Genomic DNA, 43,620 nt, shown 5'->3' with positions numbered 1-43,620 from the left:
ATTCCAACGAACTCGTTATTGAGTTGAAAGATGCCTTGGTCGAAGTCTGGACAGCGCTGGGCATTCCGTTTTCCAAAGACAGCGCACCGGCAGTCGAGACCAGCGAACGGGTGGTGACGCTCGCTGTGTCAAAGGCCGGCGGCTAACTGCTACACCTTGTGCGAGTCTGGAGCCGGCGTTTCGTTGATGAAACGCCGGTCTTATTTTGTCGCGTCGTCCCCGCGTAGCCAGCGGGCGAGGAACGACACTGCGAAGGCGATCATCAGGAAGCGTACGACATGATGAGAGGCGACGTAGGACGGATCCACGCCGAGCGAGAAGGCGATCACCGTGAGCGCTTCCAGTGCACCAGGCGCAAAGGCCAGCGCGATTTGCGCCGGGTGGATGTCAAGTAAGTACCAGACCATGAATGCCGCAAAAAAAGAGGCGGCCGTGCCGACGATGAAGGCGCATAGCGCCACCGGTAAATAGCGCAGAAGCTGTGTTCTATGTTCGGCTCCGACGCGCGAACCGATCAGGACACCGAGCACGATCAAGCCGATATCAGCAACAGAGCGCGGAACTACGGCCGTGACGGCGGAGGTCGCATGCAGGAGTGCACTTGCGACAAGCGCGCCGAGCATCATCCCACCTGGAACACGGCTGAGATGCCCAAGGAGTGCGCCACCTACACCGCAGATCAACAGAATTAAAGCGTCCTGTATCGTCCACTCGTAGTTGAGCTCCACGACCACATGCGGCGCATTCTTGGCAATAATTGCAAGCAGTGGCGCCAGAAAGCCGATCAGCAACAGCAGGCGGACGCACTGGATTACCGTGATCTTGACCATGTTTGCCTTTGTTCCCATGGCCGCGACGAGAACGAACGACAAGGCACCGGGCAGCGATGAAAACAGCGCCGTCGGTCCATCCCATCCAAAACCTTTGCGCAACAGTAAATAGGTAGAACCCGTCACCAGGACGAGCGCTACGAACAGCATCAAGAAACTGAAGGGCCACTCCACCATCTGGTTGATCGTGTCGGGGGAGACACCGGACCCGGCCTGAATACCGAGCGTGAAGAAGACGACAACACGCAACCAGTCCGGAAGATGCATGCGAATACCGGACAGCGATGCTGTGGTCACGGCAATGGTTGAGCCAAGCAGAAAGGGGATAGGCAGACCTATCAGCTTGGCGGCGTATGCGCCGGCAGCTGAGATTAACAGTGATAGGATGGCAGTCTGGGTATTGTTGTGGTGGATGAAGTTTGACGTCAACGTTTCCGAATCCAGTCTGCGAGGCGATCGGCGGCCTCCTCGACCTGATCTAGCCGTCTGGCAAAGCAGAGCCGCAGGAAGGCCGCGCCACCATCCCCAAAAGCTGTTCCAGGCGCAAGGCCAACTTTCGCCTCATCGACAATATCGAAAGCCGCGCGGTAGGAATCCGTAATGCCTTCGACGCCGAACAGCAGGTAAAACGCGCCGGCAGGCGGCGACAGGTGCACTCTTCCCGTGGCTGAAAGCTTTGCGCAGAGAATGTCGCGCGCCTTGTGGGCACGGTCTACCTGCATGCGAATGAATTCGTCACCGTGCTCAAGCGCCGCTACCGCACCCCGCTGCATGAACTGCGCAACACCGGAGGTAGAGTACTGGATGAGGTTTTCCATCGTCTTGCCGAGCGAAGGATGCACGGTCATCCAGCCGACACGCCATCCCGTCATTGCCCAGTTCTTCGAGAAGCTGTTAACGAAGATGATTCTCTCGTCCGGATCCATGATATCCAGGAATGATGGAGCCCGCCGTGCGCCATAGTAAAAGTGCGCATAGATTTCATCAGCGATTATCCACAAACCGTGATGACGGGCCAGGTTGAGGATTTCCTTTAGCGTATTGGTGTCGGCGGTCCAGCCCGTGGGATTGGATGGCGTGTTGATAAACAACGCCTTCGTCTTTGGTGTGATGGCTTCGCGAATTTTCTGCGGATCGAAGCCCCAGCCATTGCCGGTAAAATCCTGGGTAACAGGAACAGGCGTTGCGCCGGCAATACCGGCGGCGGCGGCGAAGTTCGGCCAAGCGGGTGAAAGATAGACGACTTCGTCCCCGGCACCCGCCGTCGCCTGAATAGCCAGCTGGATCGACTGCATGCCTGACCCCGTGACGTAGAAATGTTCGACGGATAGATCGACATCGAAATGTCGCCTGTAATAGTTAGCAAGGGCCTGGCGCAGTTCGGGTATCCCTGCCTGCCACGTGTAGAACGTTTCGCCATTGGACAGACCGTTGCTTGCCGCATCGCGGATAAAGTCAGGTGTGGGCAGATCGCCCTCGCCCGCCCACAGCGGAATGACACCTTCCTGTCGACGGCCGTGATTCATTACGGCAACAATGCCGCTTTCTGGCGCGACAGCAGCTTCGTGACGCAGATGCTCGACAAGGCCCATTCGATTGTTCTCCACTCGTGTTTTGGGAGACCTACCGCAACGGGTCAAATTTCGCACGTGTATATTTGTGATGTTTCCATCATTGCAAATGATGGGCTGCTGACAGACAACTGACACTCATAAACGCAAAAACCCGGCTCTTAGCCGGGTTTCTCGATGCAATATCTCTCGCCTTAGCGCTTGGCGAGCAGGTCGCGAATTTCCGTCAACAGAATTTCTTCCTTCTTCGGTGCAGGATCTGCCGCAGCTTCCTTCTTCTTGAACTGGTTCATGGCCTTGACCACGATAAAGAGCACCCATGCGACGATCAGGAAGTTGATCAGAATCGTGATGAAATTACCGTACGCGATCGTCGCGCCGGCGTCCCGGGCGGCGGCCAATGTCGGTGCGGGCGCACCCGAAAGCTGGAAATAGAGGTTCGAAAAATCGATACCACCTGTCATCAGTCCGATAATAGGCATGAAAAGGTCAGCCACAATCGACTCAACCAGTCTGCCAAAGGCACCACCGATGATCACACCGATGGCGAGATCAACCATGTTTCCCTTCAAGGCAAATTCTTGGAATTCCTTTAGCATGATATACCGCTCTCCAGTAATCTGTGTTAGTGCGAATATTGTCCTCAGCGATGCTGCCCCAAGCACGCCCGACAGTAGCAGAAGATTTGAGAATATTAACTTAAAGTTTGATTGTTCTACCGGTTTTAAAGATAGCGTTGGCATAGATGTTGCTCTGCCATTGTTGTGATAATATAATTGGACGGCAGGCGATCGATACCTAATTGACGGAAGGTTGAGGCCCATGAAGGGCTTGGCTGGTATACCTATCGTACTCTGTTATTTTCTCCTGCAGTATTGGGCGATCAGATCAGCTGACGTCCAGGCAAAGAGCTGGCGTCCGCTCATTTATTCGTTAAGCGCCGCGGCAAGCGGAAGCACGTGGCTATACTTTGGCTCCACTGGATATGCTGCAAATCATGGTCTCGAATTTATTGGCCTGTATCTCGGTATCGTTCTGACATACACGCTCGGCTTCCCACTGCTCCTCAGGATAGTTGCTCTCGTAAAATCTGAGGGGATAACATCTATCTCCAATTTCATCGGCGCGCGTTATGGCAAGAGTTTTTCGGTCGCTGCTATCGTCACGGTGATCACGACGATAGGCCTCATTCCTTACATATCGCTGCAGGTGACAGCTATCCACTATCTGTACGACGTGCTTGGCGGCACCTATGATCCGCATCCCCACGGCCAAAGGATGGACGAACATTTGTTGGTTCTGTCGATGATTATCGCCCTTGGCTATGTGACCATTTCATACGGCGCGCGATCAAACCAGATCACAGATCGCAATGATGGTCTACTCCGCGTCTTGGCAATTGACAGCACCATCAAACTTGTCGTCTTCGTGTTGATTGGCGTCATTGCAGTTGTCCTCCTCGAAGGACCTTCGGTTGAAACCCTCAATCAAATGATTGGCTTTCAGCCCGATGGTGCAGTCCATCCAAAGAACATTTCTGTCGGCAATCTGTTGGCCCTCTTTGCAATCGGAGCCGCATCGGTCCTGCTTCTGCCAAGCCAGTTTCATCTGACCGTGGTCGAAAACAGAGGTAAAGAGGAACTCGAGCTAGCGAGGTGGCTTGTTCCGCTCCTGCTGCTGGTTGGAGGGCTCTTCGTTCTCCCCCTCGCGCAGATCGGACCATCTTTAGTGGACGATCATGCACCGGCAGATTTTTATTTTCTGTCCGTACCAATTGCTGCCGGCCAGTATTGGCTTGGCCTGATCGCCTTTCTTGGGGGCTTGTCCGCAGCAGCAACCATGGTGGTCTTCCCATCGATTCTGCTTTCAATCATGATTTCCAATGATCTTGTGCTTCCGGTTCTTTTGAGACGGGCCGCCGCCACAACACCAAAGGAAACCAGGGACTTTACACGCACCATTGCAAATCTGCGGCGGGGTGTCGTCGCAGCGATACTTGTGACAGCGTTTGCCTATCAGTTTACAATCCAGGTGCACGTCGATTTTGCGAGTCCCGCTTTGGTGTTTGCAGTTGCCATGATGCAGCTCCTCCCACCATTTCTCGGAGGATTGTTGTGGCGCCGGGGCACCGCCCGTGGTGCGCGCTGGGGAATGTTCGGAGGCTTCAGTGTCTGGGCCTATACCATGGTCCTACCGACCTTGGTCGGGATGTCGTCGCCACTTCTCACCGACGGTCCGTTCGGATTGTCTGCGCTTCGTCCTCATGCTCTGTTTGGATTGGAGGCCAGCAACTATGTCAACGGGCTGGTGTGGAGCCTTGCAGCCAATTTGACGCTCTTCATCCTGGGATCATTGTCGCGGAGTGCAACACCTCTGGAACGCATCCAGGCGTCTGTGTTCATTGCTGAAAACAGACTATCTACGAACACAATCGGCAATCTTCAGCCCGGTGTGACGGTGGATCAGCTAAAGACGACAATTTCGAAGTATATTGGCATCGAGCAGACCGATCTCTGCGTTCAAAGCCTTTCACAGGCAAGAGAATATCATCCTCGAAGGCGGTGACCGCGCCGATTTCAAGACGGTCCATTTCTCGGAGCAGCTGCTCACCGGAATCGTCGGCTCACCATCTGCCCGCATGATCCTTTCCCTCGCAATGGGACCAACCGGTCTCGCTCAACGCCGCGCACAGATATTGCTGGACCATGCGACTGACGCCTTGGCGCAGAACCGGCACCTGTTGCAAAACGCGCTGGATCAGATGGATCAGGGCATCAGCGTCTTTGATCCGAGCTACCGGCTCAGTTGCTGGAATACTCAATTCAGACTCATTCTGGATCTGCCGAAAGACCTGCAGCGAATGGGAGCATCACTGGACGGTATCGTTGCTTGCCTGTTCGAGCGTGGTGATCTGCCCGATTTCCGGGGTCAGGATTTTGTACAACAGTTCGCCAGCCTTGTTGCGCCCTGGCGTATCACGCTGAAAAAAACTGGCCAGACGATCGAAATCCGTTCCAACTCCATGCCGGACGGCGGTCTCGTTACGACCTTCACCGACGTGACGAATGCCGTCGCCGCCGACAATTTGCTGCGTCAAACCAACGAGTCGCTGGAGTTGCGCGTGCGTGACCGCACGACAGAACTCACACTTGCAAACCAACAACTGGCGAAGGCACAACGGCGTGCCGAAGATGCAAATATCGGCAAGACGCGATTCCTGGCTGATGCCGGGCGCGATATTCTCCAGCCTCTCAATGCTGCCCGGCTATATTCATCCTCACTGATGGAGCGACTTGGAAACTCACGGGAAAAAGAACTCGCCAGCAACGTCGACTCATCGCTTGCAGCGGTCGAAGCGATTATCAGCGCATTGCTTGATATTTCGCGACTAGACACAGGCGCTCTGAAGCCGGTCATCTCTGTTTTCCGTCTTGATACGGTGCTGCAGCAAATTGCCGGGGATTTCTCACCTATGGCCCAGGAAAAGGGCCTGGAACTATCTGTCGTCAAAAGCTCTGCTGTTGTGATGACCGATCGTAATCTTCTCCGGCGGCTCGTCCAGAACCTGGTGTCCAATGCCATTAAATATTGTCGATCGGGCAAGGTATTGGTTGGGATACGCCGACGCGGCAGATCAACTGCAAGTTTGGGATACAGGCATTGGGATGCCAAAATCCAAACTTGACGACATTTTCCGCGAGTTTACCCGCTTTCGGAGGGAATGAAGGTTTCGGATGGCCTTGGATTAGGGCTTTCCATTGTCGAGCGCATCGCGAAAATTCTCGAGCTTTCGATTTCCGTCAACTCGGCAATTGGCAAGGGATCGGTCTTTTCGGTCAGTATGCCCATTTCGAACTCACCGCCTATTCAGGCATTTGAGGAGCAACGAAAAACGAAACCTGGCAATGTGCTGGCCGGACTTTTGATCATTTGCGTAGACGACAACGAACAATCGCTTGCCGGCGTGCAGGAGCTGTTGACGACTTGGGGATGTAAAGTCATTGCGTTTAACAACGGCAACGCATAGCGATCAGACTGCCTCGAAAACGGCCCTGTTCCTGATGTCTTGCTGGTCGACTATAACCTCGACAACGAAAACGGACTCGATCTCATTGGCTACGCCCGAACGCAATTAGACCATCACATAGGGGCCGCATTGGTCACCGCCGACCGGTCCGATCACGTGCGGGCACGCGCCTCCGCCGAAGACGTATCAATCATCAACAAACCGGTACGTCCGGCAATACTGCGCGCACTCCTCTCCCACTTGCGTCAGGCAATGGCAGCCGAATAGATCGCAGGCGGATGGGCGCTTTCGAGCTCATACATCTTCCTTGAAGCGTGCCAGCCGGATAACCGCCTGGGTGCGGCTTTCAACGCCGAGTTTATACAATACGGCAGACACATGCGCTTTGATTGTGGCTTCCGAGACATTGAGTTCGTGTGCGATTTGTTTGTTCAACATCCCGTCTGCCATCATACCTAGAACCCGCCCTTGTTGAGGCGTCAGCCTGCGCATGCATCGAATCAGCTCGACCATTTCGGGATCGAGCACAACTTCGTCGTCTGCGCGCAAAGGCGACCAGACATCGCCGTCGAGAATGGTCTGGACCGCATTCTCAATTTCTTCGGGACTGGACGACTTTGAGATGAACCCTGACGCACCAAGTGCCAAGGCTGCACGAATTGTCACAGCATCATCGGTTGCCGAAACGATCGCAATAGGAACAGCGGGCTGTATTGCCCGCAGACTGATAAGCCCGGTCAACCCGCCAACGCCATTCAAGGAAAGGCCGAGAAGGACAAGATCGATATCAGTTGAGTCCTGAATCAAACTCTTGGCGCTCTCCAGATCACCAACCTCGACGATGTCCACATTTGTTTTCGAGGAGGAAAGCGCTAGCTTCAACGCCCCCTGAAAAGAGGATGATCATCGACAATAACAAATTTATATTTCATAAATCAAAAGTCCTTACGTGCTGAAATAGCAGCGGTCGTAATCCAAAAGCTCTAATCCTAACGACTAAATCCAATTCGCCTGATATACCAAGAGCATTTTGGCGCGTGCCAAAGTTTTAAGTAGCAATCAAAGTCCGGCAACAAAGGCTAGCCCATTCATTTGCCTTGGCAAAACCGTATTCCCGAGCGATTATTTGTTGTGGGGATTATTTTTGAAAGTGGGATGCATGATTACAAATACTCTTTACCCTGAGAACCAGCCTTATTCTGAACAGATGCTTGAAGTGTCTGAACTGCACAGCATTCATCTGGAGCAATGCGGCAATCCCGATGGTAAACCCGTGATTATGATCCATGGGGGGCCGGGGGGCGGGATCAATCCGATAATGCGCCGTCTGCATGACCCGGAGCGCTACCGCATCATCCTTTTCGATCAGCGCGGCTGCGGAAAATCGACGCCGCATGCCGAACTGGAGGAAAACACCACCTGGGACCTGGTCGCCGATATGGAGCGTATCCGCAATCACCTCGGCATCGAGAAATGGCAAGTATTCGGCGGCTCCTGGGGTTCAACGTTGGGGCTGGCCTATGCGCAAACACATCCTGCACAAGTGACGGAACTGATCTTGCGCGGCATTTTCATGATAAGGCGTTTCGAGATCGAGTGGTTCTATTCCAACGGCGCCAGCATCATCTACCCTGATCGTTTCGAAGCCTACCAAGAGCATATTCCGGAAGAGGAACGCGGCGACATGATTGCCGCCTATTATAAACGCCTGACAGATCCGGATCCGAACGTGCGTATGGCCGCGGCTAAATTGTGGGCACGCTGGGAAGGTTCGGCGCTCTCCCTACTTCCGGATCCGGCACGCGAAGAGGCCTTCGGCAGTGACCATTTTGCCATCGCCTTCGCTCGGATCGAATGCCACTACTTCCAGAACAGGGGCTTCTTCGACACCGACGACCAGTTATTGCGGAATGCGCACCTGATCCGCGATATTCCTGGCATCATCGTCCATGGCCGCTACGATATGTGCACGCCTCTGCTCAATGCGTGGCACTTGAAAAAGGTCTGGCCTGAGGCCGATTTGCGGATTGTCGAAGATGCCGGCCACGCTGTCAGCGAACCCGGCATCGTTCATGAATTGGTTGCGGCGACCAAACGCTTTGCTGCTTGACCATTGACCTTGCAACTGGCCGAAATCACGGCCGGTTGCTCGATCCTATGCCGCCAGATGTTTGTATTGCGACTTGACGACCCAGAGGTGACCAAACGGATCAGTCAGCACGCCGGCGCGATCGCCGCTGTCCAGCGTTTCCACCTCGTTGCGCAGACGCCCGCCTTCGGCGACAGCATGGTGCATGACCCGATCGACATCATCGACATGAATATCAAGCATGACGGGCGTTGCACCGATGGCATGAATCGATCGTGGGCCACCAAGTGATGCGTCTGCATCGCGCTTTGGGTTCGCACCGACTATCATCACCATCGACGCACCCATGCGCATTTCGGCAGCAATCAATTCACCGTTATGCCGATATGGGCGGCCGACAACTTTGGCGCCGAAGACATTCTCGTAGAAATCCAGAGCTTTCTGCTGGTCACCATGGCGGACAAAAAGCCTGATCGACACTTCTCCAATCAGTGTTGGCACTGCAATCATTTTACCGCTCCCAGAGGAAAATTCAGAGCGACTAAAGTCTACCATATTGACGAACAAATCAAGAACAAACTATCCAAAATAGAGTGAACATGCTGCCAATATCCTGACATCCGGCATTCACGCTTCAGGTCTTTTGTGGCGTCGGTTGCTCGGGCTTGGTTCCGCTATTGTCGTTGTCGAATTCCTTGGCGATCCCCATGAACCGGCGCATGAATTTTTCCATGTAGCTGAGGCCCTTTTCGAACTCTTCATCGGACGGGAGGGCATCGCGCACGACAGGCGGAATCTTGCCCATGCCTGCTACAGTTTCCTCGAGCTTTGTGACGCGCGTTTTGAGGTCGGCTATATCCTCCTCATAGGCTGTCCGCTCTTCAGCCGCGAGCTTACAGATGAGCTGCCCCGCTTTCTCCTGACAGATCGACATCTCGCCCGTCTTGTTGTTCATGCGAACATAACCGTCGTCGGTTTTCTCCAGCGTGTAAGTCGTGGTTTCCTGAGCCGGCGCAGCGAATGACCACAAGGAGCCAGCCGCGAGAGCGATCACCAGAGTGCGTGTTCCTGACATGGATGAACCTCCAACGTTTTGGCGTTGCACGAGCATGACGAAATAATACGCCGAAAATCTGAAACAGGATGAGATTTCTGTTACCCTTGCTACTCTACCCTTTGCGTATTGCGGTTTTGCGTCTAGTAAAACGCTCATGACCCAGCTGATTTACAAGATTGCTCCACGCGCGCTGTGGCAGGCTGCCGAGGAAAAAGGCGTGTTTGACGGCGCATCCGTCGACCACGCGGATGGCTATATTCACTTCTCGACTGCCGTCCAGGCAATGGAGACGGCTGCGAAGCATTTTGCCGACCAGGACGACCTTCTGCTTATTGCCGTTGAGACAGACCGGCTTGGCGATGCGCTGAAATATGAAGTCTCGCGCGGCGGGGACCTCTTCCCGCATCTTTATGCATCGTTACCGCTCGCCGCCGTTCGCTGGGTGAGACCGTTGCCGCTTGGCAGCGATGGCAAACACGTCTTTCCGGAGATGACGGCATGAGCGGATTGTTCCAATCGATTGGCCGCAGGATGCTGTTCTCGCTCGATCCGGAAGATGCCCATGGTCTTTCGATCAAGGCTTTGAAAACCGGCTTGGTGCCGGCCTGTGTGCCGAATAACGATCCGGCACTGCGTGTCGCTGTTGCCGGTCTCAGTTTTCCCAATCCGCTTGGCATGGCAGCAGGCTACGACAAGAATGCCGAGGTGCCGGACGCGCTGCTGAAGCTCGGCTTTGGCTTTGCCGAAGTCGGCACGCTCACACCCCTGGCCCAATCCGGTAATCCAAAGCCGCGCATTTTCCGCCTTGTCGAGGACAAAGCGGTAATCAACAGGCTTGGATTCAACAATCAGGGACATGAGCCTGCGTTTCGCCTGCTGACCGAACGGCGCTCGCATGCCGGCATCGTCGGCGTGAATATCGGCGCCAACAAGGAATCCGCTGATCGTGTTGCCGACTATGTGATGGGCATCCGGAAATTCCACTCGTTGGCGAGCTATTTCACCGTCAATATCTCTTCCCCCAATACACCGGGACTTCGCGATCTGCAGGCACGGGAAAGTCTCAAGGAACTGCTGGGCGCGGTATTGGAAGAACGTGACGCGCAGCCCGGCGTCAGGCGACCAGTCTTTCTGAAGATCGCACCCGATCTGGCGGAAACCAGCCTTGACGATATCGCCGCAGAGGTTGCTCTGCACCCTCTGGATGGATTGATAATCTCCAATACGACTCTTTCGCGTACCGGTCTGAGGAGCTCGCGAAACGTAGGCGAAGCTGGCGGCCTCTCCGGAACCCCGCTGTTTGAGCGTTCGACAATCGTGCTGGCAAAGATGCGCCAGCGCGTTGGACCCGAATTACCGCTTATCGGCGTCGGCGGCGTCGACAGCGCCGCAACTGCAATCGCGAAAATTCGGGCTGGTGCGGACCTTGTGCAGCTCTACACCAGCTTGATCTATCATGGTCCCGGTCTGGCGGGTGAGATCGTCAAGGGTCTGTCCGCCGCTCTCATGCGCGACCGGATCACCACAATCGCCGCCTTGCGCGATTGTGATGTGGCGGATTGGGCAAAGAAGCCTATCCCCGCTTAATCAGCAAACTGCACCCGCGCCCGGCTGGGCAGGATCGACAAAAGCGAAAGACCACGCAATCCGAGAAACAGGTGCAACGCCAGCCAGAGGCCGTGATTGCCGAAGTAAATTGGCAGGATGAAATAGGCAGCAAAATAGCCGGTCAGCGACAGGACCATCATGTTGCGCATGTCACGCGACCATGTTGCCCCGATGAACACGCCATCCATGTGGAAAGCCAGCAGGCCGACAACAGGCGCCAATGCAGCCCACGGCAGATAATGTGACGCCATGGTTTGCACCTCATCGGACTTGATCAAGAAAGCAACGATCGAATCGCCGAAGATGAGAAAGAAAGCCGCCATCACCGTCGCGAGCACCATTCCCCACACGAACGACAGTTTGACGCCACGATCGAATGCCGGGCGATAATGCGCGCCAACAGCTCGTCCAGAAATCTGTTCGGCTGCAGTGGTCACGCCATCGATCAGGTAGCCGGAGATCAGCAGGAAGTTCATAAGTACGGCGTTGGTTGCCAACGTCACAGCACCCGCCTGCGTTCCGGCGCGGGTAAAATAGGCATAGGCGATCAGGAGGAAGAACGAGCGCAGCATGATATCGCGGTTGACCGTGAACATCCGGCGTATTTCGTGAACGTCAAGGATGCGTGCTCGAGACGGATTGGCGACGGTACGGAACTGCCGGTAAATCATGACCAGACCGACGACCAAGGCTGCACTCTCGCCGAGCACGGTACCCCAGGCGATACCCGTGACACCCCAGTCCATGACGAGACCCAACCAAATAGTCATCACGACATTGACACCATTGAGCAGAAGCTGGAGATACAGCCCCTGCATGGCTTTGCCCTGCCCTAACAGCAATCCGAGGACGACAAAATTGCCAAGCGCCATTGGCGACGACAGGAGACGGATCGAGACATAGGTCGACATGGCATCTGCAACGGCCTTGTCTGGATCCATGAAGCCGATTGTGGCGCTGAGTATGAGGGGTGTCGCGGCAATGAACAGCACGCCCACCACAACGGCGATACCGATCGCGCGCCAAAACACGGCCTGCTGCTCCACATTGTCATGCCGGCCCATGGCCTGTGCCACCAGCCCCGTTGTGCCAGAGCGAAGAAAATTCATCGTCGAAAACAGAAAGTCGAAGACCAGCGCGCCAATGGCCAGACCGCCCAGCAGATGCGGGTCACCGAGCTGACCGATAACAGCGGTATCGACAAGTCCGAGCAGCGGTGTCGTGAGCGACGCCAGCATCACCGGTATTGTGATTGCCAGCATCAAACGGTTGGTTACCTCGAATGGGCGAACAACCTTTGTTCCGAGCGCAGAGGAGGCTTCGATCGTCATGGAGAGGCACCGCAGATTAGCCGTTTGGCCGTCTATGCTGTATGCCACCGGATCACGCCCTTTTCCAGCCTTATCCTTCAATGCGAACGGATGTTGTCGTCTAGCTTGCAAGCACCAAGGCCCAGTAGCGCTCGGCGCTGCCATTCGCAGCCTCTGCATAGGCTAGGCCGAAGCGGGTAAACTTCGGATCCAGCATGTTGCGCCGATGCGGTGGCGAGGCCATCCATCTGGCGAAAAGCTCGTCCAGATCCATCCTGCCCATGGCGATGTTCTCTGCGGCCAGGCCACGGATCTCGTTATCTCTCACCCGCGACGAGAAACTGTGGCCCCAGCTCGTTGTGTGGCTCATGCGGCCGGCGCTCGCCATATAAACGGCCTGCTGCAGGGCAGCACGCTCAAGTATCGGATCGGCAGATAGTCCGCCAAGACCGCTCGCGGAGCGGATGGCCTGGACGTCCGACGTGGCGGACGCCGAAGCGCCAGCACTCTTCCCCGGCGAACGCATGACGGTCTGGCAGGCAGCCAGCGGCAAAATTACGGTGACCGCGGCAAACTCCAAGAAATTGCGGCGGGACAGGCAGGATTTCGTTTCAGACATAGACGCTTCCCGAATGAGACGACATGCCGATATTCAGCAATTGTGGCCCATTCGAGTCGAGATCGCGCAAAAGGACAGCGTTAGCAAATCAGCGTCTATAGCTCAGCAGCCTCAGTATAATGAAGCACGGGATGACCACCACTGCTCCAAGCAGGAAATAGGCGGCAAAGCGTTCGATTGCTCCAAAGCCCAGATTCCAGATGCGGCGGACGAAATTTTCCACGCCATAAAGAATATCCATCGGAGACCAGTCGAATGCATTCATAACAACGCCGACAACCAACGAAACAAGGATGAGTTTCACGAGGACCCGTCCAGGCGTATCACCCAAAAAGCGATTCATTCCTTCCGACATGTTTTCTCCAGCGTTGGCGACACCAATGCTTCTGACATATGGTGATATGTGGTTTGGTGCAAGCAGGAGGCAGGCAAGTGGAGCGGGTGAAGGGAATCGAACCCTCGTATGCAGCTTGGGAAGCTGCCGTTCTACCATTGAACTACACCCGCAAATCACTGCATTAAATCAAGAGCAGCCCGGCCCGATAGTCAACCGGATTCGTCTGTCACCTGAAATGCTTGGAAAGTTTCAGACCCTGCGCCTGGTAGTTGGAACCGAGATCAGTACCATAAAGCGCATTGGGCCGCTCCAGCATATGCTCGTAGATCAGCCGTCCGACAATCTGTCCGTGTTCCAGGATGAACGGCACTTCGTGACTTCGAACCTCAAGGACGGCGCGGCTGCCAGTTCCGCCGGCCGCCGTGTGACCAAAGCCCGGATCAAAGAAACCGGCATAGTGGACGCGAAACTCACCCACGAGCGGATCGAAAGGCGTCATTTCAGCAGCATAGAGCGGCGGCACATGCACAGCCTCGCGTGAAACGAGAATGTAGAACTCATCCGGATCCAGCACCAGCTCGCGCGCGCCGCGATCGTGGATCGGTTCCCAGAAATCGAAGAGGTCGTGCGCCCCGCGCTTATCGACATCGACAACGCCGGTGTGGTGTTTGCCGCGATAGCCGACCAAGCCGTTCGCGTCGCCCGTCAGATCGATCGAAAGGGCGATGCCACCACCGGAAATATTCGGCGTGTCGGACGCGACGAGCGTTTCAGCCGAGTGCAAAGCCGTCAGCTCGGTCTCTTCCAGTTGGGCGCGGCCGGTGCGGAAACGTATCTGCGACAGGCGTGAGCCGGTCCGCGCAACGATCGGAAACGTGCGCGGGCTTACTTCCAGATAGAGCGGACCATGGTAGCCTGCTGGTACCTTGTCGAATTCCTGCGCGCCGTCGACAATCACGCGCGTGAAAATGTCGAGCCGGCCCGTCGAACTTTTCGGGTTGGCGGAGGCAGACACTTCTGCTGGCAAGCTCAAGCTCTCCAACAGCGGCACAATATAAACGCAACCGGTTTCCAGAACTGCGCCTTCGGTCAGATCGATCTCATGCAGCTTCAGGCGATCCAGTTTGTCGATCACCGGGGTTCCGGGCCCCGGCATGAAACTGGCGCGAACACGGTAAGCTTTCAGGCCGAGCCGCAGGTCGAGGCTGGCTGGCTGAATTTGATCGCCGTCAAATATGCGGGCAGTCTTTAACGCGCCCGCCTGATGCAGCGCCCTGATGCCACTGTCCGCCAATATGCCCGCTTCACGTCTCGCCATGTCGTCCGCCAATACCAAACCAGAGCAATTCCAGGAAAAGTGGAACCCGGTTTTCCGTCCGGAATTGCGACCATGCTTTAAGAGAGAAAAGCTTTAGCGACTCACCCGATTGACGCAAGCCGCCAAGAGGATTAAAGCAGTTTTATCCCGTGGTGATTTGGCCGGCCGGCTTGCAGCCACGTTAAATAATTTGCTAAAAGAGGCCCGGTCTCGTCCGGCCTTTTTGCGATTCACGCAAGGCCGGTTTTTTATTGGCCAGATTCTGGCAGATTGAGAAGACGATGACCAAGGTAACCACCCGCAAACTGCGCCCCGCAACACAACTCGTTCATGCCGGAACCTTGCGCTCCGGCTTTGGTGAAACATCTGAAGCCCTGTTTCTGACGCAGGGTTTTGTCTATCCAAGTGCGGAAGCGGCTGAGGCGCGTTTCAAAGGTGAAGAGCCGGGTTTCATCTATTCGCGCTACGCCAACCCGACCACCGACATGTTCGAAAAGCGTATGTGCGCTCTGGAGGGGGCAGAAGACGCACGCGCTACTGCTTCGGGGATGGCTGCGGTGGCCGCGGCGATCCTTTGTCAGGTCAGGGCGGGTGATCACGTCCTCGCGGCGCGCGCAATGTTCGGCTCTTGCCGTTACATCATCGAGACCCTGTTGCCGCGTTACGGCGTCGACTTCACGCTGATCGACGGCTCCAAAATCGAAAATTGGCAAAACGCAATCCGCCCCAACACCAAGGTGCTGTTCCTCGAGAGCCCCACAAACCCGACCCTCGAAGTCATCGACATTGCCGCGGTGGCGCAGGTCGCCAATTCCGTTGACGCGAAGCTCATCGTCGACAATGTCTTTGCAACGCCCCTGTTCCAGAAACCGCTGGAACTCGGAGCACATATCGTCATCTATTCCACGACCAAGCATATTGATGGCCATGGCCGCTGTCTGGGCGGCATGATCCTCTCCGACAAGCAATGGATCGATGAAAATCTCCACGAATATTTCCGCCATACGGGTCCAGGCCTCAGCCCGTTTAATTCATGGGTAATGCTCAAGGGTCTGGAGACGCTGGTGGTGCGGGTGCAGCAGCAGACCGCAAATGCGGCGAAGATTGCCGACTTTCTTGGCGAACATCCGGCTGTCGCCAAAGTCCTTTACCCAGGACGCGCCGATCACCCGCAGGCCGATATCGTCGCCAAGCAGATGACGGGTGGTTCAACGTTGATCGCGTTCGAGGTCAAGGGCGGCAAGAAGGCTACCTTCACGGTCGAGAATGAGCTGGAAATCGTCCAGATTTCCAACAATCTTGGCGATTCAAAGAGCCTGATCACACATCCAACTACGACGACGCACAAGAACCTCACCGACGAGGCGCGAGCTGAGCTGGGAATTTCCGATGGCCTGCTGCGGCTGTCAGTCGGGCTCGAAGACGTGAACGACCTGATCGACGATCTCGATACGGCGCTCAGGGCGGCTCGCTAGTTCAAAGCACATGTCGCGCCGAGACAGACTTCGGCGCGGCCTTTTTCCAGGCCATGGCCATCGCGTGGCGCACAGCGTCCGGATCGGCATTGTCGAGAATGACGAAGGTCCACCCCTTTTCGCCCCAGCTTCCTGGCACCGGCTCGAACATACCGGCCGACGTTTCGCGCAAGAGCGCCTGATCACCTCGTGAAAGCGACAACACTCCACGCTGCTTCCCAGGACGCAAAGTTGCAAAGATTTTGCCGTTCACCCGGAAATCCGTCGTGCCAAAATGGCTCCCCTGAATAGATTCAGGAAAAGAAAGGGCCATCTCTGCAAATGACTCGAGGCTCATCAATATTATTGCTTAGCTCCACGGAACAGCGTTCTCCACTATATTAGCGATAAATTGGCCGATCACGAATGATTTAAATGCAACCGCCCGCATGGGCGGTTGACGCGAAGGCTTTGAGTCGCGATATCAGATACATAGACTGAGAGCAGGTATGTATAGAGCTATCACGCGCGATATCGAAGTGACTGTTGAACCATTCTATCTGGAGGAGCAATCCAATCCGGAAGAAAATCGCTATGTGTGGGGCTACAGGATCACCATTGCCAATGAATCGGAAGGAACCGTGCAATTGCGAGCACGCTACTGGAAGATCACCGATGGTAATGGGCATGTGGAAGAAGTGCGCGGACCCGGTGTCATCGGCGAACAGCCGATTCTTAATCCCGGCGATAGTTTTCAGTACTCTTCAGGTTGTCCGCTTACCACAACATCGGGCGTCATGACCGGCCGCTATACGATGCAGGCCGAAACGGGGGAGCGTTTCGACATCGAGATACCTGCTTTCTCCCTCGATCTGCCTGATCAACTGCGGACATTGAATTGATATGATTGAAACTGAACGCACCCAGTCCCCATACTTCAAGGCTCTCGCCTGCTCCGCAGTCGCATTTGCATTGGCTGTATTGGCGCTTTTTCTTGGCTACACCTTGCCCAGTTTCAAAACTGATGCCGAGGCTATCAGCCAATTGCTTGCCCTTGTTCTGGTCCCCGGCCTGATCGTCGGCCTGCTCGCGAAGAAATCGACCAAGGCATGGCCGCTTTGGCTGATCATCTGTGCGTACATCGTCATACTGATCGCGGTAACAGTTGCCCACGAGTTCACAGCGCCCATGCGGGGCTAGGCTTTCTTCAGAAACTCGGTCTTCAGAACAAGACCCTTAACCTGCTTGGTGTTGCACTCGATTTCACCTTCGCGCCCGTTCAGCCGGATGTTCTTGACGAGTGTGCCGCGCTTTATGGTTTCAGACGTGCCTTTGACCTTCAGGTCTTTAATAAGGGTAACGGAATCGCCATCGTGAAGCTCCGTGCCGTTGCTGTCTCTTATTTCCATACTGGCGTTTCCTGCTGTCAGTTTTTCGGCAGAAATTCTGCCGGATCGAACTCATACTGCGTTGAGCAGAACTCGCAGGTCACGCTGATCTTGCCCTCTTCGATGCTGTCCGTGATTTCCTCGGCAGTGAAGCCTGACAGGACGCCGGCAATTTTCTCGCGCGAACAGGAGCAATCATCGTTCACTGTGACGGCGTCGAAGACCCGGACGCCTCTTTCGTGGAACAAACGGTATAGCAACCGCTCGGCGCCCACCTGCGGATCGGTCAATTCCGAGCTTTCGATCGTTGCGACGAGTGCCTTTATTTCCGCCCAGTCGTCATCCTCAACAAGATGGTCATCATCCTCGTCGGCATTTGGCGCGTCACCGGCCGGAAGATCCCGCTGGCGCATACGCAATTCGGATTCAGGCAGGAACTGGACGATCAATCCGCCAGCGCGCCATTGTTCAACTGGCTTGCCGTCGTCGCCACGTTCGACCAGCTTGGCAACCGAGAGCCGCACGTCGGTCGGTATCTGTTCGGACTGACGGAAATAGGTTTTGGCGATTTCCTCGAGATTGGAGCCATCCAGGGCAACGATGCCCTGATAACGCTGCGTGTGCTCGCCCTGATCGACCGTGAGTGCGAGCGTGCCGCTTCCCATCAGCTCTTCTTGTGAGATCCGGCGTTTCGCCATGGCATCCGCCAGTCGGTCCTCGTCGTAACGCGCATAGGCGCGGACGGAATTCGGCGTACGGAAGTCCACGACCAGCATGTCAACCGGTCCGTCGGACTGCGACTGGAAGATGAATTTGCCGTCAAACTTCAACGATGTACCAAGCAGCACCGTGAGCACGATCGCTTCGGCGAGCAGCTGTGCCACCGGCTCCGGATAATCATGACGGTTCAGAATGTCGTCGAGCGCCGGTCCTAGTTGTACGGCGCGTCCTCGGGCATCGAGATCAGCAACCTGGAACGGCACGACGGCATCATCGCCTGCAAAAATGTATTCATCTGGATGCATGATTGTATCGGACATATCAGACACTCGGGCGGCCTCCTTCGAGACACCAGGCTAGAATGGCTTTTTGTGCGTGCAAACGGTTCTCCGCCTCATCGAAGACAACAGAGTGGGGGCCGTCGATGACCGAGTCCGTCACTTCCTCGCCGCGATGGGCAGGGAGGCAGTGCATGAACAGCGCATCCGGGTTTGCATGCTTCAACAAGGCGTCATTGACCTGATAAGGCATGAAGACGTTATGACCGCGCGCACGGCCTTCCTGCCCCATTGACACCCAGGTGTCGGTAACAATGCAATCAACGCCCTTGACTGCTGCAACGGGGTCAGTGGTCAACTTGATCTTGCCGCCGGCTCCTCTCGCCCACTCAAGGTATTTACTGGCGGGTTCACTGCCTTCCGGAGTAGCAATATTCAGGTTGAAATCAAAGCGCGCTGCCGCCTCGACAAGCGAGTGCAGTACGTTGTTGCCATCGCCGGTCCAAGCGAATGTCTTGCCCTTGACCGGCCCGCGATGTTCTTCGTACGTCATGATGTCGGCCATGATCTGGCACGGATGCGTATCATCGGTCAGCGCATTGATGACGGGCACGGTTGCATTTTCCGCCATTTCGATCAGACGTTCATGCGTCGTGGTCCGCATCATGATGATGTCGACATAGCGCGACAAGACCTTGGCCGTATCGGCGATGGTTTCGCTGCGGCCAAGCTGCATTTCCGAACCAGTTAGCATAATCGTCTCGCCGCCAAGCTGGCGCATGCCAACGTCGAACGACACGCGCGTGCGTGTTGACGGCTTGTCGAAAATCATCGCCAGCACCTTGCCAGCAAACGGTTTTTCGATAGCACCAGCCTTGAGCCGTGTCTTGCGATCCCGCGCGTCGTCGAGAATAGTCCGCAGATCGCCCGATGAAAGCGCTGACAGATCCGTGAAGTGCCGGAGGTCCTGCTTGATTGTCATGGCAGGGTCCTCAAGCGCTTTTCTGTCTGGCGGCCACGGACAGCCGTTCAGCTGCCGTTTCGATCCTGGCGAGAGCGTCACGCGCTTCTTCTTCTGTTGCAACCAGCGGTGGCAGTAGCCGAATGACATTGTCGCCGGCACTGACTGTCAGAAGCTGCTCGTCGCGAAGAGCCTGTACCATCGTCGTATTCGGTACGACGGTCTTCAGACCCATCAGCAAGCCCTGTCCGCGCACTTCGGCAATTACGTCCGGATAGCGATCGGAAATCGAGGCCAGGCCCTGTTTCATGACCAGCGCAATTTTCTTCACATGCTCCAGGAAGCCTTCTTCGAGAATGACGTCCAGCACGGCATTTCCTACGGCCATGGCCAGCGGGTTGCCACCGAAGGTCGTGCCATGCACGCCGGCGGTCATCCCCTTGGCTGCTTCTGCGGTTGCAAGACATGCGCCAAGCGGGAATCCGCCGCCGATGCCCTTGGCGACAGCCATAATGTCTGGCTGGATTCCCGACCACTCGTGAGCGAACAACTTGCCAGTGCGGCCAACTCCGGTCTGGACCTCATCGAGGATCAAGAGCAGCCCTTCAGCCTCGCATAGCTTTCGCAATGCACGCAGATCCTCGTCCGGAACCGAACGAACGCCGCCCTCGCCCTGGATCGGCTCAATCAGAATAGCGGCGGTTTCAGAACCAATCGCTGCTTTCAATGCCTTCTCGTCGCCGAAAGGGACCTGGTCGAAGCCTTCTACCTTTGGTCCGAAACCTTCGAGATATTTCGCCTGTCCACCAGCCGCAATCGTTGCCAGAGTCCGGCCGTGAAAGGCGCCCTCAAAAGTGATAATGCGGAACCGCTCGGGACTGCCGTTAACATAATGATAGCGGCGTGCCGTTTTGATTGCACATTCCAGTGCTTCCGCACCGGAATTGGTGAAGAACACTTTGTCGGCAAAGGTATTGTCTACTAGGCGTTGGCCCAGACGCTTTTGGCCGGGAATCTCATAGATATTGGAGACATGCCACAGCTTCTCGGCCTGATTCTTCAACGTCTCCACGAGGTGCGGATGGGCGTGACCAAGCGAATTGACAGCGATACCGGCAGCAAAATCAAGGTAACGATCGCCCGACTCTGTCACGAGCCAAACACCCTCTCCTCGCTCAAAGCGCAGATCCGCACGAGCAAATGTGTCGTAAAGCGGTTGCGCGCTTACGTCCGTCATATCGTTTCGGGCCTCCAATACCCAGTTTGCCAAACTGCTGATTAACAAGAAGAAACCGGCAGAGTTGAAATCAAAAAGCCGCCCCACAATGCCATTCTTGGGGCGGCCACTCCGGTAATATCATCATTCGAATCGTAATTGTCAAATGAACACTTTGAAACGCCTGATCGCTAGCCGACGCAAATTCAAGGTCTGACCCTCCAATTCCTGCAACTTAAGCGCGCACTCGCGAGAATGGTTTGCCAGCGACGGTTTAAAGAGTCTTTTATGCAACAGTTTATCGCGCAAGTTGGGGAAAACCCAAAAAAGCATGGTCAGGAGCCGCGCCCGACTCTTGTCACAGAGTCGTCCCATATTGTAGCTTGGGAAACGAAATAGCTAGATTTCGTGCGGCGTCCTCGTCATCTGAATAGATATGGTATTACACCAATCTGGAGCAATCCAGATGCGAGGAAGGATTCAGTCCGGTGTCCGCACAGAACAGAGCCCCATATGGAGCTAGGAAACGATGAACTGGACAGATGAGCGCGTAGAACAGCTAAAGAAACTTTGGGCCGATGGTCTGAGTGCAAGCCAGATCGCAGCACAACTGGGCGGTGTCAGCCGCAATGCTGTCATCGGCAAGGTCCATCGCTTGAAGCTGTCAGGGCGAGGCAAGACCACATCCACCCAGACACGCAGCAAGAAGGTCAACACCGGCGTATCCGGTAGCCAGCGCAGCGGCGGTTCCGCTCACATGACAAGCCGGGTTGTCAACCGCAGCGTCGGTGCAACAGCCTTGCAGACGGAATACAGCACCGACCTCGTCCCGCACACGATCACGAAAACCGTGACTGATGTCGTCGTGCCGATTTCACGGCGCCTTGAACTCGTTCAGCTGAGCGAGCGCACATGCAAGTGGCCTGTCGGCGATCCGCTCCAGCCAGACTTCAACTTCTGCGGCAATGACGTGGGCGAATCCGGTCCCTACTGCACCTATCACTCGCGCTTGGCTTACCAACCGGCGTCGGATCGCCGACGCATCCGGTAAGTTTCTCTGCAATCCTCCATTAAGGCGCCGCGAGGCGCCTTCTTTTTGAGATTATGTTCGCTGGGGTCCAAACACGACCGTGAAGGACGAACCTTCGCCAACGCGGGAACGGACTATCAGACGGGCTCGATGGCGCGTCAGGATATGTTTGACAATTGCAAGACCAAGGCCGGTACCCTTCTGCGCTCGGCTCGTTTCGACATTCACCCGGTAAAATCGTTCGGTCAGGCGCGGTATGTGTTCGTCCGGGATCCCCGGTCCAAAGTCCTGGACCGTCGCCCTCACACCTTCGCTGTTCTGCTTTAAATCGATGATGATCCTTTTACCGGACTGGCCGTACTTGCAGGCGTTCTCGACCAGGTTCTGGAAGACTTGTGTGAGTTCATCCCGGTCGCCAAGCACTTTGATTGGTCCCGGATCAATGTCCTGTTCGATAACTACGTCGAGACCGGCGGCAAGGGGCCGCATCGAGTCCGCCACGTGGTTCAGAACCGTCGTCAGATCCACCTGATCCTTGACGGCGATGTGCGCCTTCATCTCGATACGCGAAAGTGACAAGAGATCGTCGATCAGCCGGGCCATGCGTTCCGCCTGCTTTTGCATGATCTCAAGAAAATTGTCGCGTGCAGCCTCATCGTTACGGGCAGGGCCACGCAGCGTCTCGATGAAGCCGCTGAGCGAAGCCAAAGGCGTGCGCAATTCGTGACTGGCGTTCGCGACGAAATCCGAACGCATGCGCTCCAGTCTGTGCGCCTCAGTCAAATCCCGGAATGACAACAGATATTGCCTGTCTGCTCCGCCTGTCTGGTCGAGCAACAACACCGTCGCACGGTACCACCGTTCGACGGGAACACGCTCGGAGTAATCCACCGATCGCGCCACCCCGTCGGCCATAACCGATTGGACCAACACCTGCATCTCGGGTGCCCGGAAGTGCATGAGAAGCGTGCCACCGCTGGTCAATGCCCCGAAAGCTCCTTCGGCAGCGGGATTGGCATAGAGGATCGTCCCATCATGATGGAACACGATCAGCGGGTCTGGCAATTGCTCCGCGAGCTGCTGGCCCGACAGGCGAAATATTGCGGTGTTGCTTGCCGGTACGGGAGCGTTTTGATTGTCGCTGCGGGGAAGGCTGGCTGAAAGGATCACCACAGCAAGCAGTACGAACATCAGCACGGCAAAGCTCAGCCAGGACGATGCACCCGCGTTCAGCACCAGTGCAGTGAGAAATGCAGCAGCGCCCAAAATGTAGCGCGCCCGGATGATCTGCTCCAGCGCGCGTCTCCTTAGACCGCTACCTTCCTGCCCCCAGATGCTCATGCGCTAAACTCCTGCCCTGCCGTCCTTTTTTAGCCTCTGGACGATACAACGCTCTCCCAATAACATGCCTTTATGTCAATTGAGGATGAACGACGTGGGTAAAGATTCAAAAAAGAATTCCGACCAGGCGCAACCGGACGTGTCTCCGCTTGAATTGAAGATTGACGGAAAGAAACACACTTTCGACATCGATGATCCCGCATTGCCCGACTGGGTCCGGAAGAGCGCGCTTGCCTCGGGTGGTTTCCCATACGCCGACAAAATGCCGGAAGACGAATACGAGGAGACACTCGAACGCCTGCAGATCGAACTTGTGAAGATGCAGTATTGGCTGCAGGACAGCGGCGCAAGCGTGATTTGCCTGTTTGAAGGCCGCGACGCCGCAGGGAAAGGCGGGACGATTTTCTCCCTGCGTCAATATATGAATCCACGTTCTGCCCGGAACGTTGCCCTCCCCAAGCCCAGCGAAACCGAGCGTGGCCAATGGTATTTTCAGCGATATATCGCGCATTTCCCAACTGACGGCGAGTTCGTCACCTTCGATCGCTCCTGGTACAATCGCGCCGGCGTCGAGCCCGTCCTCGGTTTCTGCACCCCGGAACAGCATGAAGCGTTCTTGAACGAGGTGCCCGGCTTCGAGCGCATGATTGTTTCCGACGGGATTCATTTCTTCAAGTTCTGGCTCGACATCGGCCAAACCATGCAGTTGAAGCGCTTCCACGACCGCCGTCACAGCCCGCTGAAATACTGGAAGTTTTCGCCTATTGACATCGAAGGGGCCAAGAAGTGGGATGAATACACCAAGGCGCGCGACCAGATGCTTTCCCGCACCCAAACAGCGCTCGCACCATGGACCGTTGTCCGAGCGAATGACAAACGTCGCGCCCGCATTTCCGTAATCCGGCGAATTCTGTTGAGCCTGCCCTACAAAGGCCGCGACATCGATGCGATCGGGAGCGAAGATACATTGATCATCGGTTCAGGGCCCGAATTTATCTAGGGCGCAGCCTGGCGCCGATGGCGCTGTTGTTGACGGTTGATGCGGCTTTTTCTCCCAAAGGAATGGCGTGGCATGCAGCTGCCACAATGCGCGCCAGGCGGCTGCCGAGATCATGAACCAATAGATGGGAATCCAAAGGGGTACGGGTCCAGGCGTCTTTTCTCCGTCCAATGCCCGTCGCCCCAACGCATGAAATGAGACGTAGCCCGTCAGAATGTTAAGAAGATCGATGATGAAAAGATTTGGTCGCATCGCCGCCATATCGGCAAAGGTGAAATAAAAAGCCGAATTTGCAACGAAAACAAGCATGAGCGGATAAAGCAGTGCGGAGACAATCATCCCGATCGACAACAGTTGGTATACTGTGAAACGCGGAATTCCGAGTTGGTTGACGAGACGGATCGGCCGCCGCATCTCGACTAGCCACGTCTGCATCCAACCCTTGAGCCAGCGTGTGCGCTGCCTTAACCAGACACCGAGTCCGACAGGCGCGTCCTCGATTGTTGGCGTTGAAAGCATGTCAACCTGAAACCCACAACGTGCAAGTCGCGTGCCCAGCTCGGCATCTTCAGTTACGTTGAATGGATCCCAGCCACCAACGGCCTCAAGACAACTGCGGCGAAAATGGTTTGAGCTTCCGCCAAGAGACAGTACTAACCGATTGCGAGCGAGCCATGGCAAAACCCCGCCAAAATGCGCCGCGTATTCAAAGGCAAACAGGCGTGTCAGCCACCCGACATGCCCGTTGGCAAGGATGAGGGGCGCCTGCAGGCAACCGAGTGTCGCGCCACCTTTGGCGAAATGCCACCAAGCCTCCTGCAATTGCTCCGGGTGCGGACGATCTTCGGCATCATAGACAACGACGTAATCTCCTTTCGCCAGTTGCAACCCATAATTGAGTGCTTTTGGCTTCGTGCGAGGACCAGAGCTTGGGATACGGATAATCCTGAAACCGGCCGGGAACATTTCGGCTTGAAGTGCCGCAATAGTCTCGCTGTCGTCTTCCTCACACAGAAACAGAACTTGCAGTTTCGATCGAGGCCAATTGAGCTCCTTCATTGCGTTCACCAGTTGAGGGACGACATCCGCCTCGTGATAGAGTGCAACTAGGACGCTGTAGCCCAGCGAACCTGACGATGGAAGAGTTCGCCACGGCGGCACTCGCACAGCTCCAATGTTGATGCGTGCAAGAAGACGCACCAATATGCACGCTGAGAAAAATATCGAGAAGACAAAGTGCAGCAACTGGCACAACAACGCCGGGTTAAGCACTGCCATGAAGAGACTGGAGGATGCGACAAAGCCGATCACCATGCCCTGCGTGCCGGTAGCCACGACCCTCGCCGAATGTTCAGAACTTGTCATTTCGACCATACGGATGGCCCTGTCTACGAGAGCCGCTTCATGGCTTGATAGCAAGAATTCGTCCAAAGCGAATGGTGTCGTTATCCTGAGACGTGCCGCAATATCCGGGCTCCCGGGGAGGTGACGCTTGATCACCGCCAGGTCGCTCAGCGTTGGCGCCATATAGATCAGCGTATTGTCTTCGGATGTTAGAACGACCGTATGCCCGATGCGACGCAAAGTGATGAAATCTGGTGCGAAGGGCAGGACAACACGCACGTCTGCTGGTACGTCTTCAAACAGCAATCCTGCTTCACCAGCGATGCAGTACGCAACTGTCGGTTCGTACGCCCGCCCCAATGCGTATAGTTCGTCAATGAATGACGTACCGTTGGCCAGGAGTGCCTGAATGCAGCGATAATCAGCGATCTCGGCATGCCGGCGCAGTAGAGCCGCGCGGCAAGCGAAACTTCTATCGCCCCCATAATCAGAGGACGGCGTTAAAGTGGGGTGCGGATTGGCAAAAATACAGATATAGGTCAATCTCGTTAAATATTGTCATTCTAAAGACCTTCAATCAAAATTGAAACCTGAATTAAAAGAATATATCTATGGTAGTAATGCCATTTTATTCTACTACAACTTAACTCGGCAATGCTATACTGTATTCAACACCACAATACCCTGCTTGTCTTCAGCTGTGTTCGGTTCGCCTGAGTCATCCGGCTTGGCTCTAACGTGTCGGACCGACCGTGCCGCTATCCGCATTGATTGCCTCGCTAATTTGCGACACAGCGCCAGTTCCATTTGGGAAGTGTTTGCTCTAGCGTTGCGGCAAATCACCATCGCGCTGGGGTCGAATGCACATCCGGAAAATTGCAGCTTTCGCTGTTAGTCTCAGTCTAACCGCTTTGCCGAATGCGATCGCCGCATCGGATTTTCCGCACTATTGGGATGGCCGCGAACACGTTTCGAAACCCGATCTGTCAACGGTCGAACGCATTCGCTTCATGACGACCGTAGATTACCCGCCCTTCAATTTCATTGACAGTACAGGACGCATCTCGGGGTTCAATGTCGATCTCGTGAGAGCGATTTGCGACGAGCTCGGTGTGACAGCGATATGCCAGATCGAGGCGCGCCCTTGGAACGAATTGCAGACAACTCTTGAAAATGGTGAGGCCGAGGCAATCATCGCGGGCCTGAAGCCAACTGCCGCCTTGCGTGAAAAATACGTCTTCACTGCCCCCTACATGCGCCTACCTGCCCGTTTCATGACGCTGAAAAACACGCCACTGAAGGAACCTCTTGCCGACACGCTCGAAAAGAAGACCGTTGGGGTTATCGCAGATTCCGTACACCAGGCGATATTCGCGGACTTTTTTCCGAAAGGACACTGGGTCGGCTACCCTTCGCGCGATCTCATGTTCAAGGACCTGCAGGCAAAAAAAATTGACGCTGTCTTTGGTGATGGCTCCGACCTCTCGTTCTGGATCGGCAGCCCCGAGGCGGGCAACTGTTGCGCCTTTGCCGGAGGGCCCTACGTCGCTCCACAGTTTCTTGGCGATGGCATGACAATCACAACAACATTGGCAAATAGTAAGCTTGTCGATGCCTTCAACTTTGCCCTGAAAGCCATGGAAGAAAAAGGGACGATCTCCGAACTTTACCTGCGGTACTTCCCCGTCGATTTTTACTAGAGGCGTCCTGCCATGCCAAAAATCCGTAGTGGATGGTTCTCGCACGGACAGTTGTGATTGACGCGGGCAGCCTGCCGCCATAGTGTCCGCGCGCTCCACCAAATGGCAGGAAACGCAGGAAAAACGAATGACTTCGCGCCTACACAACCAAATCGAACTGACCGCCGAATTGATCGAGACGGCAGCAGAGGCCAAAGCGTGGCCCTTCGAAGAGGCGCGAAAGATCATCAAACGCTACGAGAGGACCGGTTTTCCCGATACGGTTCTGTTCGAGACTGGCTACGGCCCGTCGGGTTTGCCACATATCGGAACGTTTGGAGAGGTCGCCCGAACCTCGATGGTGCGCCACGCTTTTCACGTGCTGACGAAGGATACCGTTAAGACGAAGTTGCTCTGCTTCTCCGACGATATGGATGGGATGCGCAAGATTCCGGACAATGTGCCGGACCCTTCCTTGCTGGCGCCACACCTGCACGAGCCCCTCTCCGCAGTTCCCAACCCCTTCGGCGGCAACTACAAGAGTTTCGCCGACCACAACAATGTCATGCTGTGCCGGTTCCTTGATACGTTCGGCTTCGACTACGAATTCGCGAGCGCGACGGACTACTACAAGTCGGGTCGCTTTGATGAAGTGTTGTTGCGTGCGGCCGAGCGCTATGACGACATCATGAAGGTGATGCTGCCCACGCTCGGTGAGGAACGTCAGGCCACCTACAGCCCGTTCTTGCCGATTTCTCCGACAAGCGGCCGAGTTTTGTACGTGCCGTTGAAGCATATCGACGCGAAGAATGGCACGATCACTTTTGACGACGAGAACGGCGTTGAGACGACCCTTCCGGTGACGGGCGGGAACGTCAAGCTACAATGGAAGCCTGACTTCGGCATGCGTTGGGCGGCTCTTGGCGTGGATTTCGAGATGTTCGGCAAAGACCATCAGACAAATGCTGTCATCTACGACCGCATTTGCGAGATTTTGGGCGGCCGTGCTCCCGAGCATTTTGTCTATGAACTGTTTCTCGACGACGTCGGCCAGAAGATATCCAAGTCGAAGGGCAATGGCCTCAGCATCGACGAATGGTTGACCTATGCGCCAACTGAAAGCCTGGGCCTTTACATGTTCCAGAAACCGCGAACGGCAAAGAGGCTTTATTTCGATGTCATTCCCAAGGCGGTGGATGAGTACTTCACCTACCTTTCCGCTTATGGAAAGCAATCCTGGAAAGACCGGCTGAACAATCCGGTCTGGCACTTGCACAGCGGCAATCCGCCAGCCATCGAGATGCCAGTTCCGTTCGCGCTTCTGCTCAATCTTGTCAGCGCCTCCAATGCCGAGAACAGCAGCGTGCTCTGGGGCTTTATTTCGCGTTATGCCCCAGGCGTCACCGCTGAGAACAATCCCGAACTGGATGCTTTGGTCGGTTACGCGATCCGCTATTTCAACGACTTCGTCAAACCGTCCAAGAAATTCCGTGCGCCGGACGACGTGGAGCGCATTGCTTTGGAAGAAATGGACAAGAAGCTCGCAACGCTACCCGATGATGCTGACGGCAGCGAGATACAGAATGCCATACTCGACGTCGCCCGCGCTATCGAACGCTACCAGGATCATACGAAGAAAAGTCCTGAAGGCGGCCCCGGCGTTTCAGTCTCTTTCTTCCAGATGCTCTATGAAGTGCTCATCGGACAGGAGCGAGGACCGCGCTTTGGCTCCTTCGTTGCGCTTTATGGCATTGTGGAGACGCGCGCCCTCATTGCAAAGGCGCTGGCGGGGAATCTATCATAGGCTGACAAGCATTAGGGTCAGGGCTCATTAATATGATCGAAAAAGGCTCGAAAATGGATAAACATTTCCATCGCCTTTGCTCCTCGTATCCGAACGAAAAGCCTCATACCATTTCGACCAGATTAATGGGTACTGACCCTTATCCTTGGGAGGACTGAATGATCGATCATACAGGCGTCGCAGTAAGCAATTACCAGCAGAGCAAGAAGTTTTATTCCAACGCACTCGCCGCGATTGGATACGAACTGATCGTGGAGTTCCCGGCTTCGGTCACGGGCAGTGAAGACGTTGCCGGATTTGGCGAGGGAGGCAAGCCGGATTTCTGGGTTGTCAGTGGCACTCCCAACAAGCCCCCTGTCCACGTGGCCTTTCGCGTCGGTAGCCGGGCGGTCGTCGATGCCTTCTATAAGGCGGCAATAGCAGCGGGCGGCACTGACAACGGCCAGCCGGGGCTGCGCGCGCATTACCATCCCAACTATTATGGGGCATTTGTGCGTGATCCCGACGGCCACAATATTGAGGCGGTCTGTCACGAAGCCTGAATAAGAAACTTACTGCGGACGTGGCGGAAACGGCGCGTCCGGCGCAGTCAATGGCAGCGGTGTGACGGCAGGTTCGTCCGGCGGCAATAGCGTATCGCCAAATGACGGCATTGGTACTTCCTGAGTAGCTGGAAGGGCTGCCGGCGGATCGCCAAAGATCCCGCGCTTGTCTTCCTCAGCTTTCTTCATCACGTCTGCCATCGGCGTTCCATCCTTGGCGCGTGCCCAGCCGTTTTCCACGAGCCATTGCGCAAGGTCAGCGTGCCCAAGCTTGCACTGGGTCGCAATGAGTTCGTCCGACGGCTGACCAGGTACATTGCATTCAATCGCTCGTGAACGCAGCCAATTGCGAAAGGCCGTCCTCGCTGCCATACCGCATGGCCAGGTCGCGCCGTCGTTGGCACTGCAGGTCTCATCGATCGGCAGGGTTTCGATGCCCTCAAGCGCGATCTTGTAACCTGATGCTTCGATCGTTCCCGCTGCAATTGCGACTGGTTGGTAAAGTAGAATTGGCTTTGCCGTATTGTCGACCGGGACCGGGGGTGGAGGCGGCGCTACGGGTGCGGCCCGCCCGAGTTCACTCAATGGTTGACGCGGCTCGACACGTTGCAGTGGCGTTGATTGACTGTCTGGCAATGCCGCATCCGGGTCAACCTGCCGCGCTTCGGGGGACGTCACTCGTCCCTGCAACTGCCCAGTCTGTGGCGCGCTGTCCGGAACGTCATTCTTCATTTCATCTGGCAGCTCGAAGTCTTCGGGCGCGATGTCAACATCCTGGTTGGTCACAGCCGGTGTATCGATGCCACCGTAGAAGGGCGCGACAAAGGCATACGTCAGCGCGAAGGCAACGAGGACGGTCAGAACATAAAGCGGCAACTGACGCATGCGGAAAAATTTCCTACTGGCTTGCCCATAGGATCCGGGCGACCCAGTCAATGTGAGCCGCGTCAAAAGTGCGATTAGGGTGTTCAGGATTCATCGACTGCAATTCGATAGTGCGTGGCGTCTGACGCGCAAGGACCTTGGCCATGACCTCGCCGTCCTTCGTGCGCACCACGACGCGGTCACCGCGCCGTACGGCAGCGCCTGGCGAGACGATAATCGTATCGCCGTCCCGGTATAGCGGCAACATGGAATCGCCCGACACTTCCAGCGCATAAACCGAGTCACCGGGACCGATCGGAAACTCGACCACATCCCAGCCCTGTCCTACGGGAAATCCGCCATCGTCAAAGAAACCGCCTGCACCAGCTTGTGCAAAGCCAAGAAGCGGCACGGAACGCGTTGCCGTACCGCCTGAACGCGAAGCCTTGCCGACAACCAGCATCATGAACTCGTCGAGCGATGCCCCAGTCGCTTCCATGATCTTCGCCAGGGATTCAGTCGAGGGCCAGCGCGCGCGTCCGTCCACAGCGTACCGCTTCGATTTGTTGAAGGTCGTTGGGTCAAGCCCAGCCCGCTTCGCCAATCCGGAAACGGAGAGGGAATGGCGTTCTGCCAGCGCGTCGATGGCCGCCCAGATGCGGTCATGTGAAAACATGGGGTGTTCCAGAGACAAGGAAAAAATACCTTCCCTAATGTTCTAAAAAGGAATCACGGAAAAGTCGAGTGAAATTGCGGAAAACTTTCTTATCCACAAACAGAAAAAGGGCGAGCAGTGCCCGCCCTTCCAAAAATGTTCGACCGAACGCTCAGGCGGCCTTTTTCTTTTCCTCGACCGGGTAGGGATTGAACCTTTCGTAGAAGGTGTCACCCTTTTCGGCCATGTCGAGCAGCAGCTTCGGCGCCTTGAACTGTGCGCCATATTTGCGCTGCAGCCCCTTGGCGATTTCGACGAACTTCGCCGCGCCCATCCCATCGATGTAGGACAGGGTTCCGCCCGTATAGGGTGCAAAGCCGAAAGCAAGGATCGACCCCACATCCGCTTCACGCGGATCGGTGACAATGCCTTCCTCCATGACGCGGGCTGCTTCAAGGGCAATGGTGAAGAGGAAACGCTGCTTCAGGACATTCACATCGATCTTGTCCGGGTCCTGTTGCGGATAAAGCGTCTTGAGCTCCGGCCACAACTGCTTCTTCGCGGGTTTGGCAGGGTAATCATAGAAGCCCTTGCCGTTCTTCCGGCCACGGCGATCATACTTATCGACCAGTGTGTTCACGAGCTCAACATGCCGCGGATCGACAGACTTTGGACCAAGATCCGCCAATGTGGCCTTCAGGATCTTCTGCGACAGGTCAATCGCAGTCTCGTCATTGAGCGCCAATGGACCGACCGGCATACCCGCCATACGCGCGACATTCTCGATCATTGCGGGCGGCACACCTTCGACCAGCATGTTGTAGGCCTCCGACATGTAACGCAGCACGCAGCGATTGACGTAGAAGCCGCGGGTGTCGTTGACGACGATCGGCGTCTTCTTGATCGCACGCACGTAGTCGAGCGCAACGGCAAGCGCCTTGTCCGATGTTTTCTTGCCGAGAATGACTTCCACCAGCAGCATCTTGTCAACTGGCGAGAAGAAATGAATCCCGACAAAATTCTTTGGACGCTGCGATACCTTGGAAAGGCCAGTAATAGGCAGTGTCGAAGTGTTGGATGCAAAGATCGCCGCTGACTTCAACACGGCTTCCGCCTTTTCTGTAGCGATCCGCTTGACTTCACGATCTTCGAACACCGCTTCGATGACGAGATCTGCGCCTTCGAGATCGGCATAATCAGCAGATGGTGTGATCAGACCGAGAAGCTTTTCCTTTTCTTCCGCAGTGGCCTTGCCCCTCTGCATTTCCTTGGTGATCAGCTCGGCGGATTGCGCCTTGCCCTTTTCCGCAGCCTCGAGGCTTTGGTCGAGGAGCACAACCGGGATGCCTGCTTTGGCAGTGACGTAGGCAATGCCAGCTCCCATGAAGCCCGCGCCGATAACACCGATTTTCTTGAACTTCGTCGGTTTGACATCAGCTGGACGACGGGCGCCCTTGTTCAGTTCCTGCAAGGATACGAACAGCGAGCGGATCATCATTCCAGCTTCTGTTGTCTGCAATATCTTGGTGAAGTAACGCTGCTCAATCTTGAGTGCCGTATCGAACGGGACAAGCAGGCCCTCATACACCGATTTCAGGATCGAGGCCGCACCTGGATAATTGCCATAGGTCTCGCGGCGAAGAATTGCCGTCGCCGCCGGCCAGAGATTCGCTCCTGCCGCTGAATAGATCGCGCCGCCCGGGAGCTTGAAGCCCTTCTCGTCCCATGGCTGCACCGGCTTCAGACCGGCCTTGATCATCTTCTTGGCCGCATCCACCAGCTTCTTGGCTGGAACCACCTCATGTACCAGTCCCATCGCCTTGGCGCGGGACGCCGTCAGACTGGAACCGGTCGTCATCATCTGCAGGGCGTCCTGCTGGTTGGTCAGGCGTGGGACGCGCTGTGTGCCGCCGGCACCCGGGAAGATGCCGACCTTGACTTCCGGCAGAGCCATCTTCACCGACGGGTCGTCGGAAACGACGCGGCCGTGACACGCCAATGACATCTCGAATGCGCCGCCCATGCAGGTGCCGTTGATCGCCGAAACCCATGGTTTCCCGCATGTTTCCAGCTTGCGGAAAAGGCCACCCATCTTGCCAGTATTTTCGAACAAGAGCTCGACCGCCTTCTTCGGATCCTTCGCCTTCTCTTCCTGGAAAAGCTGGAACATGCGCTTGAGCATGGTCAGGTCGGCACCGCCAGAGAACGTGTCCTTGCCGGACGTGATCACGGCGCCCTTGATTGCTTCGTCCTGCGTAACCCGATCGACGATCGCGTCGAGTTCCTTCATCACCTCTTCGGTGAAGACGTTCATGGACTTATCCGGCATATCCCAGGTTATGAGTGCAATACCGTCCGCGTCGACGTCGAATTTGAAGTTCGTATAGCTCATCTTCCTTATCTCCTCAGACGCGTTCGATGATGGTTGCGGTGCCCATGCCCGCACCGATGCACAGTGTAACGAGCGCAACATTGAGATCCCGGCGCTCCAGTTCATCAAGTACAGTGCCGAGGATCATTGCACCTGTGGCGCCAAGCGGATGCCCCATGGCGATGGCACCGCCATTGACGTTGATCTTGTCGCGCGGAATGTCGAAGGCCTGCATGTAGCGCAGCACCACAGCAGCAAATGCCTCGTTGAGCTCAAAGAGATCGATGTCCGAAATCTTCATCTTGGCGCGCTTCAAGAGTTTCTCCGTTACGTCGACTGGGCCGGTCAGCATCAACGCCGGGTCCGAACCGATATTGGCGAATGCACGGATACGGGCACGCGGCTTTGTGCCGATCGCCTTGCCCGCGCTCTTCGAGCCAAGCAATACGCCTGCTGCGCCATCGACAATACCGGACGAATTGCCGGCATGATGCACGTGATTGATCGTCTCAACTTCGGGATGTGCCTGAATGCCAACAGCGTTGAAGCCGCCCATTTCACCAGGCATCACGAAGGATGGATTGAGCGAAGCCAGCGCCTGCATGTCCGTGGTCGGACGCATATGCTCATCGTGATCGAGAATCGTAAGGCCGTTTTGGTCCTTGATCTCGAGCACCGAATTCTTGAAGTAGCCCTTCTTCCAGGCTTCACCGGCTCGCTTCTGGCTTTCGACCGCGTAAGCGTCAACATCGTCGCGGCTGAAGCCATATTTCGTGGCGATCAGATCGGCGGAAACGCCCTGAGGCATGAAATAACCTGGCAGGCCGACCGACGGATCCATGTACCAGGCGCCACCCGACATGCCCATCCCGACACGCGACATGGATTCAACACCGCCGGCAATGACAATGTCGTCCGCCCCTTGCACGATCTTGGCAGCGGCAAAATTCACTGCGTCAAGGCCAGACGCGCAGAACCGCGAGATCTGCATGCCGGGCGCCTTGAAATCATATCCCGCTTCGAAAGCGGAGGAGCGCGGAATGACGGCGCCAGCTTCACCTACCGGATCGACGCAGCCGTAGATGATGTCGTCGACCAGGCCCGTGTCGAGGCCATTGCGATCGCGCAGTGCCTCAAGCACATGAGCGCCGAGACGAACGGCAGGCACTTCGTGCAGGCTGCCGTCCTTCTTGCCCCTGCCACGCGGGGTACGGACGTGGTCATAGATATATGCCTCAGTCATTTCATTCTCCCTGTTCGAACCGGCAGCTCAAAGGCTGCGGGCGATCAAAAGCTTCATGATTTCGTTGGTGCCGCCATAGATCCTCTGGACGCGAGCGTCGCGGAACATGCGGGCAATCGGATATTCGTTCATATAGCCGTACCCGCCATGCAGCTGCAGGCATTCGTCGACCACCTTGTTCTGCAGGTCGCTGAGCCAGTACTTTGCCATGGAGGCCGTAACCGGATCGAGCCCGCCACTCACATGGCGTTCGACGCAATGATTATAGAAAACGCGGCCGATCGTGGCCTCTGTCTTGAGCTCGGCCAACTTGAACTGTGTGTTCTGGAAATCTATGACAGCCTTGCCGAAAGCCTTGCGCTCCTTGACATAATCCGACGTAATAGCGATGGCACGTTCCGCCATTGCAATAGCCGTCCCGCCAATCTGCAAGCGTTCTTGGGGCAATTGCTGCATCAGCTGGACAAAACCCTGTCCTTCTTCCGTGCCAAGAAGATTGGACGTCGGCACGCGGACGTCATTGAAAAAGAGTTCCGACGTATCGTTCGACTTCAACCCAATCTTATCGAGATTGCGGCCGCGTTCGAAACCTTCCTGCCCATCGGTTTCGACGATGATGAGTGAGGTGCCCTTAGCCCCCTGCGCCGGATCCGTCTTGGCCACGACAACGATCAGATTTGCCAGCTGGCCGTTGGTGATGAATGTCTTCGACCCATTGATGACGTAGTGGTTGCCATCCCTTTTCGCGCTGGTCTTGACGCCCTGGAGGTCCGAGCCCGCACCGGGCTCGGTCATGGCAATGGCGCCGATCAGCTCGCCGGTCGCCATTTTCGGCAACCATTTGTGCTTTTGCTCTTCCGAGCCATAGTGGAGAATATAGGGAGCAACGATGGAATTGTGCAGGGCTATGCCGAAGCCGTCGACACCGACATGGCTGATGGCTTCAAGAATAGCGCTTTCGTGCGCATAGGTACCGCCTGCCCCACCATATTCTTCCGGCATTGAGGCGCACAGGAGCCCGTTCTCACCGGCAAGCTCCCAGACCGAACGGTCAAACATTTCCTGTTTCTCAAAACGGTCGTAGTGCGGCAGAACCTCGGCCTCGAGAAATTTCGTGGCCATCTCTTCCAGCATTACGACATCGTCAGTCTTCCAGTCGGGTTTTGGAACACCCAATACTTCTTCCGGTCGCAGACCCATCACAAACCTCCCGAGATCAGTTGACGGAGCCGCGAGGCCGCGGCTCGAAATGAGCGTGCGATAGCTTAGAATGCTTCCGCAGCGAGCGCCATCATCGTATCCGCTCCCGTCTGAATTCGGGCAAGATGCGCTGACGTTTCCGGCATGACACGCTCCATGAAGAATTTGCCCGTAACGAGCTTGGTCTCATGGAATGTCTTGTTGCCAGCGCCTTCATCAAGCTTGGCATGCGATGCTTTCGCCATTCGTGCCCACATATAGCCGAGCGAAACCAGACCGAAGAGATGCATGTAGTCGGTCGAAGCGGCACCCGCATTGTCAGGGTTCGCCATGCCGTTCTGCATCAGCCACATGGATGCCGCCTGGAGGTCGTTGAGGCCCTTCTTCAAATGCTTGGTGAAGAAGGACAGCTTCTCGTCGCCGCGATTTTCCTCGCAGAAATCACCGACTTCCTTGAAGAATGCCATGACCGCACGGCCGCCATTGGCACCGAGCTTACGCCCCACGAGATCAAGCGCCTGGATACCATTGGCACCCTCGTAGATCATGGCGATGCGCGCATCGCGCACATACTGGCTCATGCCGTGTTCTTCGATGTAGCCATGGCCGCCGAAGACCTGCTGTGCCATGCAAGCGTGCTCGAAGCCCTTGTCGGTCAGGACGCCTTTCAATACCGGCGTCATCAGGCCGAGGATGTCATCCGCCAACTGCCTTTCAGCCTCATCACCCGAGCGATGCGCGATGTCCGACTTCAACGCCGACCAGAGGATGAATGCGCGTCCTGCCTCATTGAAAGACTTGATCGTCAGGAGGATGCGGCGGATGTCCGGGTGGACGATGATCGGATCAGCCTTCTTGTCCGGCTGCTTCGGTCCGGTCAGTGAGCGCCCCTGGATACGGTCACGCGCATAGATGGCAGCGTTCTGGTAAGCGATCTCGCCAATGGAAAGACCCTGCAGGGCAACACCGAGGCGCGCCTCGTTCATCATCGTGAACATGGCGCGCAGGCCCTTGTTCTCTCCGCCAATCAGGTAGCCGGTCGCTTCGTCATAATTCATGACGCAAGTCGAGTTGCCGTGGATGCCCATCTTCTCTTCGATGGAGCCGCACGATACCCCATTGCGCGTTCCGGGATTGCCATTCTCGTCGAGATTGAACTTGGGAACGATGAAAAGTGAAATGCCCTTCGTGCCTTCCGGTGCGCCTTCAATACGGGCGAGAACCAGATGAATGATGTTCTCGGCCATGTCATGCTCGCCGGCAGAGATGAAAATCTTCTGCCCGGAAATCCGGTACGAACCATCGGCGTTGGGCACGGCTTTCGAGCGCAGCATACCGAGATCGGTGCCGCAATGCGGCTCCGTTAAGTTCATGGTGCCGGTCCAGGTACCATCGGTCATTTTGGGCAAGTAGGCCTGCTTCTGCTCGTCGGTTCCGTGCGTGAGAATGGCGGCAATCGCGCCCTGCGTCAGACCGGGATACATGACCAGCGCCATGTTCGCCGAAGCCATATATTCACCCGCTGCGACGTGCAGCGCGTAAGGCAGACCCTGGCCGCCAAATTCCTGCGGCACGGCAAGGCCCACCCAGCCGCCCTCGCGATACTGGTCAAATGCTTCCTTGAAACCTGTCGGTGTGGTGACCGAGCCATCATCATGGCGAACGCAACCTTCGTGATCACCGATCTGGTTGGTTGGAAACAACGTGTTTTCGGCAAGTTTGGCGCCTTCACCAAGAATCGCTTCGACGATATCCGGCGACGCATCGCCAAAACCCGGCAGGTTGTTGTAGCGTTCAAAACCCAGAACATCGTTCAGGATGAACAGCGTATCTTCAACAGGCGCGCGATAACTCGGCATCAGGTTTCCTCCAAAACATAAACGAGCAAAATGCGGCACCATAGCTGGCACCATCAGACTTTCACCTTCTCTAACAAATTTTGACGTTTCCGTAAACGTCAAAATCCTGTAAATTTCTGTCTTATGCAATTTTCTTTGACGGCTGATCATCCGCTTTAGGGCACCAGCATGAATTCCGATGAAGCAGGCGCCTCACGTGTGACTACATTTTAAACGATTGACGACCTGCCTTAACGAGTTGTTTACCACGTTTCGCCAATGTCACGGTGTCGGTGATCCGTGTCTATGTGTGATTTGTTTTTCACGGCTTGTCGGACCGCATGGGGCAAACCTGTCCTGGCTTTCCGGATTAGCCCGAATGGACCTTAGAGGACACATTCTGCTTTTCGGCGACCGAGACCAGCGACGTTGCTCCAGAGGGTCGAATTTGGAACCCGCCACTTCTTTGGCGTTAGAGCAAAGCAGACGTCCATGACGAACCAAAGGTCACTGATGGAACAGGTCAATGTGAACCGCGCACGCCGCGATGCGACGTCGCTGGATAGTCTCAATCGAACACTCGAAACGCTCGAAGGGCAGTTGCGCCGCGCCATGGAGCCAAGGCCGAACGTCAGTGAGGAGAGCCAGGACATTGCCGATCGGTTTGCCGCCCTGGCCTCCCGCGCCGGCCGTTCAGCGGCGCCAAAACATGTTATGGCTCACCCGGCACCAGAGACCACGAGCCAACGCAGCGACGGCAAGCACGATCTCTCGGCCATTGCCGCACAGTTAAAGCAGCTCCGCGACGAGATGCGGGACGAAATCGAACCAGTTGCGCCGGCTCGTTTCGAGCCACATGTCGATGCCATGAACCGGCTGCGCCAGACGACGGCTACTGCCAGTGACCGCTTCGTCAATGCCTCGGCGAGCCGTCCGGACACGGGTCATCTATCCATGTTGCGTGGTGATCTCGAAGAACTAAGGCGCACAGTGGACACGCTGGCACGCGAGGAGTCCGTGAGGAACCTCGGCAACCGTTGGGACGCGATGGACGAGCGCTTCGACGCCTTCACGCAACGCAACCCATTTAATGTGGAAGAGGCCAGTCTTTCGCTCGGGTCACTTGAGGGCCGGCTCAAAGAAATTCGTGAGACTCTGGATGGATTGCCTCAGTCATTGCCGTTGAAAAACGTTGAAGACAAGCTTTTGCTGCTGGCGAGCGCTGTTGACCAGATGTCACGCAAGAACGGCGCTTCACTGACAGGCAAATTCATGCAGCAAGTCGATGAGCGCCTTGATGAAATCAGCCGCGCGATTGTTGCTACATCAAGGCCCTCCGCCATCCGCAATGTCGAGGCAGATGCATTCGAACGGCTTGAAGCCCGGATCACGTCGCTCGCGACAAAGATTGAGACGGCAACTCTTGACCGGACGTCGGATACGATCCTCAAGCGCATGGGCGAACTCGCCGAGCGCGTCGACTATCTGACGGCACAGCACGCAGCGCCAATCCCCAACCTTGACGTGTTGTCCGAGCAACTCGCCGCGATCACTCGGCACCTGCAGAATGAGCCAGCATCGATCAGCATTACAGACTTCCGCGATCTGGAAGACCGCGTGCTGCAAATCATCGACAAGCTTGAAAACATGCCGCAGCCAACCGCTGCTGCTCCCGCTTTCCTCGAACAGATCGATCAGCGTTTCGACGAACTGACCCGACGCCTCGACGACCATCACATGATGGTAGAGCACAGCGACATTCGTCTGACAGATAACCTTGAAGCCCGTTTCGACGACATTGCGCGCTACATCGCGAAGAACGTGCCCGAAGTTGACAGCACACACGATGCCATCCGCAATCTCGAACTGCAGATCGCCGGATTAGCTCAACATCTGTCACAGTCGAATGATCAGCATGCCGAACTGCGCGCCATTCCACCACGTCTTGATGCGATTGAAGAATCGATCGCGCTCAACCGCGATCTTGTGCTGGAAGCAGCGCGCAATGCCGCGGCCGAGGCAATCCGCAACACGGCAAGCTTTGATAGTGCCCATGACAGCATGATTGCCCGCGAACTCGCCGACGATCTGAAGACACTGGAAAGGCTTGCTCGCAAATCGGAAGAGCGCAACAGCAAGACGTTCGAAGCCATCCATGACACGTTGCTTAAGATCGTCGATCGCCTAGCCTCGCTGGAAAGCGGGCACGCCCGGGTACATAGCGTCATCGGAGCGGTCGCTGAGGGGACGATCATTGCCGAACACCCACAGGATCTTGCCTACGATCCAAACCTCAACGTCGAGCCTGCTCATGTCGCGTCGCGGTCGAATGAAGAGGAAATCTCTCCGGAAGTGACCCTCGCCGGCGATGCCGAAATCGCGGATCACGCCCCACGCGAGAGGAAATCGCTGTTTGGCAGTATTGCTCGCGGCTTGAAAGGACGAAGCAAACAGGAAGCCACGCCTCTGGATCCAGGATTGGATGTGATGAGCGACGTCGGGAAATCCGACGTGAAAATGGACTTCGATCCCGACATTCTCAACCGTCCGCTCGAACCCGGCTCCGGCATGCCCGATCTGAACTCCATCCTGAAGCGGGTCCGGGATGACCGGCGGGTTGTGCCCCATGCCAGCGATGCCACTGCGGGCAAAGCCGATTTCATCGCGGCTGCACGGCGGGCGGCCCAGGCGGCAGCATCCGAAGTTGAAAGCCAGAAACGATCCTCAGCCGATTCGGAAGAAGCGGGCGCTGCAAAAGGTGGCCTTTTCTCACGTCAGCGCAAGCCAATCCTCCTCGCGATCGGCGCGATCATGATTGCCATCGCGGGTCTGCAGCTGAAGAGTGCATTCCTCGACCATCCGGCACTACCGGATGTGACTGCCTCTCAAGCTCAGCCGGCTGAGCCGGTGGCCATCGCATCCTATGCTCCTGAGGTGGGTCCGACTGAAGCGCCGCTGGAAGCCAGTACACGACCTGGGCTGGCGGCGTCTCAACCTGCTCCGGACAGTGTTGCCAGCGTAATCGCAGCCCAGCAAAATACACCCTCCACTATCGCTGCCACTGACGCCTCCACGCCACCGACCGCCATCGAACCTGCAACGGTCATTCCGGCCGTTCCGGTAGAAGCTGGACCGGATCCACTGCGCGCGGCAGCATCGAATGGCGATCCCAAGGCACTGTTCGAAATTGGCGACCGCTACATGGACGGGCGTGGCCTTGAGCGCGACTACGCCAAGGCCGCGGAGTGGTACAGCGTAGCCGCCGAACAGGGATTTGCCCCGGCACAGTATCGCCTCGGCAATTTTTACGAGAAGGGTCTCGGTCTTACTCGCGATCTGGCAAAAGCAAAGACTTATTACCAGCTCGCTGCCGAACAGGGAAATGCGAGCGCCATGCACAATCTCGCTGTGCTGTTTGCCGCGGGCACCGATGGCGCACCAGACAATGAATCCGCTGCACTCTGGTTTGCCAAGGCCGCGGAGCTCGGGGTCAAGGACAGCCAGTTCAATCTTGCCGTTCTTTCGGCGAAGGGCATGGGCGTCCAGCAAAACCTTGAGGAAAGCTACAAGTGGTTCGCACTCGCAGCAAATGCCGGCGACAAGGATGCCGCGCAGAAACGCGACGAAGTTGCGAAGGCCATGCCTTCCGAGCAACTCCAGCGGGCGCGTGCCGCTGTCGAGCTTTGGAAACCGAAGCCGATGAACCCGGATACCAACGCCCTTCATGTTCCCGAGGCATGGCGGGAGAGCCCGGTTACAACCGGTTCCATCGACATGGAAAAAGCTATTCGCAATGTCCAGCTCATCCTGAACAAGAATGGCTACGATGCCGGCGGTTCGGACGGCAAGATCGGCAGCAAGACGCGCGATGCGATCATGGCATTCCAGAAAGACAACGGATTGAAGCCGACCGGCAACATAGACGGCGATTTCGTCAGGAACCTTCTCAAGAAGAACGGATAAGCTTTTCGGACACACTTCCGATCAAAAACACGAGCTACCCCATTGTTGCGACATATGGTTTCGCGTTTGAACCGGTACATGGCGCATCCTTGCGTCAGTGTTTGACAGCGGCCCGTCGAGAGGGCAAGAAACCTTAAAGAATTGCTGTCATTGTGGTGTTACGACACTGTCGTACCGCCATGATGGGTTTGGGGTTTGCATTGGGTATCTACCTGCCTATAGCCGAGATCTCGGTCAATATCTTCGTGCTCTTCGGCATGGGAGCGGCGGTAGGATTCCTGTCGGGTATGTTCGGTGTAGGCGGCGGATTTCTGATCACACCGCTGTTGATCTTCTACAACATTCCACCTGCAGTTGCAGTTGCCACCGGAGCAAACCAAGTTATTGCATCATCCTTCAGCGGTGCCCTGACGCATTTCAGGCGTGGCACGCTGGACCTCAAGCTCGGGTCACTGCTCGTCATCGGCGGCATAGTCGGGGCCGGTGTCGGCATATACGTCTTTGTCCTGCTACGGGAACTCGGTCAGCTCGATCTGATCGTCTCGCTGCTCTATGTGGTGTTTCTGAGCACTGTCGGCGGCTTGATGCTGTATGAGAGTGTTCAGTCGATGCGGCGGACGCGCGCGGGGCAACTCGCAACTCTGAAGAAGCCGGGGCAGCACAACTGGGTGCATCGCCTGCCCTTCAAGATGCGGTTCCGCCAATCCAAAATCTATGTAAGCATCATCCCTGTTCTGGTGCTTGGCGGGGCGATCGGCTTTCTGTCGTCGATCATGGGCGTTGGCGGCGGCTTCATCATGGTTCCCGCCATGATCTATCTCCTCAAGGTCCCGACGAATGTCGTTATCGGCACCTCGCTTTACCAGATTGTTTTCGTCACAGCCTTCACTACCGTCATGCAGGCGACAACCAACCAGTCCGTCGACATTGTCCTGGCGCTGCTGCTCATGTCAGGCGGCGTCATTGGGGCGCAATACGGCGCGCGCATCGGCCAGAAGTTGCGGGGCGAACAGTTGCGCGCCCTGCTTGCAATGCTGGTTCTTGCGGTTGGCTTGCGTCTGGCCATAGAACTTTTCGTTACACCTGATGATCTCTACTCGATCTCTCTTGCCCTGACGACGGGGGCGTCATGAGAGCCCTTGCAAACGTCCTGGCGCTGACGATCTGGCTCGGAGCAAGCGCGACCGCCCTTGCTCAGCAACCCGTGAACAAGGAGACCGTGGAAATCGGACTCTCCACCGATACGATCGCGATAACGTCCGGTTTCCGCGGGACCGACCTTACAGTCTTTGGCGCACTGGATAATGCGGATCCGTTGATCCAGCGGCAGGGTCGCTATGATGTTGTCGTGATTCTGCAAGGTCCGGAACGTGATTTCGTCGTACGCCGCAAGGACCGGTTCTTCGGCATCTGGGTCAACATGGAATCGGTGACATTCCAGCACATCCCGGCATCCTATTCACTGGCATCGACCCGTAGCCTGCAGGATATCACCACACCGAAGGTGTTTGCTCAGCTTGGTCTGGGCGTGAACAATATATTCTATGAACCAACACCGGATGGCTTTGAATCAAGCGCCGCGCTGAAAGAGTTTTCTACGGAACTGCCGCGGTTGAAACTGAAACAGAAGCTCTACAGCCAGCGCATGGGCGATGTGCAATTTCTGTCATCGACATTGTTTCGCGCGACGCTCTCACTGCCCGCCAATGTGCCGGTGGGGAAGCACGTGGCGCGGGCCTATCTGTTCCGTAACGGCGAATTCTTGCGTGAGAGCACGACCAGTCTCAACATCGTCAAGGCTGGCCTCGAGTTCCGCATCTATCGCGCTGCCAACCAGCATAGTCTTCTTTATGGCCTGTTCGCGGTATTCCTCGCCGTCATAACGGGCTGGATGGGCCGACTGGTGTTCCGCAAGGATTAATCCGCTTGGTTCCTTGCCACTACAATGAGCCCCTGGAGCGGT

General features: G+C 56.1%; 42 protein-coding genes, 1 tRNA gene and 1 riboswitch (1 of these 44 running past the window's edge). Of the genes, 18 read left to right on the top strand and 25 right to left on the bottom strand.

The window, feature by feature from the left end:
- Positions 1-200: 200 nt before the first annotated feature.
- The 3 genes from CU102_RS14300 to mscL form a co-directional block, all read right to left on the bottom strand.
- Positions 201-1,259 carry an AbrB family transcriptional regulator gene (locus CU102_RS14300; protein WP_166648401.1) on the bottom strand — a complete coding sequence of 353 codons (1,059 nt, stop codon included), beginning with the start codon at positions 1,257-1,259 and terminating at the stop codon, positions 201-203.
- Entirely contained in the window at positions 1,256-2,422 is a 1,167-nt protein-coding gene (locus CU102_RS14295; protein ID WP_106711756.1) for a pyridoxal phosphate-dependent aminotransferase, read from the bottom strand. Before CU102_RS14295 ends, CU102_RS14300 begins: the two co-directional genes overlap by 4 nt.
- Positions 2,423-2,595: 173 nt before the next feature.
- On the bottom strand, positions 2,596-3,000 hold the full coding sequence (gene mscL / locus CU102_RS14290) for a large conductance mechanosensitive channel protein MscL (protein ID WP_106711755.1): 405 nt from the start codon (positions 2,998-3,000) through the stop codon (positions 2,596-2,598).
- Positions 3,001-3,223: 223 nt separating this feature from the next.
- Between mscL and CU102_RS30400 the strand changes: the two genes are divergently transcribed.
- From CU102_RS30400 to CU102_RS30385, 4 genes are read left to right on the top strand one after another with little or no spacing between them, the layout of a single operon-like run.
- Positions 3,224-4,966, top strand: a complete 1,743-nt coding sequence (locus tag CU102_RS30400) for an SLC5/6 family protein (RefSeq protein WP_245425336.1) — start codon at positions 3,224-3,226, stop codon at positions 4,964-4,966.
- Positions 4,893-6,086, top strand: coding sequence for a sensor histidine kinase (locus tag CU102_RS30395; protein ID WP_245425335.1), 1,194 nt, complete (start codon positions 4,893-4,895; stop codon positions 6,084-6,086). Before CU102_RS30400 ends, CU102_RS30395 begins: the two co-directional genes overlap by 74 nt.
- A 36-nt stretch (positions 6,087-6,122) precedes the next feature.
- Positions 6,123-6,428: a hypothetical protein gene (locus CU102_RS30390; RefSeq protein WP_245425334.1), complete on the top strand. Its 306-nt coding sequence runs from the start codon at positions 6,123-6,125 to the stop codon at positions 6,426-6,428.
- A 39-nt stretch (positions 6,429-6,467) separates the two neighbouring features.
- Positions 6,468-6,695, top strand: a complete 228-nt coding sequence (locus tag CU102_RS30385; protein WP_245425333.1) for a response regulator — start codon at positions 6,468-6,470, stop codon at positions 6,693-6,695.
- Positions 6,696-6,722: 27 nt separating this feature from the next.
- On the opposite strand, the gene CU102_RS14280 is transcribed toward CU102_RS30385, so the two are convergent.
- Positions 6,723-7,277 carry a LuxR C-terminal-related transcriptional regulator gene (locus tag CU102_RS14280; RefSeq protein ID WP_425351551.1) on the bottom strand — a complete coding sequence of 185 codons (555 nt, stop codon included), beginning with the start codon at positions 7,275-7,277 and terminating at the stop codon, positions 6,723-6,725.
- A 310-nt stretch (positions 7,278-7,587) separates the two neighbouring features.
- Here CU102_RS14280 and pip point away from each other — a divergent pair, with 310 nt between their 5' ends.
- Positions 7,588-8,538: a prolyl aminopeptidase gene (pip, locus tag CU102_RS14275; protein WP_106711754.1), complete on the top strand. Its 951-nt coding sequence runs from the start codon at positions 7,588-7,590 to the stop codon at positions 8,536-8,538.
- Between the two features lie 45 nt (positions 8,539-8,583).
- Here the strand turns inward: pip and CU102_RS14270 are convergent, their stop codons facing one another.
- Together CU102_RS14270 and CU102_RS14265 are read right to left on the bottom strand one after the other, a co-directional pair.
- The gene (locus CU102_RS14270) at positions 8,584-9,027 is read right to left on the bottom strand and encodes a VOC family protein (protein ID WP_106711753.1); all 444 of its coding nucleotides are present in this window, start codon (positions 9,025-9,027) and stop codon (positions 8,584-8,586) included.
- 124 nt (positions 9,028-9,151) lie between these two features.
- Positions 9,152-9,592, bottom strand: coding sequence for a hypothetical protein (locus tag CU102_RS14265; RefSeq protein WP_106711792.1), 441 nt, complete (start codon positions 9,590-9,592; stop codon positions 9,152-9,154).
- A 136-nt stretch (positions 9,593-9,728) separates the two neighbouring features.
- Between CU102_RS14265 and CU102_RS14260 the strand changes: the two genes are divergently transcribed.
- Entirely contained in the window at positions 9,729-10,076 is a 348-nt protein-coding gene (locus CU102_RS14260; RefSeq protein WP_106711752.1) for a DUF952 domain-containing protein, read from the top strand.
- Positions 10,073-11,161: a quinone-dependent dihydroorotate dehydrogenase gene (locus tag CU102_RS14255; protein ID WP_106711751.1), complete on the top strand. Its 1,089-nt coding sequence runs from the start codon at positions 10,073-10,075 to the stop codon at positions 11,159-11,161. Before CU102_RS14260 ends, CU102_RS14255 begins: the two co-directional genes overlap by 4 nt.
- On the opposite strand, the gene CU102_RS14250 is transcribed toward CU102_RS14255, so the two are convergent.
- The 5 genes from CU102_RS14250 to CU102_RS14230 form a co-directional block, all read right to left on the bottom strand.
- Positions 11,158-12,513 (bottom strand): MATE family efflux transporter, encoded by a 1,356-nt coding sequence (locus CU102_RS14250; RefSeq protein WP_106711750.1) that lies wholly within the window; start codon positions 12,511-12,513, stop codon positions 11,158-11,160. The genes CU102_RS14255 and CU102_RS14250 overlap by 4 nt on opposite strands.
- Positions 12,514-12,613: 100 nt before the next feature.
- A complete protein-coding gene (locus CU102_RS14245) occupies positions 12,614-13,111 on the bottom strand; it encodes a CAP domain-containing protein (protein ID WP_106711749.1) in 498 nt (165 codons plus the stop codon).
- Positions 13,112-13,199: 88 nt separating this feature from the next.
- Positions 13,200-13,466 (bottom strand): DUF6460 domain-containing protein, encoded by a 267-nt coding sequence (locus tag CU102_RS14240; protein ID WP_106711748.1) that lies wholly within the window; start codon positions 13,464-13,466, stop codon positions 13,200-13,202.
- Positions 13,467-13,544: 78 nt separating this feature from the next.
- Positions 13,545-13,618 (bottom strand) — tRNA-Gly (locus CU102_RS14235).
- A 56-nt stretch (positions 13,619-13,674) separates the two neighbouring features.
- Positions 13,675-14,766 (bottom strand): 2'-deoxycytidine 5'-triphosphate deaminase, encoded by a 1,092-nt coding sequence (locus CU102_RS14230; RefSeq protein ID WP_106711747.1) that lies wholly within the window; start codon positions 14,764-14,766, stop codon positions 13,675-13,677.
- Between the two features lie 139 nt (positions 14,767-14,905).
- A riboswitch (SAM riboswitch) is annotated at positions 14,906-14,985 on the top strand.
- 62 nt (positions 14,986-15,047) lie between these two features.
- On the opposite strand from CU102_RS14230, the gene CU102_RS14225 reads away from it, so the two are divergent.
- A complete protein-coding gene (locus CU102_RS14225) occupies positions 15,048-16,241 on the top strand; it encodes an O-succinylhomoserine sulfhydrylase (RefSeq protein ID WP_106711791.1) in 1,194 nt (397 codons plus the stop codon).
- A gap of 1 nt (position 16,242) precedes the next feature.
- On the opposite strand, the gene CU102_RS14220 is transcribed toward CU102_RS14225, so the two are convergent.
- Positions 16,243-16,578 carry an MmcQ/YjbR family DNA-binding protein gene (locus tag CU102_RS14220; protein ID WP_106711746.1) on the bottom strand — a complete coding sequence of 112 codons (336 nt, stop codon included), beginning with the start codon at positions 16,576-16,578 and terminating at the stop codon, positions 16,243-16,245.
- Positions 16,579-16,729: 151 nt separating this feature from the next.
- On the opposite strand from CU102_RS14220, the gene apaG reads away from it, so the two are divergent.
- Both apaG and CU102_RS14210 read left to right on the top strand, forming a co-directional pair.
- Positions 16,730-17,122 (top strand): Co2+/Mg2+ efflux protein ApaG, encoded by a 393-nt coding sequence (gene apaG / locus CU102_RS14215; protein WP_106711745.1) that lies wholly within the window; start codon positions 16,730-16,732, stop codon positions 17,120-17,122.
- A 1-nt stretch (position 17,123) separates the two neighbouring features.
- The gene (locus CU102_RS14210) at positions 17,124-17,420 is read left to right on the top strand and encodes a hypothetical protein (RefSeq protein ID WP_106711744.1); all 297 of its coding nucleotides are present in this window, start codon (positions 17,124-17,126) and stop codon (positions 17,418-17,420) included.
- On the opposite strand, the gene CU102_RS14205 is transcribed toward CU102_RS14210, so the two are convergent.
- From CU102_RS14205 to CU102_RS14190, 4 genes are read right to left on the bottom strand one after another with little or no spacing between them, the layout of a single operon-like run.
- Positions 17,417-17,629: an alkylphosphonate utilization protein gene (locus CU102_RS14205; RefSeq protein ID WP_106711743.1), complete on the bottom strand. Its 213-nt coding sequence runs from the start codon at positions 17,627-17,629 to the stop codon at positions 17,417-17,419. The genes CU102_RS14210 and CU102_RS14205 overlap by 4 nt on opposite strands.
- A 17-nt stretch (positions 17,630-17,646) precedes the next feature.
- Complete coding sequence (locus CU102_RS14200; RefSeq protein WP_106711742.1) at positions 17,647-18,648, bottom strand: Hsp33 family molecular chaperone; 1,002 nt, start codon at positions 18,646-18,648, stop codon at positions 17,647-17,649.
- Between the two features lies 1 nt (position 18,649).
- Positions 18,650-19,588: an ornithine carbamoyltransferase gene (gene argF, locus CU102_RS14195; RefSeq protein ID WP_106711741.1), complete on the bottom strand. Its 939-nt coding sequence runs from the start codon at positions 19,586-19,588 to the stop codon at positions 18,650-18,652.
- A 10-nt stretch (positions 19,589-19,598) separates the two neighbouring features.
- Positions 19,599-20,804, bottom strand: a complete 1,206-nt coding sequence (locus CU102_RS14190; RefSeq protein WP_106711740.1) for an aspartate aminotransferase family protein — start codon at positions 20,802-20,804, stop codon at positions 19,599-19,601.
- A 508-nt stretch (positions 20,805-21,312) separates the two neighbouring features.
- Between CU102_RS14190 and CU102_RS14180 the strand changes: the two genes are divergently transcribed.
- Positions 21,313-21,834: a GcrA family cell cycle regulator gene (locus CU102_RS14180; protein WP_106711738.1), complete on the top strand. Its 522-nt coding sequence runs from the start codon at positions 21,313-21,315 to the stop codon at positions 21,832-21,834.
- A gap of 51 nt (positions 21,835-21,885) precedes the next feature.
- On the opposite strand, the gene phoR is transcribed toward CU102_RS14180, so the two are convergent.
- On the bottom strand, positions 21,886-23,154 hold the full coding sequence (phoR, locus tag CU102_RS14175; protein ID WP_106711737.1) for a phosphate regulon sensor histidine kinase PhoR: 1,269 nt from the start codon (positions 23,152-23,154) through the stop codon (positions 21,886-21,888).
- Between the two features lie 85 nt (positions 23,155-23,239).
- Between phoR and ppk2 the strand changes: the two genes are divergently transcribed.
- Positions 23,240-24,154 carry a polyphosphate kinase 2 gene (ppk2, locus tag CU102_RS14170; protein WP_106711736.1) on the top strand — a complete coding sequence of 305 codons (915 nt, stop codon included), beginning with the start codon at positions 23,240-23,242 and terminating at the stop codon, positions 24,152-24,154.
- Here ppk2 and CU102_RS14165 read toward each other — a convergent pair.
- The gene (locus tag CU102_RS14165) at positions 24,134-26,041 is read right to left on the bottom strand and encodes a glycosyltransferase family 2 protein (protein ID WP_106711735.1); all 1,908 of its coding nucleotides are present in this window, start codon (positions 26,039-26,041) and stop codon (positions 24,134-24,136) included. The two genes, ppk2 and CU102_RS14165, sit on opposite strands and share 21 nt — an antisense overlap.
- Positions 26,042-26,358: 317 nt before the next feature.
- Here CU102_RS14165 and CU102_RS14160 point away from each other — a divergent pair, with 317 nt between their 5' ends.
- The 3 genes from CU102_RS14160 (at position 26,359) to CU102_RS14150 (ending at position 29,523) form a co-directional block, all read left to right on the top strand.
- Complete coding sequence (locus CU102_RS14160; RefSeq protein WP_106711734.1) at positions 26,359-27,198, top strand: transporter substrate-binding domain-containing protein; 840 nt, start codon at positions 26,359-26,361, stop codon at positions 27,196-27,198.
- Between the two features lie 127 nt (positions 27,199-27,325).
- Positions 27,326-28,981: a lysine--tRNA ligase gene (locus tag CU102_RS14155; RefSeq protein ID WP_106711790.1), complete on the top strand. Its 1,656-nt coding sequence runs from the start codon at positions 27,326-27,328 to the stop codon at positions 28,979-28,981.
- Positions 28,982-29,139: 158 nt separating this feature from the next.
- Positions 29,140-29,523 (top strand): VOC family protein, encoded by a 384-nt coding sequence (locus tag CU102_RS14150; RefSeq protein ID WP_106711733.1) that lies wholly within the window; start codon positions 29,140-29,142, stop codon positions 29,521-29,523.
- 9 nt (positions 29,524-29,532) lie between these two features.
- Here the strand turns inward: CU102_RS14150 and CU102_RS14145 are convergent, their stop codons facing one another.
- The 6 genes from CU102_RS14145 to CU102_RS14120 form a co-directional block, all read right to left on the bottom strand.
- Positions 29,533-30,408 carry a thermonuclease family protein gene (locus tag CU102_RS14145; RefSeq protein ID WP_106711732.1) on the bottom strand — a complete coding sequence of 292 codons (876 nt, stop codon included), beginning with the start codon at positions 30,406-30,408 and terminating at the stop codon, positions 29,533-29,535.
- A 13-nt stretch (positions 30,409-30,421) separates the two neighbouring features.
- The gene (locus CU102_RS14140) at positions 30,422-31,063 is read right to left on the bottom strand and encodes a LexA family transcriptional regulator (protein ID WP_106711731.1); all 642 of its coding nucleotides are present in this window, start codon (positions 31,061-31,063) and stop codon (positions 30,422-30,424) included.
- Between the two features lie 151 nt (positions 31,064-31,214).
- Positions 31,215-33,434 carry a 3-hydroxyacyl-CoA dehydrogenase NAD-binding domain-containing protein gene (locus CU102_RS14135; RefSeq protein WP_106711730.1) on the bottom strand — a complete coding sequence of 740 codons (2,220 nt, stop codon included), beginning with the start codon at positions 33,432-33,434 and terminating at the stop codon, positions 31,215-31,217.
- Between the two features lie 13 nt (positions 33,435-33,447).
- Complete coding sequence (locus CU102_RS14130; protein WP_106711729.1) at positions 33,448-34,656, bottom strand: acetyl-CoA C-acetyltransferase; 1,209 nt, start codon at positions 34,654-34,656, stop codon at positions 33,448-33,450.
- A gap of 27 nt (positions 34,657-34,683) precedes the next feature.
- A complete protein-coding gene (locus tag CU102_RS14125) occupies positions 34,684-35,856 on the bottom strand; it encodes an acyl-CoA dehydrogenase family protein (RefSeq protein WP_106711728.1) in 1,173 nt (390 codons plus the stop codon).
- 65 nt (positions 35,857-35,921) lie between these two features.
- Entirely contained in the window at positions 35,922-37,715 is a 1,794-nt protein-coding gene (locus tag CU102_RS14120) for an acyl-CoA dehydrogenase C-terminal domain-containing protein (protein ID WP_106711727.1), read from the bottom strand.
- Positions 37,716-38,186: 471 nt separating this feature from the next.
- On the opposite strand from CU102_RS14120, the gene CU102_RS14115 reads away from it, so the two are divergent.
- The 3 genes from CU102_RS14115 to CU102_RS14105 all read left to right on the top strand — a co-directional run bounded on the left by CU102_RS14115 (position 38,187) and on the right by CU102_RS14105 (position 43,578).
- Complete coding sequence (locus tag CU102_RS14115; RefSeq protein WP_106711726.1) at positions 38,187-41,657, top strand: SEL1-like repeat protein; 3,471 nt, start codon at positions 38,187-38,189, stop codon at positions 41,655-41,657.
- Between the two features lie 200 nt (positions 41,658-41,857).
- Positions 41,858-42,790 (top strand): sulfite exporter TauE/SafE family protein, encoded by a 933-nt coding sequence (locus CU102_RS14110; RefSeq protein WP_106711789.1) that lies wholly within the window; start codon positions 41,858-41,860, stop codon positions 42,788-42,790.
- The gene (locus tag CU102_RS14105; protein ID WP_106711725.1) at positions 42,787-43,578 is read left to right on the top strand and encodes a TIGR02186 family protein; all 792 of its coding nucleotides are present in this window, start codon (positions 42,787-42,789) and stop codon (positions 43,576-43,578) included. The genes CU102_RS14110 and CU102_RS14105 overlap by 4 nt, the downstream gene beginning before the upstream one ends.
- Here CU102_RS14105 and CU102_RS14100 read toward each other — a convergent pair.
- Positions 43,575-43,620, bottom strand: partial view of a class I SAM-dependent methyltransferase gene (locus CU102_RS14100; protein ID WP_106711724.1) — the 3' end only. Its footprint extends 872 nt past the window's final position; the window shows 46 of its 918 coding nt (coding positions 873-918); the start codon falls outside the window, past its right edge; the stop codon is at positions 43,575-43,577. The genes CU102_RS14105 and CU102_RS14100 overlap by 4 nt on opposite strands.

It is taken from the genome of Phyllobacterium brassicacearum (genome assembly GCF_003010955.1).
Classification (GTDB): Bacteria; Pseudomonadota; Alphaproteobacteria; order Rhizobiales; family Rhizobiaceae; genus Phyllobacterium; species Phyllobacterium brassicacearum.
Note: the sequence above shows the minus strand (reverse complement) of the source record. Positions and strands in the feature narration are given on the sequence as shown.

Bases quoted from the DNA above. Each gene is read 5' to 3' on its own strand.
- CU102_RS14295 (WP_106711756.1), bottom strand. From the start codon at position 2,422: ATGGGCCTTGTCGAGCATCTGCGTCACGAAGCTGCTGTCGCGCCAGAA.
- mscL (WP_106711755.1), bottom strand. From the start codon at position 3,000: ATGCTAAAGGAATTCCAAGAATTTGCCTTGAAGGGAAACATGGTTGAT.
- CU102_RS30400 (WP_245425336.1), top strand. From the start codon at position 3,224: ATGAAGGGCTTGGCTGGTATACCTATCGTACTCTGTTATTTTCTCCTG.
- CU102_RS30390 (WP_245425334.1), top strand. From the start codon at position 6,123: ATGAAGGTTTCGGATGGCCTTGGATTAGGGCTTTCCATTGTCGAGCGC.
- pip (WP_106711754.1), top strand. From the start codon at position 7,588: ATGATTACAAATACTCTTTACCCTGAGAACCAGCCTTATTCTGAACAG.
- CU102_RS14270 (WP_106711753.1), bottom strand. From the start codon at position 9,027: ATGATTGCAGTGCCAACACTGATTGGAGAAGTGTCGATCAGGCTTTTT.
- CU102_RS14265 (WP_106711792.1), bottom strand. From the start codon at position 9,592: ATGTCAGGAACACGCACTCTGGTGATCGCTCTCGCGGCTGGCTCCTTG.
- CU102_RS14260 (WP_106711752.1), top strand. From the start codon at position 9,729: ATGACCCAGCTGATTTACAAGATTGCTCCACGCGCGCTGTGGCAGGCT.
- CU102_RS14255 (WP_106711751.1), top strand. From the start codon at position 10,073: ATGAGCGGATTGTTCCAATCGATTGGCCGCAGGATGCTGTTCTCGCTC.
- CU102_RS14250 (WP_106711750.1), bottom strand. From the start codon at position 12,513: ATGACGATCGAAGCCTCCTCTGCGCTCGGAACAAAGGTTGTTCGCCCA.
- CU102_RS14245 (WP_106711749.1), bottom strand. From the start codon at position 13,111: ATGTCTGAAACGAAATCCTGCCTGTCCCGCCGCAATTTCTTGGAGTTT.
- CU102_RS14240 (WP_106711748.1), bottom strand. From the start codon at position 13,466: ATGTCGGAAGGAATGAATCGCTTTTTGGGTGATACGCCTGGACGGGTC.
- CU102_RS14230 (WP_106711747.1), bottom strand. From the start codon at position 14,766: ATGGCGAGACGTGAAGCGGGCATATTGGCGGACAGTGGCATCAGGGCG.
- CU102_RS14225 (WP_106711791.1), top strand. From the start codon at position 15,048: ATGACCAAGGTAACCACCCGCAAACTGCGCCCCGCAACACAACTCGTT.
- CU102_RS14220 (WP_106711746.1), bottom strand. From the start codon at position 16,578: ATGAGCCTCGAGTCATTTGCAGAGATGGCCCTTTCTTTTCCTGAATCT.
- apaG (WP_106711745.1), top strand. From the start codon at position 16,730: ATGTATAGAGCTATCACGCGCGATATCGAAGTGACTGTTGAACCATTC.
- CU102_RS14210 (WP_106711744.1), top strand. From the start codon at position 17,124: ATGATTGAAACTGAACGCACCCAGTCCCCATACTTCAAGGCTCTCGCC.
- CU102_RS14205 (WP_106711743.1), bottom strand. From the start codon at position 17,629: ATGGAAATAAGAGACAGCAACGGCACGGAGCTTCACGATGGCGATTCC.
- CU102_RS14200 (WP_106711742.1), bottom strand. From the start codon at position 18,648: ATGTCCGATACAATCATGCATCCAGATGAATACATTTTTGCAGGCGAT.
- argF (WP_106711741.1), bottom strand. From the start codon at position 19,588: ATGACAATCAAGCAGGACCTCCGGCACTTCACGGATCTGTCAGCGCTT.
- CU102_RS14190 (WP_106711740.1), bottom strand. From the start codon at position 20,804: ATGACGGACGTAAGCGCGCAACCGCTTTACGACACATTTGCTCGTGCG.
- CU102_RS14180 (WP_106711738.1), top strand. From the start codon at position 21,313: ATGAACTGGACAGATGAGCGCGTAGAACAGCTAAAGAAACTTTGGGCC.
- phoR (WP_106711737.1), bottom strand. From the start codon at position 23,154: ATGAGCATCTGGGGGCAGGAAGGTAGCGGTCTAAGGAGACGCGCGCTG.
- ppk2 (WP_106711736.1), top strand. From the start codon at position 23,240: ATGAACGACGTGGGTAAAGATTCAAAAAAGAATTCCGACCAGGCGCAA.
- CU102_RS14160 (WP_106711734.1), top strand. From the start codon at position 26,359: ATGCACATCCGGAAAATTGCAGCTTTCGCTGTTAGTCTCAGTCTAACC.
- CU102_RS14155 (WP_106711790.1), top strand. From the start codon at position 27,326: ATGACTTCGCGCCTACACAACCAAATCGAACTGACCGCCGAATTGATC.
- CU102_RS14150 (WP_106711733.1), top strand. From the start codon at position 29,140: ATGATCGATCATACAGGCGTCGCAGTAAGCAATTACCAGCAGAGCAAG.
- CU102_RS14145 (WP_106711732.1), bottom strand. From the start codon at position 30,408: ATGCGTCAGTTGCCGCTTTATGTTCTGACCGTCCTCGTTGCCTTCGCG.
- CU102_RS14140 (WP_106711731.1), bottom strand. From the start codon at position 31,063: ATGTTTTCACATGACCGCATCTGGGCGGCCATCGACGCGCTGGCAGAA.
- CU102_RS14135 (WP_106711730.1), bottom strand. From the start codon at position 33,434: ATGAGCTATACGAACTTCAAATTCGACGTCGACGCGGACGGTATTGCA.
- CU102_RS14130 (WP_106711729.1), bottom strand. From the start codon at position 34,656: ATGACTGAGGCATATATCTATGACCACGTCCGTACCCCGCGTGGCAGG.
- CU102_RS14125 (WP_106711728.1), bottom strand. From the start codon at position 35,856: ATGGGTCTGCGACCGGAAGAAGTATTGGGTGTTCCAAAACCCGACTGG.
- CU102_RS14120 (WP_106711727.1), bottom strand. From the start codon at position 37,715: ATGCCGAGTTATCGCGCGCCTGTTGAAGATACGCTGTTCATCCTGAAC.
- CU102_RS14115 (WP_106711726.1), top strand. From the start codon at position 38,187: ATGACGAACCAAAGGTCACTGATGGAACAGGTCAATGTGAACCGCGCA.
- CU102_RS14105 (WP_106711725.1), top strand. From the start codon at position 42,787: ATGAGAGCCCTTGCAAACGTCCTGGCGCTGACGATCTGGCTCGGAGCA.